This window comes from Kitasatospora sp. NPDC004289 (assembly GCF_053602875.1).
Window position 1 is genome coordinate 56,216 of record NZ_JBSGEL010000025.1, and the last position, 57,671, is coordinate 113,886.

48 protein-coding genes (2 of these 48 running past the window's edge) are annotated in these 57,671 nt (G+C 73.3%); 39 read left to right on the forward strand and 9 right to left on the reverse strand.

The genetic code is table 11. The annotated features are described in order from the left end of the window. The 8 genes in view from hisD to hisF are tightly spaced (at most 40 nt apart) and all read left to right on the forward strand, a layout consistent with a single transcriptional unit that may run on beyond the window. Positions 1–184, forward strand: the 3' end of a protein-coding gene (gene hisD, locus ACWEPF_RS18780; protein ID WP_452173464.1) for a histidinol dehydrogenase. It extends 1,124 nt beyond the left edge of the window; only the last 184 of its 1,308 coding nucleotides appear in the window; the start codon falls outside the window, past its left edge; the stop codon is at positions 182–184. After that, positions 181–1,281: a histidinol-phosphate transaminase gene (locus tag ACWEPF_RS18785; protein ID WP_452173465.1), complete on the forward strand. Its 1,101-nt coding sequence runs from the start codon at positions 181–183 to the stop codon at positions 1,279–1,281. Before hisD ends, ACWEPF_RS18785 begins: the two co-directional genes overlap by 4 nt. Before the next feature lie 5 nt (positions 1,282–1,286). Then, positions 1,287–1,880, forward strand: coding sequence for an imidazoleglycerol-phosphate dehydratase HisB (hisB, locus tag ACWEPF_RS18790; protein ID WP_345286388.1), 594 nt, complete (start codon positions 1,287–1,289; stop codon positions 1,878–1,880). Beyond that, on the forward strand, positions 1,877–2,026 hold the full coding sequence (locus tag ACWEPF_RS18795) for a hypothetical protein (RefSeq protein ID WP_345286386.1): 150 nt from the start codon (positions 1,877–1,879) through the stop codon (positions 2,024–2,026). Before hisB ends, ACWEPF_RS18795 begins: the two co-directional genes overlap by 4 nt. A 28-nt stretch (positions 2,027–2,054) precedes the next feature. After that, positions 2,055–2,690, forward strand: coding sequence for an imidazole glycerol phosphate synthase subunit HisH (gene hisH, locus ACWEPF_RS18800; protein ID WP_345286384.1), 636 nt, complete (start codon positions 2,055–2,057; stop codon positions 2,688–2,690). A gap of 40 nt (positions 2,691–2,730) precedes the next feature. Further along, a complete protein-coding gene (priA, locus tag ACWEPF_RS18805) occupies positions 2,731–3,453 on the forward strand; it encodes a bifunctional 1-(5-phosphoribosyl)-5-((5-phosphoribosylamino)methylideneamino)imidazole-4-carboxamide isomerase/phosphoribosylanthranilate isomerase PriA (protein WP_402298350.1) in 723 nt (240 codons plus the stop codon). Continuing rightward, complete coding sequence (locus ACWEPF_RS18810; protein ID WP_452173466.1) at positions 3,450–3,881, forward strand: Rid family hydrolase; 432 nt, start codon at positions 3,450–3,452, stop codon at positions 3,879–3,881. Before priA ends, ACWEPF_RS18810 begins: the two co-directional genes overlap by 4 nt. Continuing rightward, a complete protein-coding gene (gene hisF / locus ACWEPF_RS18815; RefSeq protein WP_452173467.1) occupies positions 3,878–4,648 on the forward strand; it encodes an imidazole glycerol phosphate synthase subunit HisF in 771 nt (256 codons plus the stop codon). Before ACWEPF_RS18810 ends, hisF begins: the two co-directional genes overlap by 4 nt. Before the next feature lie 28 nt (positions 4,649–4,676). Here hisF and ACWEPF_RS18820 read toward each other — a convergent pair whose 3' ends face one another. The 8 genes from ACWEPF_RS18820 to ACWEPF_RS18855 all read right to left on the reverse strand — a co-directional run bounded on the left by ACWEPF_RS18820 (position 4,677) and on the right by ACWEPF_RS18855 (position 11,633). Beyond that, positions 4,677–5,225 (reverse strand): hypothetical protein, encoded by a 549-nt coding sequence (locus ACWEPF_RS18820; protein WP_452173468.1) that lies wholly within the window; start codon positions 5,223–5,225, stop codon positions 4,677–4,679. Beyond that, on the reverse strand, positions 5,222–6,571 hold the full coding sequence (locus tag ACWEPF_RS18825) for a DUF58 domain-containing protein (protein WP_452173469.1): 1,350 nt from the start codon (positions 6,569–6,571) through the stop codon (positions 5,222–5,224). Before ACWEPF_RS18825 ends, ACWEPF_RS18820 begins: the two co-directional genes overlap by 4 nt. Then, positions 6,568–7,611 (reverse strand): AAA family ATPase, encoded by a 1,044-nt coding sequence (locus ACWEPF_RS18830; protein WP_452173470.1) that lies wholly within the window; start codon positions 7,609–7,611, stop codon positions 6,568–6,570. The genes ACWEPF_RS18825 and ACWEPF_RS18830 overlap by 4 nt, the downstream gene beginning before the upstream one ends. A gap of 43 nt (positions 7,612–7,654) precedes the next feature. After that, positions 7,655–8,206: a hypothetical protein gene (locus ACWEPF_RS18835; protein WP_452173471.1), complete on the reverse strand. Its 552-nt coding sequence runs from the start codon at positions 8,204–8,206 to the stop codon at positions 7,655–7,657. Further along, entirely contained in the window at positions 8,203–9,183 is a 981-nt protein-coding gene (locus ACWEPF_RS18840) for a DUF4129 domain-containing protein (RefSeq protein ID WP_452173472.1), read from the reverse strand. The genes ACWEPF_RS18835 and ACWEPF_RS18840 overlap by 4 nt, the downstream gene beginning before the upstream one ends. Positions 9,184–9,486: 303 nt before the next feature. Continuing rightward, positions 9,487–10,263: a VOC family protein gene (locus tag ACWEPF_RS18845; RefSeq protein WP_449797376.1), complete on the reverse strand. Its 777-nt coding sequence runs from the start codon at positions 10,261–10,263 to the stop codon at positions 9,487–9,489. Positions 10,264–10,355: 92 nt separating this feature from the next. Then, positions 10,356–10,991, reverse strand: a complete 636-nt coding sequence (locus tag ACWEPF_RS18850; protein WP_452173473.1) for a TIGR03085 family metal-binding protein — start codon at positions 10,989–10,991, stop codon at positions 10,356–10,358. 114 nt (positions 10,992–11,105) lie between these two features. Next, positions 11,106–11,633 (reverse strand): hypothetical protein, encoded by a 528-nt coding sequence (locus ACWEPF_RS18855; protein ID WP_452173474.1) that lies wholly within the window; start codon positions 11,631–11,633, stop codon positions 11,106–11,108. A 144-nt stretch (positions 11,634–11,777) separates the two neighbouring features. Here ACWEPF_RS18855 and ACWEPF_RS18860 point away from each other — a divergent pair, with 144 nt between their 5' ends. The 29 genes from ACWEPF_RS18860 to ACWEPF_RS19000 all read left to right on the forward strand — a co-directional run bounded on the left by ACWEPF_RS18860 (position 11,778) and on the right by ACWEPF_RS19000 (position 55,697). Continuing rightward, positions 11,778–12,731, forward strand: a complete 954-nt coding sequence (locus tag ACWEPF_RS18860; RefSeq protein ID WP_452173475.1) for a hypothetical protein — start codon at positions 11,778–11,780, stop codon at positions 12,729–12,731. Between the two features lie 58 nt (positions 12,732–12,789). Beyond that, entirely contained in the window at positions 12,790–13,542 is a 753-nt protein-coding gene (locus ACWEPF_RS18865; RefSeq protein WP_452173476.1) for a hypothetical protein, read from the forward strand. 75 nt (positions 13,543–13,617) lie between these two features. Next, a complete protein-coding gene (locus ACWEPF_RS18870) occupies positions 13,618–14,094 on the forward strand; it encodes a hypothetical protein (RefSeq protein ID WP_345284346.1) in 477 nt (158 codons plus the stop codon). A 70-nt stretch (positions 14,095–14,164) separates the two neighbouring features. Beyond that, positions 14,165–14,536 (forward strand): phosphoribosyl-AMP cyclohydrolase, encoded by a 372-nt coding sequence (gene hisI / locus ACWEPF_RS18875; RefSeq protein ID WP_452173477.1) that lies wholly within the window; start codon positions 14,165–14,167, stop codon positions 14,534–14,536. 39 nt (positions 14,537–14,575) lie between these two features. Then, positions 14,576–16,087 (forward strand): anthranilate synthase component I, encoded by a 1,512-nt coding sequence (locus tag ACWEPF_RS18880; protein ID WP_449797372.1) that lies wholly within the window; start codon positions 14,576–14,578, stop codon positions 16,085–16,087. 43 nt (positions 16,088–16,130) lie between these two features. Continuing rightward, complete coding sequence (locus ACWEPF_RS18885) at positions 16,131–16,757, forward strand: TIGR02234 family membrane protein (protein WP_452173478.1); 627 nt, start codon at positions 16,131–16,133, stop codon at positions 16,755–16,757. A 296-nt stretch (positions 16,758–17,053) separates the two neighbouring features. After that, complete coding sequence (locus ACWEPF_RS18890) at positions 17,054–17,320, forward strand: HGxxPAAW family protein (protein ID WP_452173479.1); 267 nt, start codon at positions 17,054–17,056, stop codon at positions 17,318–17,320. A 116-nt stretch (positions 17,321–17,436) separates the two neighbouring features. After that, positions 17,437–17,886, forward strand: a complete 450-nt coding sequence (locus ACWEPF_RS18895) for a DUF2752 domain-containing protein (RefSeq protein WP_452173480.1) — start codon at positions 17,437–17,439, stop codon at positions 17,884–17,886. A gap of 215 nt (positions 17,887–18,101) precedes the next feature. Then, the gene (trpC, locus tag ACWEPF_RS18900) at positions 18,102–18,914 is read left to right on the forward strand and encodes an indole-3-glycerol phosphate synthase TrpC (RefSeq protein WP_452173481.1); all 813 of its coding nucleotides are present in this window, start codon (positions 18,102–18,104) and stop codon (positions 18,912–18,914) included. After that, entirely contained in the window at positions 18,877–19,065 is a 189-nt protein-coding gene (gene trpM, locus ACWEPF_RS18905; RefSeq protein WP_452173482.1) for a tryptophan biosynthesis modulator TrpM, read from the forward strand. Before trpC ends, trpM begins: the two co-directional genes overlap by 38 nt. A gap of 60 nt (positions 19,066–19,125) precedes the next feature. Next, positions 19,126–20,373 (forward strand): tryptophan synthase subunit beta, encoded by a 1,248-nt coding sequence (gene trpB / locus ACWEPF_RS18910; protein ID WP_345284333.1) that lies wholly within the window; start codon positions 19,126–19,128, stop codon positions 20,371–20,373. A 2-nt stretch (positions 20,374–20,375) separates the two neighbouring features. Beyond that, complete coding sequence (gene trpA, locus ACWEPF_RS18915) at positions 20,376–21,182, forward strand: tryptophan synthase subunit alpha (RefSeq protein ID WP_452173483.1); 807 nt, start codon at positions 20,376–20,378, stop codon at positions 21,180–21,182. Positions 21,183–21,537: 355 nt separating this feature from the next. Next, positions 21,538–21,792 carry a hypothetical protein gene (locus tag ACWEPF_RS18920; RefSeq protein WP_452173484.1) on the forward strand — a complete coding sequence of 85 codons (255 nt, stop codon included), beginning with the start codon at positions 21,538–21,540 and terminating at the stop codon, positions 21,790–21,792. Between the two features lie 151 nt (positions 21,793–21,943). Then, positions 21,944–22,462, forward strand: a complete 519-nt coding sequence (locus ACWEPF_RS18925) for a MauE/DoxX family redox-associated membrane protein (RefSeq protein ID WP_345284327.1) — start codon at positions 21,944–21,946, stop codon at positions 22,460–22,462. Positions 22,463–22,544: 82 nt separating this feature from the next. After that, entirely contained in the window at positions 22,545–23,366 is an 822-nt protein-coding gene (locus tag ACWEPF_RS18930; RefSeq protein ID WP_452173485.1) for a DsbA family protein, read from the forward strand. A gap of 71 nt (positions 23,367–23,437) precedes the next feature. Beyond that, entirely contained in the window at positions 23,438–24,385 is a 948-nt protein-coding gene (gene lgt, locus ACWEPF_RS18935; RefSeq protein WP_452173486.1) for a prolipoprotein diacylglyceryl transferase, read from the forward strand. 204 nt (positions 24,386–24,589) lie between these two features. Continuing rightward, positions 24,590–25,291 carry a VIT1/CCC1 transporter family protein gene (locus ACWEPF_RS18940; protein ID WP_452173495.1) on the forward strand — a complete coding sequence of 234 codons (702 nt, stop codon included), beginning with the start codon at positions 24,590–24,592 and terminating at the stop codon, positions 25,289–25,291. A gap of 417 nt (positions 25,292–25,708) precedes the next feature. Continuing rightward, positions 25,709–30,292 (forward strand): glutamate synthase large subunit, encoded by a 4,584-nt coding sequence (gene gltB, locus ACWEPF_RS18945; protein WP_452173496.1) that lies wholly within the window; start codon positions 25,709–25,711, stop codon positions 30,290–30,292. After that, a complete protein-coding gene (locus tag ACWEPF_RS18950; protein ID WP_345284321.1) occupies positions 30,285–31,745 on the forward strand; it encodes a glutamate synthase subunit beta in 1,461 nt (486 codons plus the stop codon). Before gltB ends, ACWEPF_RS18950 begins: the two co-directional genes overlap by 8 nt. Positions 31,746–32,287: 542 nt before the next feature. Next, on the forward strand, positions 32,288–32,542 hold the full coding sequence (locus ACWEPF_RS18955) for an acyl carrier protein (RefSeq protein ID WP_345284319.1): 255 nt from the start codon (positions 32,288–32,290) through the stop codon (positions 32,540–32,542). Continuing rightward, on the forward strand, positions 32,529–33,374 hold the full coding sequence (locus tag ACWEPF_RS18960) for an alpha/beta fold hydrolase (protein ID WP_449797371.1): 846 nt from the start codon (positions 32,529–32,531) through the stop codon (positions 33,372–33,374). Before ACWEPF_RS18955 ends, ACWEPF_RS18960 begins: the two co-directional genes overlap by 14 nt. Before the next feature lie 130 nt (positions 33,375–33,504). Next, complete coding sequence (locus ACWEPF_RS18965; protein WP_452173487.1) at positions 33,505–40,716, forward strand: SDR family NAD(P)-dependent oxidoreductase; 7,212 nt, start codon at positions 33,505–33,507, stop codon at positions 40,714–40,716. 91 nt (positions 40,717–40,807) lie between these two features. Beyond that, the gene (locus ACWEPF_RS18970) at positions 40,808–48,361 is read left to right on the forward strand and encodes a beta-ketoacyl synthase N-terminal-like domain-containing protein (RefSeq protein WP_452173488.1); all 7,554 of its coding nucleotides are present in this window, start codon (positions 40,808–40,810) and stop codon (positions 48,359–48,361) included. An 84-nt stretch (positions 48,362–48,445) separates the two neighbouring features. Next, positions 48,446–50,047, forward strand: coding sequence for a PfaD family polyunsaturated fatty acid/polyketide biosynthesis protein (locus ACWEPF_RS18975; RefSeq protein ID WP_345284311.1), 1,602 nt, complete (start codon positions 48,446–48,448; stop codon positions 50,045–50,047). Continuing rightward, positions 50,044–51,648: an acyl-CoA dehydrogenase family protein gene (locus ACWEPF_RS18980; RefSeq protein WP_452173489.1), complete on the forward strand. Its 1,605-nt coding sequence runs from the start codon at positions 50,044–50,046 to the stop codon at positions 51,646–51,648. The genes ACWEPF_RS18975 and ACWEPF_RS18980 overlap by 4 nt, the downstream gene beginning before the upstream one ends. Positions 51,649–51,679: 31 nt before the next feature. Beyond that, on the forward strand, positions 51,680–53,464 hold the full coding sequence (locus tag ACWEPF_RS18985; RefSeq protein WP_452173490.1) for an acyl-CoA dehydrogenase family protein: 1,785 nt from the start codon (positions 51,680–51,682) through the stop codon (positions 53,462–53,464). Continuing rightward, a complete protein-coding gene (locus ACWEPF_RS18990) occupies positions 53,451–53,675 on the forward strand; it encodes a hypothetical protein (protein WP_449797368.1) in 225 nt (74 codons plus the stop codon). Before ACWEPF_RS18985 ends, ACWEPF_RS18990 begins: the two co-directional genes overlap by 14 nt. After that, entirely contained in the window at positions 53,672–54,376 is a 705-nt protein-coding gene (locus ACWEPF_RS18995; protein WP_452173491.1) for a 4'-phosphopantetheinyl transferase family protein, read from the forward strand. Before ACWEPF_RS18990 ends, ACWEPF_RS18995 begins: the two co-directional genes overlap by 4 nt. 25 nt (positions 54,377–54,401) lie before the next feature. Next, positions 54,402–55,697 carry an NAD(P)/FAD-dependent oxidoreductase gene (locus ACWEPF_RS19000; protein ID WP_345284297.1) on the forward strand — a complete coding sequence of 432 codons (1,296 nt, stop codon included), beginning with the start codon at positions 54,402–54,404 and terminating at the stop codon, positions 55,695–55,697. A gap of 7 nt (positions 55,698–55,704) precedes the next feature. Here the strand turns inward: ACWEPF_RS19000 and ACWEPF_RS19005 are convergent, their stop codons facing one another. Beyond that, the gene (locus tag ACWEPF_RS19005) at positions 55,705–56,334 is read right to left on the reverse strand and encodes a MerR family transcriptional regulator (RefSeq protein WP_452173492.1); all 630 of its coding nucleotides are present in this window, start codon (positions 56,332–56,334) and stop codon (positions 55,705–55,707) included. Positions 56,335–56,421: 87 nt separating this feature from the next. Here ACWEPF_RS19005 and ACWEPF_RS19010 point away from each other — a divergent pair, with 87 nt between their 5' ends. After that, a complete protein-coding gene (locus ACWEPF_RS19010; protein ID WP_345284294.1) occupies positions 56,422–56,829 on the forward strand; it encodes a DUF3291 domain-containing protein in 408 nt (135 codons plus the stop codon). 46 nt (positions 56,830–56,875) lie between these two features. Further along, a protein-coding gene (locus ACWEPF_RS19015; RefSeq protein WP_345284292.1) for an MFS transporter crosses the window boundary here: on the forward strand, positions 56,876–57,671 show its 5' portion. 644 nt of this gene lie beyond the right edge of the window; 796 of the gene's 1,440 nt are visible here — the first part of the coding sequence; it begins with the start codon at positions 56,876–56,878; its stop codon lies off the right edge, out of view.

Sequence of the window (57,671 nt, forward strand, 5' to 3'; positions counted from 1 at the left end):
TGCCTGCCACAGCTCCGGCCTGTCGGTGCAGACCTTCCTGCGCGGCGTGCAGGTCGTCGAGTACGACCGCGACGCGCTGGCGGGCATCGCCGCGCACGTGGTCAACCTCTCCACCGCCGAGGACCTCCCGGGGCACGGCGACGCCATCAAGGCCCGATTCGGATGGACGGTTCCGGACGCGTGACGAACATCGACGACCTCCCGATCCGGGACGAGCTGCGCGGCCAGTCCCCGTACGGCGCACCGCAGTTGGACGTGCCCGTCCAGCTGAACACCAACGAGAACCCGTACTCGCTGCCCGAGCCGCTGGTGGCCCGGATCGCCGAGCGGGTGGCCGAGGCGGCCCGCAACCTCAACCGCTACCCCGACCGGGACGCGGTGGAGCTGCGCACCGGCCTGGCCGCGTACCTGAGCGACACCACCGGCCACCGGGTGACGAAGGACCAGGTCTGGGCCGCCAACGGTTCCAACGAGGTCCTCCAGCAGCTGCTCCAGACCTTCGGCGGCCCCGGCCGCAGCGCGCTCGGCTTCGAGCCCTCGTACTCGATGCACGCCCTCATCTCCCGCGGCACCGGCACGACGTGGATCTCCGGGCCGCGCAACGAGGACTTCACCATCGACCTGGAGGCGGCCAAGGCGGCGATCGCCGAGCAGCGGCCCAACGTGGTCTTCGTCTGCTCGCCGAACAACCCGACCGGCACCGCCGTCGCGGCCGACACCGTGCTGGCGCTCTACGAGGCCGCCCAGGCGGCCCGGCCCAGCCTGGTGATCGTGGACGAGGCGTACGTGGAGTTCTCGCACCGCGCCTCGCTGCTGCCGATGATCGAGGGCCGGCCCAACCTGGTGGTCACCCGCACCATGTCCAAGGCCTTCGGCGCCGCCGGGCTGCGGCTCGGCTACCTGGCGGCGGCCCCGGCGGTGGTGGACGCGGTGCAGCTGGTCCGGCTGCCGTACCACCTGAGCGCCGTCACCCAGGCCACCGCGCTGGCCTGCCTGGAGCACACCGAGACCCTGCTCGGCTACGTGGAGCGGCTGAAGGCCGAGCGGGACCGGCTGGTCACCGCGCTGCGCGGGCTCGGCCTCGAAGTCACCGACTCCGACGCGAACTTCATCCAGTTCGGCCGCTTCGCCGACACCCACGCGGTGTGGCAGGCCATCCTCGACCAAGGCGTGCTGGTCCGCGACAACGGCGTCCCGGGTTGGTTGCGCGTCACGGCCGGCACCCCGGCCGAGAACGACGCGTTCCTCGACGCCGTCCGCACCGCCACCAAGGAGCTTTGACCCTCATGTCCCGCATCGGACGCATCGAGCGCACCACCAAGGAGACCGCCGTCCTGGTCGAGATCGACCTGGACGGCACCGGCAAGACCGACATCTCCACGGGCGTCGGGTTCTACGACCACATGCTCGACCAGCTCGGCCGCCACGGTCTCTTCGACCTCACCGTGAAGACCGAGGGCGATCTGCACATCGACACCCACCACACCATCGAGGACACCGCCCTCGCGCTGGGCGCCGCCTTCCGGCAGGCGCTCGGCGACAAGGTCGGCATCTACCGCTTCGGCAACTGCACCGTGCCGCTGGACGAGTCGCTCGCCCAGGTCACCGTGGACCTCTCCGGCCGCCCCTACCTGGTGCACACCGAGCCGGAGAACATGGCGCCGATGATCGGCAGCTACGACACCACGATGACCCGGCACATCCTGGAGTCCTTCGTGGCCCAGGCCGCCATCGCCCTGCACGTGCACGTGCCGTACGGTCGGAACGCCCACCACATCGTGGAATGCCAGTTCAAGGCGCTGGCGCGGGCACTCCGCTATGCCTCCGAGCGCGACCCGCGCGCGGCGGGCATCCTCCCCTCGACCAAGGGTGCACTGTGACCGCGTCAACTCTGCTGATCATCGTCGGGCTCTTCCTGACCGGTGGCGTCTACTCGTTCTGGAAGCAGAAGCAGTCCAAGGGCGTGATCGCGGTCCTCGCGTTCGGCGCCGTGATGTGCCTCGCCTCCGGCCTGATGCGGCTCTGAGTCACTAGCAAGAGACGGAACTCCCCTGATGGCAAAGAACGTTGTGGTCTTCGACTACGGCTCGGGCAACCTCCGTTCGGCCCAGCGCGCGGTCGAGCGGACCGGCGCGAACGTCACCGTGACCTCCGACTTCAAGACCGCGATGGACGCCGACGGCCTGCTGGTGCCGGGCGTCGGCGCCTTCGAGGCCTGCATGCGCGGCCTCAAGGCGGTCCGCGGCGAGCAGATCATCGGCCGCCGGCTGTCCGGCGGCCGCCCGGTGATGGGCATCTGCGTCGGCATGCAGATCCTGTTCGAGAAGGGCGTCGAGCACGGCGTCGAGACGGCCGGCTGCGACGAGTGGCCCGGCACGGTCGGCCCGCTGGACGCCCCGGTCGTCCCGCACATGGGCTGGAACACGGTGGACGTGCCCGAGGGCAGCCGGATGTTCGCCGGCCTGGACGCCGACACCCGCTTCTACTTCGTGCACTCCTACGGCGTGCGCGAGTGGGAGCTGCGGATCACCAACGAGAACATCCGCGCCCCCAAGGTCAGCTGGACCACCCACGGCCACCCGTTCGTCGCGGCGGTGGAGAACGGCCCGCTCTGGGCCACCCAGTTCCACCCCGAGAAGTCCGGCGACGCGGGTGCCGCGCTGCTGACCAACTGGGTCAACACCCTCTGACAACCTGACAACTCCCTTACAGATCAGGAAAGTTGCACCGATGAGCCGCCTCGAACTGCTGCCCGCCGTCGACATCCGCGACGGCCTGGCCGTCCGTCTGACCAAGGGCGCGTCCGGCACCGAGAAGTCCTTCGGCGAGCCCCTCGCGGCCGCCCTGGCCTGGCAGGAGGCGGGCGCCGAGTGGCTGCATCTGGTGGACCTGGACGCCGCGTTCGGCACCGGTGACAACCGCGAGATCGTCCGGCAGGTCTCCGGCGCGCTGGACATCAAGGTCGAGCTCTCCGGCGGCATCCGCGACGACGAGACGCTGGCCGCCGCGCTGGCCACCGGCTGCCGCCGGGTCAACCTCGGCACCGCCGTGCTGGAGAAGCCCGAGTGGGTGGCCAAGGCCATCGCCGAGCACGGCGACCGGATCGCGGTCGGCCTGGACGTGATCGGCACCACCCTGCGCGGCCGCGGCTGGACCAGCGAGGGCGGCGACCTGTTCGAGGCGCTGGCCCGTCTCGACGCCGAGGGCTGCGCCCGCTACGTGGTCACCGACGTCGACCGGGACGGCACCCTGACCGGCCCCAACCTCGAACTGCTGCGCAAGGTCTGCGCCGCCACCGACCGCCCGGTGGTGGCCTCCGGCGGCGTCTCCTCGCTGGAGGACCTGCGGGCCATCGCCGGACTCACCGGCCTGGGTGTCGAGGGGGCGATCGTGGGCAAGGCACTCTACGAGGGCAAGTTCACCCTCGCCGAGGCCTTGGAGGCGGTTTCATGACGGAGTACCGGTTGGTCGGCGGCAAGCTGAGCGGTGCCTCCCCGTGGGAGGCGGAGTTCGGCTACTCCCGCGCGGTGGCCGCCGGTGACTACGTGCACGTGGCCGGCACCACCGCCTGGGTCGACGGCGCGATCGCCCACGAGGGCGACCCGTACCACCAGACCCTGGCCGCCTTCGAGATCGGCCTCAAGGCGCTCACCGCCTACGGCCTGACCGCCGAGGACGTGATCCGCACCCGGATGTACATCACCCACGTCCGGGACGCCGAGGAGGTGGGCCGCGCGCACGCCGCGCTGTTCGCCGCCGCCCGGCCCGCCGCCACCATGGTCGTGGTGGAGGGCCTGATCGACTCCCGGATGATGGTGGAGATCGAGATCGACGCCCACCGCACCGGGCTCGCCAGCACCCTGGAAGGTACGAAGCAGTGACCCTCGCCGTACGAGTCATCCCCTGCCTGGACGTGGACGCCGGCCGGGTGGTGAAGGGCGTCAACTTCCAGAACCTGCGCGACGCCGGTGACCCGGTCGAGCTGGCCAAGCTCTACGATGCCCAGGGCGCCGACGAGTTGACCTTCCTCGACATCACCGCCTCCTCCGGCGACCGGGAGACCACCTACGACGTGGTGCGCCGCACCGCCGAGCAGGTCTTCATCCCGCTCACCGTCGGCGGCGGCGTGCGCGCCGTCGAGGACGTCGACAAGCTGCTGCGGGCCGGGGCCGACAAGGTCGGCGTCAACACCGCCGCCATCGCCCGCCCCGAGCTGATCCGGGAGATCGCCGCCCGCTTCGGCCGCCAGGTCCTGGTCCTCTCGGTGGACGCCCGCCGCTGCCCCGAGGGCACCGAGACCGCCTCCGGTTTCGAGGTCACCACCCACGGCGGGCGGAAGGGCACCGGCCTGGACGCGGTCGAGTGGGCCGGCCGGGCCGCCGAGCTGGGCGCGGGCGAGATCCTGCTCAACTCGATGGACGCCGACGGCACCAAGGACGGCTACGACCTGGAGCTGATCCGGGCCGTCCGCAAGACCGTGTCGGTGCCGGTGATCGCCTCCGGCGGAGCCGGCAAGCTGGCCGACTTCGCCCCGGCGGTGGACGCCGGAGCGGACGCGGTGCTGGCCGCCAGCGTCTTCCACTTCGGCGACCTGACCATCGGTCAGGTCAAGGACAGCCTGCGGGAGTCCGGACACCCCGTCCGCTGACCGACGCACCCCCGAAGGCCCCCGCCGGTCACTCCGGCCGGGGGCCTTCGTCGTCCCGGTCAGCCGGGCTTCCCCGGAGGGCCAGGGCGCAGGCCGCCGCCGCGCCGGCCACCGCCAGCACCGCGACCAGCGGGCCGGGTGCGGAGGAGCCCAGCGGAGCGGCCGCGGCCAGCAGGACCAGGACGGCGGAGCCGAAGGAGGCCGCCACCGCCCGGCCGGGGCGTCGGGCGTCGTCGGCCGCGTCCGGGTCGGCGCCGTCCAGGTGCAGCAGGTAGCCGAGCAGCAGCAGGGTCAGGGCGGCCGCCAGCCAGAGCGGCGGGTCGCCGAGGGCGGCGGTGACGGTGCAGCCGGTGGCGAAGGCGGTGGTGCGCCGACGGGACAGCTGGGCCTGCCAGCTGGACCCGGTCGGGACCAGCCCGGGCGCGGGCGGGGCGGCGAACCAGGCGAACGGCAGGGTGAAGGGCAGCAGCGTCAGCCAGGCGGCGGGCACGGTGGTCAGCGCGGCGTCGACCCCCAGCACCAGCAGCACGCCGAGCGCGCGTGCGGTCGCGGCGGACGACGGCAGGTGACGGTTCATCGGTTCCTCCCCCGGACCCGGGCGCGCAGCAGCGGTGCCAGGGTCAGGTCCAGCCCGGCGTCCGGGGTGAGCGGCAGCACCGGGACGCCCCGGGCCCGCAGGGCGAAGCGGCTGGCCTCGCGGTCCGCCTGCCAGAGCCGGACGGCGAGTTCGGCGGCCTCCCGGCGGGCCGAGCTCAGCGCACGGACGTCGTGCCGGGGCGAGCCGATCGGCACCTCGATGACCACCACCGGGTTCCCCCGGGCCGTCAGGTGCCGCAGCACCTCCATCACCCGGTGGTCGGTGAGCGTGGTGATCACGTACACCAGGGCGTCGGCCGGGATCACCTGGCGGGGCAGCCCGGCCAGGTCGGGGAGGTGGTAGCCGAGGTCGCGGCGGACCTCCAGGACCGTCTCCACCAGGCGGTGGAAGTAGCCCCCGCCGGTGCCCGGGACCAGCCAGCGGGTGGTGCCGCCGATCGACAGCACGCCGACCCGGTCGTGGCTGCGCAGGTAGGCCTTGGCGATCCCGGCGCCGGCCCGGACCGTCTCGTCCAGGCTGGAGACGCCGTTGGACGGGTCGTAGTAGTCGCCGAGCGCGTCCAGCAGCACCACCGTGTCGGCGGCCCGCTCGGCCGCGAACTGGTTGAGCTGCACCGAGCCCCGGCGGGTGGTGGACGGCCAGTGGATCCGGCGCTGCCGCTCGCCCCAGACGTGCGGGCGCACGCCCGTCACCTCCACCCCCTCGCCGCGCTGGCGGGCGGTGTGCTCGCCGAGCCGCTCGGGCAGCCGGACCGGGATCGGGGTCAGCGCGGAGTGGGTGGGCATCGGGAAGACCTGCGCCTCGCCCAGCTCCACCCGGACGGTGCGCCGGGCCAGCCCGCCGCCGTCGTACACGTCCACGTCCACCGTGCCCAGGCTCCACCGGCCCCAGCGGTGCGGGGTGAGCCGCAGCGTGACGGTGGTGCCGGTGACGTCCACCGCCTCCACCGCGACCCCGGGGCCCGGGTACGGACGGGGGACGATCCGTCCGTGGGTGCCGCCGACCGCGAGCTCGATCCGGGCCTCGACGGTCTCGCCCTCGAAGAGGCGGCGGGCGGAGACCGCGGCCTCGGCGCCGCCGACCGTCGGACGGCCCTCGCCGGAGGTGGCCAGCACCAGCAGCACCAGCGGGCCGGCCGCCACCGCCAGCACCCAGGCGTGGCCGGTGAGCAGGGCGGCGGCCACCGCCGCGACGGTGACGGTGAGCAGCCGCAGGGTCCGCTCGCCGGCCCGCCAGTGGGTGGGCGGCTCGGCGGGCGGCTGGACCAGGGCGAGCGGGGCCGGCCCGCCGGGCGCGGCCGCTCCCCGACGGGGCGTCAGGTTCACGGCCGGCCGGCCCCGTCGGCGGTGCGGGCGGCGGCGGCCGGGACGGTCTGCGGGGCCTTGACGTTCGGTATCAGCCCGGCCACCACCTCGTCGGCGTTGATCTGACGCACCCACAGCTCCGGCTGGAGCGAGATCCGGTGGGCCAGGGCCGGGACCACCAGGCCCTTGACGTCCTCCGGCACCACGTAGTCCCGACCGTCCAGCACCGCCCGGGCCCGGGCCAGCTGGACCAGCGCCAGCCCGCCGCGCGGCGAGGCGCCGACCTGGATCTGCGGGTGCGCGCGGGTGGCGGCCAGCAGGGCCACCACGTACGCCACCAGGTCGTCGTCCACCTCGACCCGCTCCAGGGCGGCGCGCATCGCCAGCACCTGGGCCGGGTCGGTGAGCCGGCGCACCGTGGGCTCGGGGGCCGAACGGTCCAGCCGGGCGCGGAGCATGGCCTCCTCCTGCTCGGTGGCCAGGTAGCCCATCCGGACCCGGAGCAGGAAGCGGTCCAGCTGCGCCTCGGGCAGGCCGTAGGTGCCCTCGTACTCGATCGGGTTGGCGGTGGCGATCACCACGAACGGGTCCGGCAGCTTCCTGGTCACCCCGTCCACCGAGACCTGGGCCTCGGCCATCGCCTCCAGCAGCGCGGCCTGGGTCTTCGGGGGCGTGCGGTTGATCTCGTCGGCCAGCAGCAGGTGGGTGAAGACCGGGCCGGGCCGGAAGACCATCTCCCCGCTGGACTGGTCGTAGAACGGCGCGCCGGAGACGTCCGAGGGCAGCAGGTCCGGGGTGAACTGGATGCGCCGGAAGTCCAGGCCCAGCGCGGTGGCGAAGGAGCGGGCCAGCAGGGTCTTGCCCAGGCCGGGCAGGTCCTCGATCAGGACGTGGCCGCCGGCCAGCACGCCGAGCATCACCAGTTCGAGCGCCTCCGGCTTGCCGACCACGGCGCCGCCGACCTCGGCCAGCACCTCGCGGGCCAGCTCGCCGGCCTGACGCGGGGTCAGCGCGGGGAGCGGGGCGGCGGGGGCCGCGGCTGCGGCTTCGGTGATGGTCACGGGACTCCTCGGGGACTGGTCGTCGGGGTGGTGGTGGCGCGGGTCAGACGGTCTGCAGACCGTCCACGGCGGAGCGGAGCAGGGCGGGCGGCACCGGGCCGTCGAACTCGGTGTCCAGGTCGATCAGCCGCCAGACGCCCGGCCCGACCAGGGCGGCGGCCGCCCGCGGCTCGTGGTGCAGCGAGACGCCGTGACGTTCCGTCAGCCGGGAGTCGTAGAGGCGCTGCAGCCGCGCGCGCAGCAGCGCCACGTCCTCCGGGTGGCCGGCCAGCGCGCCCTCCACCGCCGGGCGCCAGTCGCCCAGGCCGGCCGTCCGCTGCTCGACCATCCGCTGGGTACGGGAGGACAGGCCGTCCTCGGACTCGGCCCCGGCCACGTACCGGGCGGTGAGCAGCCCGACCGCCGCGAACAGCAGGGCCCCGCCGGTCGCGACGGCCGCCCCGGCGGTCAGGGCCAGCACGGTCTCGGCAGCGGCCGCCGTCCCGGCCAGCACGGCCAGCGACCACCGGCCGACCGGGCGCTCGCGGAGCAGGCGGGCCTCGGTGCGGACCTGAGGGTCCGGCCGGTGGCGCCCCTGGGCGTACCGCCCCGTCATCGGGCCTCCCCGGTCGGTGCCGGCTGCCCGGTGTCGGACGGCCCGGTGGTGGACGGCTCCGCGTCGGACGGCTCAGCGGGGTGGCCGAGTTGAGCGGCGATGGCGTCCAGCGCGGACCGGGCCCGGGCCAGGTGCGGCTCGCCCATCGGGTGGCTGGAGTAGCGGGCCTCCCGGAACAGCGTGGCCAGCGACTGCGGGTGAGGCCCCGTCACCACCCCGGCCAGGGCGGCCCGGTGCAGCAGGTCCGCCGGGCTGTCCGAATCGTGCCGGACCACGCCGGACTCGGCCAGCGAGGTCTCCATGGCCAGGTAGCAGGCGATCACGGCGGTCCGGGCGTCGTCGCCGGTCAGCGCCCGGCGGCCGGAGGCGACCGCCTCGGCGAGCGCCTCCTCGCTGACCGCCCCGGCGCCCTTGGTGATCCTGAAGCGCAGGCGGTGCAGGCGTCGTCGGCGCTCGCGCAGCCAGTGGACCACCATCACCACCACCGTCACCACCAGCAGCACCACCAGGGCGAGCCCGATCAGGGCCACCACGATCTCGACCCAGGAGGTCTCGGTGCTCGGCCGCCCCGGGTCCGGCCCGCGGCTCAGCGAGGGGGAGGGGCTCGGGGCCGGCTCGGGGGGGAGGGAGTGGTCGCAGGACTTCGCGGAGAGCAGCAGCAGGAACAGCGGCAGCACCACGACCGTCACCCGCAGCACCGCGGTGGCGGCTCCGGCCAGGCGCTCGGCCACCGGGCTCAGCTTCCCCCGCATCGCCTCGGCGAGCACGGTGCGGTACTTCACGATCACCGCGATCCCGGCGGCCCCGAAGGCCAGGCCGAGCAGCGGGCCGTACCGCGCGAGCGGTCCGGTGGCCTTCAGCAGGGAGGGCCCCTCCGACGGTCGCAGCGCCAACGCGGCGAAGGCCAGACAGCCCACCGCCACCAGGGCCAGCACCGGCCGCAGCCGGCTCCCCGGTCCGGGCACACGTCCGCCCATGGTGGTGTTCCCCCGTACGTCCCCCGTGCCCCCGCGGGTCCGGGTGGCGAATTCGTGCAGCTTCGCACACGAGTGGTCGCGCTGTCAGCAGCTGATCCGGGACACGGGGGGACTTGAGGAGGTGTCAGGCAGCCCGGGCTGCCCCGGCGGCCGGCACCCGCTGCCCGTCCGGCCCGTGTCGCGACGGCCGGGTGCCGTCCGCCCGGGCCCCGGTGGCCCGCACCGCCTTCCCCGCCCGTTCTCCGGCGCCTGCGCCGTGTCCCCGTCGCGCCGCCCGCCCGGGCCCCTCGTGCCGACCGGCCGTCAGGCCTCGCTGCGGATGATGGCGAAGCGGGCGCCGAACGGATCGGTAAGCCAGGCCATCCGGCCGATGCCGGGGGCGTCCATGCCGGGGAGCAGGACGGCGCCGCCGTGGGTCGTCGCGCGCTCGATGGTCGCGTCCGGGTCGGTGACCTCGAAGTAGGGGAGCCAGCCGGCCTCGTCGTGGCCGGGCTGGGCCGGGGCGATGCCGCCGAAGGAGGCGCGCTGCTGGTCCTCGCCCTCGGCGGTGGAGAGCACGGTGTACGTCATCCCGGGCACCTCGACCTGCTCGTAGCGCCAGCCGAAGAGCGCGCCGTAGAAGCCCCGCGCGCCCGTCGGGTCGGGTGTGTGCAGCTCGGCCCAGCAGAAGCTGCCCGGGACGGTGGTGGCCTCCAGGCCGGCGATCCCGCCCGGCTGCCAGACAGCGAACTGACCGCCCGCCGGATCGGTGAACGCCGCGAGCCGGCCCGCCCCGGGGATGTCGTCGGGGGAGACCCGGACGGTGCCACCGGCCTGCTCGACCGCCTTCGCGGTGCCGTCCGCGTCGGGCGTGTGGAAGTACACCGTCCAGGCGGAGTGCGCGCCCTCCTCGGTGAGCGGGCCGAGCGCGGCGACCGTCCTCCCGTCGTGCCGGAAGAAGCCGTAGCCGCCGGCCTCGTACCCGGCCGATTCGAAGGACCAGCCGAACACCGCCCCGTAGAAGGCGGCGGCCGCCGCGGTGTCGGGGCTGCCCAGGTCCAGCCAGTTCGGCGAACCGGTCCGGAAGTCGGTGCTGAGCATGGCGGAGAGCTCCCTCGGAGGAGGACGGGTCGGTCGGACCCGCCCAGCCTGCCACCGCCCACCGACAACCGCGCGCCGGGCCTGACGGCCCGTCACCCGAACGGCAGGACCACCCGGAGCGCCTCCATCGCTTCGCGCTCCCCGGCGACCTCGACCGCCGCCCGTTCGCCGCGCCCGAAGGCGTACAGCACCAACTCGCCCGGCTCGCCCCGCACCTCGACCGCCGGTCCGCCCTGCCGGCCGACCGCCACCGACTGGCCGTCCGGGCGCCGCAGCACCAGCAGCACGGGCAGCCGCCGCCCGGCCTCCAGCCGGACCAGCATCGGCAGCCGCTTCCAGAGCAGTTCGGCCATCGACGGGGCGACCGGCTCCGGCTTCCACCCGGGCCCGGCCCGGCGGACGTCCTCGGCGTGCACGTAGTACTCGACCAGGTTGGCCGCCTCGTCCACCCCGGGCAGCGCGAACGGCGAGAACCCCGGGCCGGTGCGCACCAACCGCAGCAACTCCTCGTACGGGCGGGCCCGGTAGCGCTCCTGCACCCGCGCCGTCCACCCCGCCAGCGGCCCGATCCGGATGCCGGCCGCCGCGTCCAACCGCCGCTCCCGCAGCACCAGATGGGCCGCCAGGTCCCGCGTGGTCCACCCGATGCAGAGCGTCGGCGCCTCCGGCCCCGCCGCCGCCAGCAGATCGGCCAGCCGCTCCCGCTCCCCGCGCGCAAAGCTCGTCATGCGGCCACCTTAGACGGACCGGCGATCGGGGGCGCCGTCGTGGTGACCCCCGGGGGCGAGGAACTGCCCGGAAGGAAGGCGGACCAGCACCGGGCCGGTCCGTGCCGCTCGTGGTCAGGGGGCGGCGGTCGACCCGGCGAGGTGGCCGGTGAGCTTGCGGCCCTGCTGGCTGTTGCTGGCCGAGAGGGTGCAGGAGGCGTCGCGGTGGCCCTGGGAGTAGTGCTTCACGGACGGCCCGATCGGGTAGCCGTAGTACGGGCCGCCGGAGGTCTGCCGGGCCTGCCACTCGGCGGCCGCGGGTTCGCAGAGCTGGCGCAGCGCCCGGGCGATGTCGGCGTCGTCCGCGAGGCCCTCCGGGAGCTTGACCACGGCCACCCCCTCGCCGTCGTGCGGGGCCTCGCAGGGGCGCAGTTCGGGCAGCGTGATCACCTTGCTGAGCTGCGGGTGGTCGAAGCACTCGCCCGGCCAGAAGAACGGGTACGGCGGCCGCTCCCGGGTCGGCGAGGGGCTGGGCGAGGCGCTCGGGCTCGGCGGCGGGGCGGCCGCCGGCTTCCTCGCCGGCTCCGGCCAGAACAGCACCACGGCCCCCACGACCAGCACCAGCACGGCCACCACCGTGGCCACCACCCGACGCCGCCTCATCCCAGCCCCCCTCGACTCTCCGGAGCCCACATTCTGTCCGCCCGCACCCCGTCCCGTCAGCCCGTTCCCGGAGCCGGCCCAGGCCGCGCGGAGCCCGGCGGGCGGCAGCAGCATGGAGGGAGGACGAGCCACGGGAGGCACCCCATGTGGTGGGAGCCCACGGATCCGCAGACGCAGCGCTTACGCGTCGAGACGCGCCGGCTGCTGGCCCTGCTGCGGTCGGCCCTCGGGCGCACCGAACCCCTCCGGCAGCCGCTGGTCTGGGGCGTCGGCAGCGCACCCGGGGCCGACGGCCGGTGGGGCTCTCCGCTGGTGGTGGTGAACGCGGCCGAGGCCGGGGCGGCCGGCCCGGGCCGGTACCGCTGGGAGGACCTCCGGAGCGAGGGCTCGCCGGTGACGGACCTGCTGGCCGGCTGGGAGCTCGCGCCCGGAACGCGGATCGACGTGACGGGCCGTCCGGTCCCGGCCGCCCGGATCGACCCGACCGACCAGGTGGTGGCCCCGCCCGGCGGCCGGGGCACCGTCGGCCTGACCTGCACCCACCTGGGCGCCCCGGCCTTCCTGACCGCCGGGCACCTGGTCTCCGGCAGCGGTGGCCGGGTCGAGGTCGCGGCCACCGGACGGGGCGCTCCGCTCGGCTGGGTGAGCGGCCAAGTGGTGCGCTGGAACGACCCGTTGGGCCTCGGGCCGATCGGCGGCTACGACTACGCGGTGGTCCGGATCGCCCCGCCGGACGACACCGCCACCGTCACCCACGCCGGCCCGCTGCCCGCACCCGGCCCGCCGTACGGGCCGCTCGCCGTCTCCGTCTACGGCGGCCGCTCCGGCCGCTGCCGGGGCACCGTCACCGGCGCCCTCGAACAGCTCGGCGACGCCGACCGGCAGTGGCTGACGCTCTGGCAGGTCGTCACCTCGGAACCACTCGGGTACGGCGACTCCGGCAGCCTCGCGATGGTCGACTCCGGCCCGTACCGGGGCCGTCTGCTGGGCCACCTCGTCGGCGGCACGGTGACCGCGCCGCACGCCTTCGACCACTGCTACGTCCAGGACCTGCGCGCCTGCCTCGCCCACCAGGACGGGCCGGACGTCCTCCTCTGACACCACCCGATCCCGTCGGCCTCGGCGACGGGATCCGCGAATCCACCCGGAGGACCCGATGAGCACCATCCGCAGCATCGCCAAGGGGGCCCACATCCGCACCAGGGCGGCCGCGCTGCCCGTGCTCGGCCCGCCGGGAGCGAAGGCCGTCGCGGTCCGGCCGGCGCAGCCGGCCCAGGGGCAGCAGGGCGGCGGTGGCGAGGCCGCGGAGCCCAAGGAGAAGGCCACCGATCTCAGCTCGCTGCTCAACACCGTCCCGGTGGAGGTGGTGGCGCTCTACACCACCGTGCTCGGCGTGCTCACCAGCGTGCTGGCGGCCGACGCCCAGGACAGCTACCTCCCGCTGCGCTGGTGGCTCTACGGCGGCTGCGTGCTGGCGACGGTCATGGCCGTGCCGCTCGCGTACTCGCTCGACAAGGCGCCGCCCGCGGAGCAGGGACAGGAACCCGCGGCCGAGCCGCCCGTCACGGCCCCGCCGCAGAAGCCGCCCGGGGTGGACGGCCCCGCCGGCGCGTCCGCCCTCGTCCCGGCCGTCGGAGCGGCCGCGGCTGCGGCCGCCGTGGACACCCCCGTCAAGCAGCCTCCCGGCCGGGACCGCCGGGGCCCCGTCGCGGAGACCTTCATGGCCGCCTTCTCCTTCGCGGTCTGGGGCCTGGTCATCCCCGAGTCCCCGCTCTACCTGCTGATGGAGGCCCCCACCCTCCCCGTGGTGGTCGCCCTGCTGAGCGCCGCCGGCGCCTTCCTGGCCAACAACGTCTTCGGCCCCTGGCTGGACCGCCCGGCCCGCCGCATCCGGATCACCCTGTACTGAGGCCCCGCCCCGCCGGGACGCCGCCCCGCACGGGTACCCTGCCTGCGGCACGACCCTCACCCAAGGGGTCAACTCATGCGCGTAGGCATCGTCGGTCACGAGGGTCTCTCCGACCTCAGCGAGATGCTGGTCCGGGGCGAGCTCTGGCGCCTCGTCACCTCGCACACCCCGCACGACCTGATCGGCGTCAGCTGCCTGGGCCAGGGGCCGGAGAGCTGGTTCGCCCAGTCCGTGCTGGACCACGGCGGCAAGCTGGAGGTCGTCCTGTCCGCGTCCACGGCCCAGGCGGGAGCCTTCGCCGGGCCCGCCCGCTCCACCGTCCGCTCCCTGCTCAACCAGGCCAACGCGGTGCACCGCCTGGCGCCCGAGCAGTACGGCGGCCTCGGCGACGACACCTGCCGGGCGATGGTCGGGATGATCGACGAGCTGGTCGCGGTCTGGGACGGCGTCACCCCCGGTGCCCCGGCCGAGCTGGTCGCGGCGGCCAGGGCGGCCGGGTTGTACGTGGAGGTGGTCTGGCCGGCCGGATGTGAGAGCCCGTCAGCGGGATGAGCCGGGCGCGGGGTGCCCGGTGCCCGGACGAGGGCCGGGGGAGCGGGGCCGAGCTGCCACAATGGGCCCCATGTCGATCACTCCCGCCGCCCCCGGCAGCACCGCGCTCGACCCGGCGATCGCCGCCCGGCTGAAGCGGACCGCCGACGGCCTGCTGCCCGCCGTCGCCCAGCAGTACGACACCGGCGAGGTGTTGATGCTCGGTTGGATGGACGACGAGGCGCTGCACCGCACCCTCACCACCGGCCGCTGCACCTACTGGAGCCGCAGCCGCAGCGAGTACTGGGTGAAGGGCGACACCTCCGGCCACGTCCAGACGGTCAAGTCGGTCGCCCTGGACTGCGACGGGGACACCCTGCTGGTGAAGGTCGACCAGACCGGCGCGGCCTGCCACACCGGCGCCCGCACCTGCTTCGACGCCGACGTGCTCCCGCTCTCCTGAACCGCTGACCTCCCCTTCGACCGAACGGTGCCCAGCCCCATGGATCTCGAGACCTTCCGCAAACTCGCAGTGGACACCCGGGTCATCCCGGTCTCCCGTCGGCTCCTCGCGGACGGCCTCACCCCGATCGGGCTCTACCGCAGCCTGGCCGGGGAGCGACCGGGCACCTTCCTGCTGGAGTCGGCCGAGCAGGGCAACTGGTCGCGCTACTCCTTCGTCGGGGTCCGCAGCGCCGCCACCCTCACCGCCGACCGGGACGGCAACGCCCGTTGGCACGGCACCCCGCCGGTCGGCATCCCCACCACCGGCGACCCGCTCGCGGTGCTGCGCTCCACCCTGGAGGCGCTGCACACCCCGCGCCACGACGACGACGGCCTGCCGCCGCTCACCGGCGGCCTGGTCGGCTACCTCGGCTACGACGTGGTGCGGCGGCTGGAGAAGCTGCCCAACCTCACCCCGGACGACCTCCAGCTCCCCGAGCTGACCATGCTGCTGGCCACCGACCTCGCGGTGCTGGACCACGCCGACGGCTCGGTGGTGCTGATCGCCAACGCGGTCAACCACAACGACCTGGCCTCGGGCGTGGACGAGGCGTACGCGGACGCGGTGGCCCGCCTGGACGCCATGCAGGCCGACCTGGCCCGCCCGGTCGACCCGGGCCTGGCCACCTTCACCCCGACCGCCGTGGAGCCGCACTCGCCGTTCGGCGGGGCGCCCTACCGGGCCGCCGTCGAGGAGGTCAAGGAGCGCATCCGGGCCGGCGAGGCCTTCCAGGTGGTGCCCTCGCAGCGCTTCGAAGTGCCCTGCGCCGCAAAGGCCTTGGACGTCTACCGGGTGCTGCGCACCACCAACCCCAGCCCGTACATGTACCTGTTCCGCTTCCCCGGGCCGGACGGCACCGCCGAGGGCGGCTTCGACGTGGTCGGCTCCAGCCCCGAGGCGCTGGTCAAGGTGACGGACGGTCAGGCGATGCTGCACCCGATCGCCGGCACCCGGCACCGGGGCGCCACCCCGCACGAGGACGCCGAGCTGGCGGCCGAGCTGCTGGCCGACCCGAAGGAGCGGGCCGAGCACCTGATGCTGGTCGACCTGGGCCGCAACGACCTGGGCCGGGTCTGCGAGCCGGGCAGCGTCGAGGTGGTCGACTTCATGTCGATCGAGAAGTACAGCCACGTGATGCACATCGTCTCCACCGTCACCGGCAAGGTCGCCCCCGGCCGCACCGCCTTCGACGTGCTCACCGCCTGCTTCCCGGCCGGGACCCTCTCCGGCGCCCCCAAGCCGCGCGCCATGCGGATCATCGAGGAGCTCGAACCCACCCGCCGCGGCCTCTACGGCGGCTGCGTCGGCTACCTCGACTTCGCCGGCGACTCCGACACCGCCATCGCCATCCGCACCGCCCTCCTGCGCTCCGGCACCGCCTACGTCCAGGCCGGCGCCGGCGTGGTCGCCGACTCCGATCCGCACGCCGAGGACACCGAGTGCCGCAACAAGGCCGCCGCCGTCCTGCGCGCCGTCGCCACCGCCAACACGCTGAAGGCCTCCGGCTGACCCCCGGTGAACCGTCGGTGTACGGCTCGGGGATAGTGGACGGGTGACCACCGAGCTGCCTTCGCCCCGTACCGCCGAACCCGTCGAGACCGCTGCTCCGAGCCCGAAGGGGCGGCGGATGCTCGGGGTGATGCTGGGGTGCACGGTGCTGGGGGCGGTGCTGGTGCTGACTGCGGTGAGCCGGGTGTGGGCCGAGGGGACGGCCGGGGGGCAGTTGGAGGTGTCGGCGACCGGGAGCGCGGTGTCGGGCCTGCCGGGCGGGCTCGCGCTGGTCGGGCTGGCCTCGGCGGTGGCGGTGTTCGCGGTGCGCGGGGTCGGCAAGCTGGTGGTCGGCGCGCTGCTGACGCTGGCCGGGCTCGGTGCGGCGGTGGCCGCGGCGCTGGGCGCCACCGACGGTGCCGCGCTGCACTCGGCGGCGGCCAAGAAGCTGGCCCTGGTGAGCGCCTCGGCCGAGCAGGTGAGCCACACCGCCTGGCCCTGGGTGGCCTTCGCCGGCGGGCTGCTGCTGGCGGCGGCGGGTGCCCTGACGGTGCGTCATGGCCGGTCCTGGCCGGCCATGGGCGCCCGGTACGAGGCCCCGGCCCGGAAGGCGGCGCCGAAGCCGAAGGGCGCGGGCACCCCCGCGGACATCTGGCAGGCCCTGGACCGCGGCGAGGACCCGACGGCGTAGCGGTGGTCGACCCCGGGGCCCCGCAGGGGCCTCCAGGGGCGTGGGGAACTGCGCGAGTCCGGAAGGCGGCCCGGTGTGAGATCGGGGCACGCGAGCCAGTTGCAGGTGTTGCCGTTCCCCTGCGCGCAGTTCCTCGCGCCCCTGGGGGCCTTCGGCCCCCCGGCGCGCCCTCCGGTGTAACCACCGCGGCGGACCCCCGCTTGGGGTCGGGTGTGTGGGCCCGGCACAATGGACGAGTCAACCCGACGGGCGCCCGCAGTCCGGCCGGGCCCCGCAGATTCAAGGAGCACCATCAGATGTCGGCAACCGCGCACGGCCACACCCCCGCCGCCTGGACCGGCTCGACCATCGCCTTCATCGGCTTCACGGTCAGCGGCGTTGCGATGATCATCCCCGCCGTCTGGCTCTTCTGGGTGGGCCTGGGCGTGGTCCTGCTCGGCGGTGTCGTCGGCAAGGCGATGTCGATGGCCGGCATGGGCAAGCAGCCCAGCCCGTACTACGCCACCCCGGAGGAGACCCTCGCCCGTCGCGAGCTGGCCGCCAAGGCCGCCGCGGGCGTCTGATCCACGGTCGACGAACGGGAGCGGTGGGGCGCGCGGAGCGCCCCGCCGCTCCCGTTCGCATGACACGCACCGCCGGCTGAGGGATGCGCCCCGGCCCCGGGGGCAGAATCGGCCCTGTGACCGCCGCCCCGCAGTCGAAGCCCGCCGCCGCCCCGCCCTCCCGGGCGCGCCGGACGGTCCGTCCGCTGCTGGCGCTGGTGGCGGTGGCCGTCCCCACCGTCTACGTGGCCGCGGTCGATCCGAACGCCCCGGGCCACTACCCCGTCTGCCCGGTGCTGGCCGCCACCGGCTGGTGGTGCCCGGGCTGCGGGGGGCTGCGGGCGGTGCACGCGCTGGCCCACGGGGACCTGGCCACCGCCGCGCACGACAACCTGCTGGTGGTGGTGCTGGCGATGGTCGTCGGGGTGCTGTGGAGCGGCTGGCTCTGGGCCGCGCTGACCGGTGGGCGGGCGCCGAAGGTCCGGTTCGGGCTGCCTCAGACGGTGCTCCTGCTGCTGGTGCTGGCGGTCTTCATGGTCTACCGCAACCTCCCGGTCGGGGCCGGGCTGGCGCCCCCGGTGCTCTGACGGAGCCCACGCGACGGCGTACGGCCGGGTCCGCTCCGCGAGACGCGCGCCGGGCGGATGCGGTTCACGCCCCCCGCGCCCGATACCATCGAGGAGCCGACGGGGGCCGGAAGTTCCGCGCCGTTCAGCAGGACGGAGCAGGACGTGGTCCGCCGCCCGCGGTGAAACACCCGACGAGCCGGGCATGTGCCCGGCGGAATGATGGGGGCGCCCGCGTGAGTGTGCTCGACGAGATCATCGACGGGGTCCGTGAGGACCTCGCCGAGCGGCAGTCCCGGGTCTCCCTGGACCAGCTCAAGGAGCTGGCCGCGAAGGCCCCCGACGCCAAGGACGGAGTGGCCGCGCTGCGCGGCGACGGCGTCCGGGTGATCTGCGAGGTCAAGCGCTCCAGCCCGTCCAAGGGTGCCCTGGCGGCGATCGCCGACCCGGCCGCCCTGGCGCTCGACTACGCGGCCGGCGGTGCCGCCGCGATCAGCGTGCTGACCGAGCAGCGCCGCTTCGGCGGTTCGCTGGCCGACCTGGACGCCGTCCGGGCGGCGGTGGACACCCCGCTGCTGCGCAAGGACTTCATCGTCACCGCCTACCAGCTCTGGGAGGCCCGCGCCCACGGCGCCGACCTCGCGCTGCTGATCGTGGCGGCCCTGGACCAGCCGGCCCTGGTGTCGCTCATCGAGCGCGCCGAGTCGATCGGGCTCACCCCGCTGGTCGAGGTGCACGACGAGGAGGAGATCGCGCGCGCGGTGGACGCCGGCGCGAAGATCATCGGCGTCAACGCCCGCAACCTCAAGACCCTCGAGGTGGACCGGAACACCTTCGGCAACGTGGTGGACGCCATCCCGGCGCACATCGTGAAGGTGGCCGAGTCCGGCGTGCGCGGCCCGCACGACCTGATCGCCTACGCCAACCTCGGCGCGGACGCGGTGCTGGTCGGCGAGTCGCTGGTGACCGGCCGGGACCCGAAGGCGGCCGTGGCCGACCTGGTCGCCGCCGGTGCCCACCCGGCGCTGCGCAACAACGGACGGGGCTGACCCGCAGATGAACGCCCGCCTCGCTCCCGGCTGCCGGCCGCGCGGTTGCCGCGCGCCCGCGCGCCGGGTGCTGGGGCGGCGGGTCCGGTACGTGATCGGTTGTGAGCCGGGGCAGGTCCCCGGTCGGCGATGGCGACGCACGCACGGCTGACGTTCCGTCAGCACGCATGCCATGCACGCCACTTCACCGATTCACGAGGACGTAACTGCCATGTCCGAAAAGGACTACCTGCCAGGCACCCAGGTCCCCGACGCCCGGGGGTACTTCGGGGCGTACGGCGGCCGCTTCATCCCGGAGGCGCTGGTCGCCGCCGTCGAGCAGGTCGCCGAGGAGTACGAGAAGGCCAAGGCCGACCCGGCCTTCGCGGCCGAGCTGGACGGGCTGCTGAAGGACTACACCGGCCGCCCGAGCCCGCTCACCGACGTGCACCGGTTCTCCGCCGAGGCCGGCGGGGCGCGGATCCTGCTCAAGCGCGAGGACCTCAACCACACCGGCTCGCACAAGATCAACAACGTGCTGGGCCAGGCCCTGCTCACCCGCCGGATGGGCAAGACCCGGATCATCGCCGAGACCGGCGCCGGCCAGCACGGCGTGGCCACCGCCACCGCCTGCGCGCTGTTCGGCTTCGACTGCACCATCTACATGGGCGAGGTCGACACCCAGCGCCAGGCGCTGAACGTGGCCCGGATGCGGATGCTCGGCGCCGAGGTGGTCGCCGTGAAGTCCGGCAGCCGCACCCTCAAGGACGCCATCAACGAGGCCTTCCGCGACTGGGTGGCCAACGTCGACGACACCCACTACCTGTTCGGCACGGTCGCCGGACCGCACCCCTTCCCGGCCATGGTCCGGGACTTCCACCGGGTGATCGGCGTGGAGGCCCGCGAGCAGGTGCTGGAGCGCACCGGCAGGCTCCCGGACGCCGTGGTCGCCTGCGTCGGCGGCGGCTCCAACGCGATGGGCATCTTCCACGAGTTCATCCCGGACGCGGGCGTCCGGCTGATCGGCTGCGAGGCGGCCGGCGAGGGCGTGGACACCGAGAAGCACGCGGCCACCCTGACCAAGGGCGACCCGGGCGTGCTGCACGGCTCCCGCACCTACGTGCTGCAGGACGAGGACGGCCAGACCATCGAGTCGCACTCGATCTCGGCCGGCCTGGACTACCCGGGCGTCGGCCCGGAGCACGCCTGGCTGAAGGACACCGGCCGGGCCGAGTACCGTCCGGTGACCGACGACGAGGCGATGCAGGCACTGCGCCTGCTGTCCCGCACCGAGGGGATCATCCCGGCCATCGAGAGCGCCCACGCGCTCGCCGGGGCGCTCAAGCTCGGGCGCGAGCTGGGCCCGGAGGCGACCATCCTGGTCTCGCTCTCCGGCCGCGGCGACAAGGACATGCACACCGCCGCCGAGTACTTCGGCCTGTACGACGCCGCGCAGAACGACAGCAACGGGGGCAAGTGACCATGGCTTCGAAGTTGAGCTCCGTGCTGGCCGCCGCCAAGGCGGAGGACCGCGCGGCCCTGATCGGCTACCTCCCGGCCGGCTTCCCGACCGTGGACGGCGGGATCGCCGCCGTGAAGGCGCTGATCGAGGGCGGCTGCGACGTGGTCGAGGTCGGCCTGCCGCACTCCGACCCGGTCCTGGACGGCGCGGTCATCCAGACCGCGGACGACATCGCGCTGCGCGGTGGCGTGAAGATCAAGGACGTGATCCGCACCGTCGCCGAGGTGGCCGACGCCCACCCGGAGGCCGCGGTCCTGGTGATGACGTACTGGAACCCGGTCGAGCGCTACGGCGTGGCCCGCTTCGCGGCCGACCTGGCGGCCGCCGGGGGAGCGGGCTGCATCCTGCCCGACCTGCCGGTGGAGGAGTCCGGCGAGTGGCGCGCGGCCGCGGCCGAGCACGGTCTGGACACCGTGTTCGTGGTCGCGCCGAGCAGCAAGGACGCCCGGCTGGCCGAGGTCACGGCGGCCGGCTCCGGCTTCGTCTACGCCGCCGCGGTGATGGGCGTGACGGGCACCCGGGCCGCCGTCGGCTCGATGGCCGAGGACCTGGTCGCCCGGACCCGGGCCACCACCGACCTGCCGGTCTGCGTCGGCCTCGGGGTCTCCACCGCGACCCAGGCCGCCGAGGTGGCCGGCTTCGCCGACGGCGTGATCGTCGGCTCCGCCTTCGTCCAGCGCATCCTGGACGCGGACGGCGAGCCGGCCGCGCTGGACGCGGTCCGCTCGCTCGCCGCCGAGCTGGCCGAGGGCGTCCGCAAGCGCTGACCCCACCCGCCGCCCGACCGAGGCCCGTGCGAACCCCCTGGGTACGCACGGGCCTTCGTCACCCCGGGGAGTGGCTACGCCTTCGGGGGCGCGGGGAACTGCGCGCAGGGGAACGGCAGCACGTGCAACTGGCTCGCGTGCCCCGATCAAACACTGGTCCGCCTTCCGATTCGCGCAGTTCCTCGCGCCCCTGCGGGGCGCTCCGCCATTGCCGCGTCAGGGACGACACTCCGGCGGGCTGCCCCGTCCGGGTGAAGTACCCGGCTCCGACGCATCGGGGGGGATTGACCGGCGTTGAGTGGAGGGACGAGTTCGTGTGCGGTACGGACCGTTCCCGACCGAAGGAGTCCGCCCAGTGCCCTGTTTCCACCGTGCCGTCCTGCTCCGGGCGGCGGTCGCCGCCCTGGTGCTCGGCGTCGCGATGGGGGCGGAGGCGACCGTCGGCCCGGCGATGGCCCGGCGCGGGGTGGAGCGGGCCGAGCACGAGGCGTACCGCTGCGGGCAGTTGGCCAGTGCGGACTCGGCGGCCCGGGCCGGGCGCTCGCAGCCGGAGGGCCGGCCTCCGCTGGGGTCGGCGGCCGAGCGGCTGCGCTGCCGCCAGCTGCGCTGACCCACCGTCAGTGAGATCGGACATACGCACTATTCCATCACTCATTCGGCTTAAGGTGCGAATGTGGAGTAACCGCCATTCATCCCCTACGGTTCATCAGGAAGCGTGAGCGGCAGCCACGTCACGACGCACCGATGGGGGAGGACACCCGATGGCCAGTGAGCAGACCGCCGAGCGTCCGGGCGGCGGGTCCGCCCTGCGCAGGGCGGTGGACGGCCCGCCCGGTGAGTGGTTCGGGCTGGTGGTCCGGCTCGGCCTGGCGGTGGTCTGGGCCTGGGCCGGGCTGGCGAAGATCGCCGATCCGGCGGAGGCCGCCCAGGCGGTGCGGGCGTACGAGATCCTGCCCGAGTCCCTGGTCAAGCCGGTCGGCTACGGGCTGCCGTTCCTCGAAGTGACGCTCGCCCTGCTGCTGTTGATCGGTCTGGGCACCCGGATCGTCGCGGCGGTCTCGGCCCTGCTGCTGCTCGCCTTCATCGCCGGGATCGCCTCCGCGTGGGCCCGGGGCATCTCGATCGACTGCGGCTGCTTCGGCGGCGGCGGGGCGGTCGACTCCTCGAAGACCGAGTACGCGCAGGAGATCGCGCGCGACACCGGCTTCCTGCTGCTGGCCGCCTGGCTGGTCTGGCGGCCGAGGACCAAGCTCTCGGCCGACGCCTGGCTCAACGCCTGAACGGCCCGCGCCCGCCCCGGACCTGACGGACTCCCGACGACTTTCCCCGCCCACCCGGCCCCCACCTTGGACGTACCGAGACATGAGCGAGAAGAACCGAGAAGGCAAGCGCACCGCCCGCGAGCGGATGCTGGAGGAGCGGGCCGCGGAGGAGGCCCGGGACAAGCGCAAGAAGAAGCTGGTCATCGGCGGCGCGGTGCTGGCCGTGATCGCGGTCGGCGTGGTGATCGGCGTGGTGGTGCAGAACCAGCGCGACAAGCCGGACACCCCCGTCGCCCACCCGGCCGGGACGATCGGCGAGAAGAACCTGATCATCCCGGACGGCCCGTCCAACGCCCCCTCGACGCTCACCGTCTACGAGGACCCGCGGTGCCCCGCCTGCGGCATCTTCGAGCGTGAATTCGCCTCCACGGTCGACCAGTTGGAGGACGCCGGGAAGCTCCAGGGGAACTACCACATCGTCTCCTTCATCGACCGCTCGCTCGGCGGCAAGGGCTCCAAGTACGGGGCCAACGCGCTCGGCTGCGCGCAGGACGCGGGCAAGTTCCGCGCCTACCACGACGTGCTCTACAAGAACCAGCCCGAGGAGACCGCCGACACCTTCGGCACCAAGTCGACCCTGATCGACCTGGCCAAGCAGGTGCCGGGCCTGGACTCGCCGACCTTCGAGAGCTGCGTCAACGACAACAAGTACGCGGACTGGGTCTCGGCGGTGCAGCAGGACTTCGACAAGTCCAGCTACAAGTCGACCCCGACGGTGCTGCTCAACGGCCAGCCGGTCTACCCGAAGAACGCGGCCGGCGAGCAGATCTCCCCGGAGAACCTGGTGAAGTGGGTGGACGAGGCCAACGCCGGCAAGCAGCTCGGCACGGTGGCCTCCGCGCCCGCCTCGCCGGCCCAGTAGCGAACGTTCGGAAGCTGTGACCCCGCGCGGTGCAGGAGTGCCGGGCGGGGTCGGGTAGCGTCGACCCTGCCATGGATCTCGCATACATTCCGAGCCCGTCGCGGGGCGTCCTCTACCTGGGGCCGGTCCCGCTGCGCGCCTACGCGTTCTGCATCATCATCGGTGTCGTCGTGGCCGTCTGGCTCGGCAGCAAGCGCTGGGTCGCCAGGGGCGGCGCCAAGCACACCGTCGGGGACATCGCCGTCTGGGCGGTGCCGTTCGGCCTGGTGGGCGGCCGCCTCTACCACGTGATCACCGACAACCAGCTGTACTTCGGGGAGGACCGGAACCCGGTCGACGCCCTGAAGATCTGGGAGGGCGGCCTCGGCATCTGGGGCGCGATCGCCTTCGGTGCCGTCGGCGCCTGGATCGGCGCCCGCCGCCGGGGCGTGCCGCTGCCCGCCTACGCCGACGCGATCGCCCCGGGCATCGCGCTGGCCCAGGCCTGCGGTCGCTGGGGCAACTGGTTCAACCAGGAGCTGTACGGCCGGGCCACCGACCTGCCGTGGGGTCTGGAGATCCACAAGGTCGAGGCGGACGGCACCGTGGTGGACGGGGTCTTCCACCCGACCTTCCTCTACGAGTCGCTCTGGTGCGTCGGCGTCGCGCTGCTGGTGATCTGGGCGGACAAGCGCTTCACCCTCGGCCACGGCCGGGCCTTCGCGATCTACGTCGCCGCCTACAGCGTCGGCCGCTTCTGGATCGAGGGGATGCGGATCGACGAGGCGCACCACTTCCTGGGCCTGCGCCTGAACGAGTGGACCGCGATCCTCACCTTCGTCGCCGCGATCGTCTACCTGGTGGTGGTCGGTCGGCTGCGCCCCGGCCGGGAGGCTCCGGACAGCATCGACCCGGCCTCGAACGTGGGCGAACTGACGGTGTCCGCACCGGAGTCCGCCACCGGCGACCAGGCCTCCGCCGAGACGCCGGCCGAGGCCCCCGCCGAATCGGACCGACCGGAGCCCGGTACCAAGGCCTGACCTGCGACTCCCCAACTCCTCGGCCGCCCGCACCGCTTGGTGCAGGGCGGCCGAAGTCGTGTTCGGGAAGCCTTACTTTGCTGGAAAGCCCCGATACATCGGACTACCTTTCAAATCGTCACGAGAAGACCGCAACCACCTTCCTGAGGGGGGCTATTCGCCATGGCCGCGACCATTGCCGAGCCGATCGCCGAGGAGAACCCGATGCCGCGCATCCCGGCCGAGGGGCACCACCGGGACGTCAACGGCGGCTGGCTGCGTCCGGCGGTCTTCGGCGCCATGGACGGCCTGGTGTCCAACTTCGCGCTGATGACCGGTGTGGTCGGCGGCGCCGCCTCGCCGGGCACGGTGATCATCACCGGGCTGGCCGGCCTGGCCGCCGGGGCCTGCTCGATGGCGGCGGGGGAGTACACCTCGGTGGCCTCCCAGCGCGAGCTGGTCGAGGCCGAGATCGAGGCCGAGCGGCTGGAGCTGCGCCGCAACCCGCAGGGCGAGCTGGCCGAGCTGGCCGAGCTCTACGTCTCGCGCGGGGTGGAGCCCGAGCTGGCCAAGGAGGTGGCCCGGCAGCTCTCCGCCGACCCGGAGCAGGCGCTGGAGGTGCACGCCCGCGAGGAGCTCGGGGTGGACCCGACCGACCTGCCCTCCCCGATGGTGGCGGCGGTCTCCTCCTTCCTCTGCTTCGCGGCCGGCGCGCTGCTCCCGCTGCTGCCCTACCTGCTGGGCGCCACCTCGCTGGCCCCGGCCCTGGTGCTCTCGCTGATCGGTCTGTTCCTGTGCGGCGCGGTGGTGGCCCGGGTGACGGCCCGCAGCTGGTGGTTCAGCGGCCTGCGCCAGCTGGTGCTGGGCGGTGCCGCGGCGGCCGTGACCTTCGGGCTGGGCGCGCTGATCGGCGGCCAGATCGGCTGACCGGGCGAGCATGGTTATGACATTGCACACATGGTTCCACGGGCCGACCTGCGCAGATCCCGGCCGAGCCGTGGTCCGGCCGCAGAATCTCATGCCGCGCTCGCCGATCGGCGCAGGATTCGCAGGGCACCCGTTCTCGACATGTGGACAGGGAATTACGCCCCTGTTTCGTCCTCGGGGGCAGGGGGCACACTGGTGGGGGCACGCGGCCGAGAGCACGCCTCCGACCCGTCCCCGATACGTCAGGTTGAGCGCCCTGACCAGGGCGGACTGTCCGCACTGTGGACGAGAAATCCCACTGTCCGGTCAGTCCGACATCATGTAACCTGCACGAAATCGCATGAGGGCCAACGTCGTCCCTACTGCACCAAGCACTTGCCAGAGACGACGACGGGAGAGCCGATGCTGTCTGCATCCATGCACTCCGCCAACGAGCCCGGTCAGGCCGCCGCGCGGCCTTACGCGCTCGTTCCGGATGCGCGACCCACTGCTCAGGGCCTGTACGACCCGCGTAACGAGCACGACGCCTGCGGCGTCGGTTTCGTCGCCACGCTGACCGGCATCGCCGACCACACGATCGTCGACCAGGCGCTGACCGTCCTGCGCAACCTGGAGCACCGCGGCGCCACCGGCGCCGAGCCGGACTCCGGTGACGGCGCGGGCATCCTGACCCAGGTGCCGGACGCGTTCCTGCGCTCCAAGGTCTCCTTCGAGCTCCCCGAGGCCGGCTCCTACGCCGTCGGCATCGCCTTCCTGCCGGACGAGGACGCCGCCGACGCGGCCGCCGTCGAGCAGATCGAGGCCATCGCCGCCGAGGAGGACCTGACCGTCCTCGGCTGGCGCGAGGTGCCGGTCACCCCCGACCTGCTCGGCGCCACCGCCCGTTCGGTGATGCCGCGCTTCCGCCAGCTCTTCGTCACCGGCGAGGGCAAGAGCGGGATCGCGCTGGACCGGGTCGCCTTCGTCGTCCGCAAGCGCGCCGAGCGCGAGGCCGGGGTGTACTTCCCCTCGCTCTCCGCCCGGACCATCGTCTACAAGGGCATGCTGACCACCGGTCAGCTGGAGCCCTTCTTCCCCGACCTGTCGGACCGGCTGTTCGCCTCCGCCATCGGCCTGGTGCACTCGCGGTTCTCCACGAACACCTTCCCGAGCTGGCCGCTGGCCCACCCGTACCGCTTCGTCGCCCACAACGGTGAGATCAACACCGTCAAGGGCAACCGGAACTGGATGACGGCCCGCGAGTCCCAGCTGGCCACCGACCTGATCCCCGGTGACCTCAACCGGATCTTCCCGATCTGCACCCCGGACCACTCCGACTCGGCCTCCTTCGACGAGGTCCTGGAGCTGCTCCACCTGGGCGGCCGCTCGCTGCCGCACTCGGTGCTGATGATGATCCCGGAGGCGTGGGAGAACCACGCCACCATGGAGCCGGCCCGCCGCGCCTTCTACCAGTACCACTCCAACCTGATGGAGCCCTGGGACGGCCCGGCCTGCGTGACCTTCACCGACGGCACCCAGATCGGCGCGGTCCTGGACCGCAACGGCCTGCGCCCGGCCCGGTACTGGGTCACCGAGGACGGCCTCGTGGTGCTCTCCTCCGAGGTCGGCGTGCTCGACATCGACCAGGAGAAGGTGACCCGCAAGGGCCGCCTGCAGCCGGGCAAGATGTTCCTCATCGACACCGCCGAGGGGCGGATCGTCGAGGACGAGGAGATCAAGTCCGCGCTGGCCGACGAGCACCCGTACCAGGAGTGGGTGGCCGCCGGGCAGATCGAGCTCAAGGCGCTGCCCGAGCGCGAGCACATCCACCACACCCACGCCTCGGTGACGCGCCGTCAGCAGACCTTCGGCTACACCGAGGAGGAGCTGCGGGTCATCCTGGCCCCGATGGCCAAGACCGGTGGCGAGGCGCTCGGCTCGATGGGCACCGACAGCCCGATCGCGGCGCTGTCCGAGAAGCCCCGGCTGCTCTTCGACTACTTCGTGCAGCTCTTCGCGCAGGTCACCAACCCTCCGCTGGACGCCATCCGCGAGGAGCTCGTCACCTCGCTGCTGTCCAACCTCGGGCCGGAGGGCAACCTGCTCTCCACCACCTCCGCGCACTGCCGCTCGATCGGCATCACCTTCCCGGTGATCGACAACGACGAGCTGGCCAAGCTGACCCACGTCAACCAGGACGGCGACCAGCCGGGCCTCAAGGCCGTCACGCTGTCGGGCCTCTACAAGGTCGCCGGCGGCGGCGAGGCGCTGGCCGCCCGGCTCGCGGCCATCGCGGCCGAGGCCGACGCGGCGATCGCCGACGGCGCCCGGATCATCCTGCTGTCGGACCGTCACTCCGACGCCGAGCACGCGCCGATCCCCTCGCTGCTGCTCACCTCCGCGGTGCACCACCACCTGATCCGCACCAAGCAGCGCACCCAGGTGTCGCTGCTGGTCGAGGCCGGTGACGTCCGCGAGGTGCACCACGTCGCGCTGCTGATCGGCTACGGCGCCGGCGCGGTCAACCCGTACCTGGCCATGGAATCGGTCGAGGACCTGGTCGAGCAGGGCGTCTTCATCCAGGGCATCGAGCCCGAGAAGGCGATCAAGAACCTGATCAAGGCGCTCGGCAAGGGCGTCCTGAAGGTGATGTCCAAGATGGGCATCTCCACCGTCGCCTCCTACCGCGGCGCCCAGGTCTTCGAGGCCATCGGCCTCGACCAGGCCACCGTGGACGCCTACTTCGCGGGCACCACCACCAAGCTCGGCGGCATCGGCCTGGCCGAGGTCGCCAAGGAGGTGGCCGCGCGCCACGCCAAGGCGTACCCGGCCTCCGGCATCTCCGCCGCGCACCGCGCGCTGGAGATCGGCGGCGAGTACCAGTGGCGCCGCGAGGGCGAGCCGCACCTGTTCGACCCGGACACCGTCTTCCGGCTGCAGCACTCGACCCGCTCGCGCCGCTACGACATCTTCAAGCAGTACACCGAGCGGGTGAACTCCCAGTCCGAGCGCCTGATGACGCTGCGCGGCCTGTTCAAGTTCGACGCCAAGGGCCGTGCGCCGATCTCCGTCGACGAGGTCGAGCCGGTCTCCGAGATCGTCAAGCGCTTCTCCACCGGCGCCATGTCGTACGGCTCCATCTCGATGGAGGCGCACGAGACGCTGGCCATCGCGATGAACCGCCTCGGCGGCAAGTCCAACACCGGTGAGGGCGGCGAGGACCCGGAGCGCCTGTACGACCCGGAGCGCCGCTCGGCGATCAAGCAGGTCGCCTCCGGCCGCTTCGGCGTCACCTCCGAGTACCTGGTGAACGCGGACGACATCCAGATCAAGATGGCCCAGGGCGCCAAGCCCGGTGAGGGCGGCCAGCTGCCCGGCCACAAGGTCTACCCGTGGGTGGCCCGGACCCGGCACTCCACCCCGGGCGTCGGTCTGATCTCGCCGCCGCCGCACCACGACATCTACTCCATCGAGGACCTGGCTCAGCTGATCCACGACCTCAAGAACGCCAACCCGGACGCCCGCATCCACGTGAAGCTGGTCTCCGAGGTCGGCGTCGGCACCGTCGCGGCGGGCGTCTCCAAGGCGCACGCGGACGTGGTGCTGGTCTCCGGCCACGACGGCGGCACCGGCGCCTCGCCGCTCACCTCGCTCAAGCACGCGGGCGGTCCCTGGGAGCTCGGCCTGGCCGAGACCCAGCAGACCCTGCTGCTGAACGGGCTGCGCGACCGGATCGTGGTCCAGACGGACGGTCAGCTCAAGACCGGCCGCGACGTGGTCATCGCCGCCCTGCTGGGCGCCGAGGAGTTCGGCTTCGCCACCGCCCCGCTGGTGGTCTCCGGCTGCATCATGATGCGGGTGTGCCACCTGGACACCTGCCCGGTCGGCGTCGCCACCCAGAACCCGGTGCTGCGCGAGCGCTTCTCCGGCAAGCCCGAGTTCGTGGTGAACTTCTTCGAGTTCATCGCGGAGGAGGTCCGGGAGATCCTGGCCGAGCTGGGCTTCCGCACCATCGAGGAGGCGGTCGGCCACGCCGAGCACATCGACGCCGCCGACGCGATCACCCACTGGAAGGCGGCCGGTCTCGACCTGGCCCCGCTGTTCCACGTGCCCGAGCTGCCCGAGGGCGCGGCCCTGCACTGCACCACCACGCAGGACCACGCGCTGGACAAGGCCCTGGACAACCAGCTGATCGCGCTCGCCGAGGACGCGCTGGAGCGCGGCGACTCGGTCCGCATCCAGCTCCCGGTCCGCAACGTCAACCGGACGGTCGGCACCATGCTCGGCCACCAGGTGACGAAGCGTTACCGGGGCGAGGGCCTGCCCGAGGGCACCATCGACGTGACCCTCACCGGTTCGGCCGGCCAGTCCTTCGGCGCCTTCGTGCCCAAGGGCGTGACGCTCCGTCTGGAGGGCGACGCCAACGACTACGTGGGCAAGGGCCTCTCCGGCGGCGTGGTCATCGTCCGCCCGGCCCGGGACGCGGCCGCCATCGGCGCCGACGCCCAGAACCACGTGATCGCGGGCAACACCATCGGCTACGGCGCCACCTCGGGCCGGATCCACCTGCGCGGCAAGGCCGGCGAGCGCTTCGCCGTCCGCAACTCCGGTGCCACCCTGGTGGTCGAGGGCGTGGGCGACCACGGCCTGGAGTACATGACCGGCGGGCGGGTCGTCATCCTGGGCGAGACCGGCCGCAACCTGGCGGCGGGCATGTCCGGTGGCATCGCCTACGTGCTGGACCTGCGCCCGGCCAACGTGAACGACGGCATGGTGGGCATCGAGGCCCCCTCGGCCGACGACCGCGAGTGGCTGCGCGAGACCGTCCAGCAGCACTACGAGGAGACCGGCTCCACCGTCGCCGCCGAGCTCCTGGCTGACTGGGGCAGCGGGGTCTCCCGCTTCTCCAAGATCATGCCGACCGACTACAAGGCTGTGCTCGCCGCCAAGGACGCCGCTGAGCGCGATGGCCTCTCCGAGGCCGAGACCACTCGCAAGATGATGGAGGCGGCACATGGCTGACCCCAAGGGCTTCCTGACCACGCCCAAGCAGCTGGCCGAGCGCCGTCCCGTGGACGTCCGTCTGCGGGACTGGAACGAGGTCTACGTCGAGCGCAGCCTCCTGCCGATCATCACCAAGCAGGCCGGCCGCTGCATGGACTGCGGCATCCCGTTCTGCCACAACGGCTGCCCGCTCGGGAACCTCATCCCCGAGTGGAACGACCTGGCCTTCCGGGACGACTGGAAGGGCGCCATCGAGCGCCTGCACGCGACCAACAACTTCCCGGAGTTCACCGGGCGGCTGTGCCCCGCGCCGTGCGAGTCGGCCTGTGTCCTGGGCATCAACCAGGACGCGGTGACCATCAAGAACGTCGAGGTCACCATCATCGACAAGGCCTGGGACAACGGCGGGGTCACCCCGCAGGTCCCCGAGCGCCTGTCGGGCAAGACCGTGGCCGTGGTCGGCTCCGGCCCGGCCGGTCTGGCCGTGGCCCAGCAGCTCACCCGGGCCGGCCACACCGTGGTGGTGTACGAGCGCGCGGACCGGATCGGCGGCCTGCTGCGGTACGGCATCCCCGAGTTCAAGATGGAGAAGCGCCACATCAACCGCCGCATCGAGCAGATGCGCGCGGAGGGCACCCGCTTCCGCACCGGCGTCAGCGTCGGCGAGGACATCACCGGCCAGCAGCTGCGCGAGCGCTTCGACGCCGTGGTGGTCGCCGCCGGTGCCACCACCGCCCGCGACCTCCCCGTCCCCGGGCGGGAGTTGAAGGGCATCCACCAGGCGATGGAGTACCTGCCGCTGGCCAACAAGGTGCAGGAGGGCGACTTCGTCGAGCCTCCCATCTCGGCCAAGGGCAAGCACGTCATCGTGATCGGCGGCGGTGACACCGGCGCCGACTGCCTGGGCACCGCGCTGCGCCAGGGGGCCGCCTCGGTCACCCAGCTGGAGATCATGCCGCGCCCCAGCGACGACCGGCCGGCCGGCCAGCCCTGGCCGACCATGCCGATGACCTACAAGGTCACCTCCGCGCACGAGGAGGGCGGTGAGCGGGTCTACGCCGTGAACACCACCCACTTCACCGGCGACGAGGACGGGAACGTGGCCGAACTCCACCTGGTGGAGGTCGAGTTCAAGGACGGCCGGTTCGAGCCGGTGCCGGGCACCGAGCGGGCCATCCCGGCCCAGCTGGTCACCCTGGCGATGGGCTTCACGGGTACGGACGTGAAGAACGGCCTGGTCGAGCAGCTCGGTGTCGAGCTGGACGCCCGGGGCAACGTGAACCGGGACGCCAAGTTCGCCACCAACGTGGACGGCGTGTACGTCTGCGGCGACGCCGGCCGCGGCCAGTCGCTGATCGTCTGGGCCATCGCGGAGGGCCGTTCGGCCGCCGCCGCGGTGGACAAGTACCTCGGCGGCAAGACCCCGCTGCCCGCCCCGATCCGCCCGACCGACCGCCCGCTGGTGGTCTGACCACTTCCGGTGGTCACCTTCAAATCCCTCACCAGAAACCGCCGGACGCCTTTGGTTCGGCTGCTTTAACCGCCTGCCCGTCAGAGCCGCCGGGCTCATGCGGTCCCTACGGCGCCTGCTCCCTCCCCGACCAAGTGGGGAGCAGGCGCCGTTTCTTGTGTTTCCGTCAGGTTAATGACAGGTAGAAGCTGTACGTTCGCTGGATGCGCACGGGAACCTGACGATGACCTCCGTACCCTTTCCGGGTTCGCCCCCGATGTGACGTACGGAGTCCTGCTGGTCCGTCAGATTCTGGCTGGTCAAGTTAGTTGACGGTTGAATGTCAGGTTCCTTTCGGATGTGATGGGCCGCAGTGGTGAGCGAGCCGGGTTCGAATTCGACGGCCCACGCTGCCACTTCCTTTCGGTGCCCCACGCCCGAGTCCTGTCACCGCATCCGGACCAGCCCGGCCCAATTGGGCGGTCCAGCGTATCCGAAACACGTCAAAGCGGCACCGGTCCATTTCTGGCCGTTGCCGGAAGGAAGGACCAACTGTGGCTCAAGTGACGGCAGTTGAGGCTCAAGACTGGCTGATCGAGAAGATCGCCCACCGGCTCGGATCCACGCCGGACCAGGTCTCGCCGGAGCAGTACTTCGACGAGCTGGACCTGGACTCCACCGAGGCGCTGATCCTGGCCGGGGAGATGGAGAGCTGGCTCGGCTTCGAGCTCGGCACCACCACCCTCTGGTACCACCCGACCATCAAGGACCTGGCGGCCCACATCGCGGAGGAGTGCAGCCGGCGTGCAGCCGCGTAGAAGCGGGCCCGCCCTGGTCCTGCCGCTGCGCCCGGCCGGACCGGGCGGCCGCACCGTCCACCTGGTGCACCCCGGGGCGCTGGCCGCCCAGGTGCACCACACCCTGGCCGAGGCCCTGCCGGACGGGACCGGGCTGACCGTGCTGGACCTCTCCGCCCTGCCCGAGTACGGCGAGGCCGCCCTCACCGGCGGCCGGGCCGAGACCACCGTCGGGGCGCTCGCCGAGCGGCTGACCGCCGAACTGGGGGACGGCCAAGTCACCTTGCTGGGTTGGTCGTTCGGCGGAGTGGTGGCCCAGGCCATGGTGGAGCTGCTGCCCGCCGAGCGGCGCCCGGAGCAGTTGGTGCTGCTGGACAGCATCGCGCCCACGGAGGAGTACCAGCAGCCCGACGAGGCACTCGAACCGCCGCTCCTGCTGGGCTGGTTCGCCATGTACCTGGGGGCCAAGCGCGGCCGCCCGGTGCCGATCGACCCGGGGGCGCTGGCCGGCCTCGGGACGGACCAGGGCCTGCCCCTCGTCCTGGACGCCGCCACCGCGAGCGGCGCCCTGCTGCCGGACACCCCTCTGCCCGGCCTGCGCAAGCTCTACGACACCTACGTGGACGGCCTGTTGCGCAACAACCGGCTCACCGCCCCGCACCGGCCGGAGCCGTCGAGCGTCCCGCTGGTCCTGGTCAAGGCCGAACAGAGCCTGATCCCGGAGGACCCGACGCTCGGCTGGCAGCCGCTCGCCCCGCGCGGGCTCGGCCTGGCGGTGGTCCCCGGGGACCACTACACGATGCTCACCCGACCGGACGCCGCCCGGGCCGTCGCCCGCCTGCTCGACCTCTGAGCGCCGGGCCGCTCCGGCCCACCCGAGGCCCCGCTCCGCGTACCAGACCGCGCAACCGCCCCGCCCCAGCCCTTCGCCGGGCCCGGGCCGGGCGGCAGACCCGGCCATCCGAGACCAAGAGAGCCCCGCCGTGAACCCTTCGCAGCCAGCGCACTCCCCGAAGCACACTCCCCTCGAAGCCGGCAGACCGAGCGACCGCGAGCTCGACCGCCGCCTCGCCAACGACCCGATCGCCATCGTCGGCATGTCCGCCCTGTACCCCAAGTCCCGTGACCTGCGGGAGTTCTGGTCCAACGTGGTGGCGGCGGCCGACTGCATCGAGGAGGTCCCGGCCGACCACTGGGACCTGGACGAGCACTACGACCCGGACCCGAACGCGCCGGACAAGACCTACTCCCGGCACGGCGGCTTCATCCCCACCGTGGAGTTCAACCCGCTGGAGTTCGGCCTGCCGCCGAACACCCTGGAGGTCACCGACGTCCTCCAGCTGCTCAGCCTGATGGTCGCCCGCGACCTGCTGAAGCACGCCGGGGCCGACCAGGGCTGGTACGACCCGTCCCGCACCGGCGTGGTGCTCGGCGTCACCGGCGCCAACCAGCTCACCCAGCCGCTCTCGGCCCGCCTGCAGACCCCGGTCATCAAGGAGGTGGCCCGCAGCGTCGGCCTCTCCGAGCAGGACGCCGAGGAGATCGCGGAGAAGTTCAAGCTGGCCTTCGCGCCCTGGGAGGAGAACTCCTTCCCCGGCATGCTGGGCAACGTGGTGGCCGGCCGGGTGGCCAACCGCCTCGACCTCGGCGGCATCAACATGACCATCGACGCCGCCTGCGCGTCCTCGCTCGGTGCGGTGAAGTCCGCGATCAGCGAGCTGATCGAGGGCCGCTCCGACACCATGCTGGTCGGCGGCTGCGACGCCGAGAACACCATCTTCATGTACCTCTGCTTCGCCAAGACCCCGGCCTTCTCCAAGGCCGGCCGCATCCGGCCCTTCGACAAGGAGGCCGACGGCACCCTGATCGGCGAGGGCATCGGCATGCTGGCGCTGCGCCGCCTCGCCGACGCCGAGCGCGACGGCAACACCATCTACGCCGTGATCAAGGGCATCGGCGCCTCCAGCGACGGCCGCTTCAAGTCCATCTACGCGCCGCGCAAGGAGGGCCAGATGACGGCCCTGCGGCGGGCCTACCAGGACGCGGACTGCACGCCCGAGAGCATCGAGCTGTTCGAGGCGCACGGCACCGGCACCGCGGTCGGCGACGCCACCGAGCTCTCCGCGCTGGCGGCCGTGGTCGCCGAGTCCACCGAGGCCCGGCAGTTCGCCGCCGTCGGCAGCGTCAAGTCCCAGATCGGGCACACCAAGGCGGCCGCCGGCGCGGCCGGTCTGATCAAGCTCTCGATGGCCCTGCACCACAAGCTGCTGCCGCCCACCATCAACGTGGACGAGCCCAACCCGGCCATCGACTTCGAGAACAGCCCGTTCTACGTCAACACCGAGACCCGCCCGTGGATCCGCGACCCGGAGCGGGAGCGCCGCCGGGCGGCGATCTCCTCCTTCGGCTTCGGCGGCACCAACTTCCACGTGGTGCTGGAGGAGTACGGCGACGGCGAGGACCTCAAGGTGCTCTTCCCGGTCGCCCGGGTGCACCACTGGCACGCCGCCACGGCCGGCGAGCTGGCCGGGGCGCTGAACGGGCCGGAGTCGGTGGAGGCTGCTCCGGCCGGGCACGCCCGGATCGCGCTGGTCGCCCGGACGGCGGAGGAGCTGGCCGAGCTGCGCGCGCTGGCCGCAGCGGAGCTGGCCGCCAAGCCGGGCGTGACCGAGTGGGCGCACCCCAAGGGCGTCTACTTCCGTTCCACGGCAGGGGAGTTCGGCAAGGTCGGCGCGCTCTTCGCGGGCCAGGGAAGCCAGTACGTCAACCCGGGCCACCGGGCCGTGCTCGCCGTCCCGCCGCTGCGGGCCGCCTTCGACGCCGCCAACCGCCGCTTCTCCGGCGCCGAGCCGCTCTCCCGGGTGGCCTTCCCGCCGCCGGCCTTCGACCCGGCCTCGCGCGGCGGTCAGGAGGAGGCGCTGCGCCGCACCGAGTACGCGCAGCCCGCGATCGGCGCGCTGGCGGCCGGCCAGTTCCGCTACCTGAGCGACCTCGGCTTCGCCGCCGAGGGCCACCTCGGCCACAGCTTCGGCGAGTTGACCGCCCTCTGGGCGGCCGGGGCGCTGGACGACGAGGCCTTCTTCGGCCTGGCCCGGGCCCGGGGCGCGGCGATGGCGCCGCCCGCCGAGGCCGGGTTCGACCCCGGTGCGATGGCCGCGCTCAGCGCGGACGACCAGCAGGTCGCCGAGCTGCTGGCCGCCCGCGACGGCGTGGTGGTCTGCAACCGCAACGCGGCCGACCAGATCGTGGTCGGCGGCGGCACCGCCGAGATCGAGGCCCTGGTGGCGGCGGCGAAGGCCGCCGGTGTGCGGGCCAGCCGGCTGCCGGTCTCGGCCGCCTTCCACACCCCGTACGTGGCGCACGCGGTGGAGGCCTTCCGCGCGAGCGTCGAGCAGGTCGAGGTGCGCGAGCCGCGCGGCCCGGTGTACGCCAACACCCCGGGTGCGGTCTACGGCGCGGACGTCGCGGCCAACCGGGCCGTGCTGGCCGAGCAGTTGGTCAACCCCGTGCACTTCGCCGACCGGGTCGAGGAGATGTACGCGGCCGGGTTCCGCACCTTCGTGGAGTTCGGCCCGAAGGGCGTGCTCACCCAGCTGGTCCGCCGCATCCTCGGCGAACGCCCGCACCAGGCCGTCCAGTTGGACCCGGGCCCGGGCGGCGACGCCGACGTCGCGCTGAAGCGCGCGGTGGCGCAGCTGCTGGTGCTCGGCCTGCCGCTCACCGCGGCCGACCCGTACGTGGCGGCCGAGACGGCGGAGGAGGCCGGGAAGAAGGGCATGGCGGTGCCGCTGAACGGCATCAACCACGTGTCCGAGCAGCGCAAGGCCGCCTACAAGGAGGCGTTGGAGAACGGCTACCGGGTCTCCACGGCTCCGTCGGCCCCGGCCCCGGCCGCCGCCGCGGTGCCGGCGTCGGCCCCGAAGCCGGCCCCGGCCCCGGCTCCGGTCGCGGCTCCGGCTCCGGTGGTGGCAGCGCCCGTCGCCGTGACGCCCGCTCCGGCACCCGTCGTCGCCCCGGCTCCCGTCGCCGTGCGGCCCGCCGTCCCGGTGGTGCCGGTGGCTGCGCAACCCGCCTCGCCGGTCATACCCCCGGCCGTCCCCGTACCTGCCCAGGAGGCAGCACCCGTGGAGCACGAAAGCCGGTCCGACCGGCTGTCCGAGCTGATCAGTGATCATCTCGCCCTGCACGACGACTACATGAACGGCCAGATGCAGAGCGCCGAGCGGCTCGCCGGTCTGCTGGAGAACGCGGTCGGTCAGGGCCGGCTGGCCGAGGTGCTCGGCGGCGTGACCGCCGTCAAGGAGCACGGCCTCGCCATCGGCCGCACCCACCTGCGGGCCAACGAGATCCTCCGCGACCTCGCCGCCCTGGAGCTCGGCGGCACCCCGGCACCCACCCCTGTGGTGCCGGCCGCCTTCGCCGCTCCGGTCGCCCCGGTGGCCCCGACGGTCGCCGTGCCGGCCCCGGCCCCGGTCGCCCAGGTGGCTCCGGCTCCGGCGCCGGCCCCGGTACGGGAGATCGCCCCCGCCCCGGTCGCTCCGGTGGCCGCACTGCCGCCCGCTCCGGTGGTCGCCCCGGCGCCCGTGGTGGCGGCCCCGGCCCCCGTGCAGGCCCCGGCCCCCGTGCAGGCCGCCGCACCGACGGTCGACGTCGCGTCGGCCCTGCTGGCGGTGGTGTCGGCGAAGACCGGCTACCCGATCGACATGCTCGACCTCGGCATGGACGTGGAGGCGGACCTGGGGATCGACTCGATCAAGCGGGTCGAGATCCTGGGTGTGCTGTCGGAGCAGTTCCCGAGCGACACCCACGTGGGCCCGGAGCAGCTCGGTGAGCTGCGCACCCTGGGCCAGATCGTCGAGTTCATGAGCGCCTCCGCTCCGGTGGCTGCGGCTCCGGTGGCTGCGGCTCCGGTCGCCACCGTTCCGGCCGCCGATGTGGCCGGCGCCCTGCTGGCGGTGGTCTCCGCCAAGACGGGCTACCCGGTGGAGATGCTGGACCTGGGCATGGACGTGGAGGCGGACCTGGGGATCGACTCGATCAAGCGGGTCGAGATCCTGGGTGTGCTCTCCGAGCAGTTCCCGAGCGACACGCACATGGGCCCGGAGCAGCTCGGTGAGCTGCGCACTCTGGGCCAGATCGTGGAGTTCATGAGCGCAGCGGCCCCGGCTGCTCCTGCTCCCGCCGCTCCCGCTCCGGTCGCCGCTGTCCCGAGCGCTGACGTCGCGTCGGCTCTGCTGGCGGTGGTGTCGGCGAAGACGGGCTACCCGGTGGAGATGCTGGACCTGGGCATGGATGTCGAGGCCGACCTCGGCATCGACTCGATCAAGCGGGTCGAGATCCTGGGTGTGCTCTCCGAGCAGTTCCCGAGCGACACGCACATGGGCCCCGAGCAGCTCGGTGAGCTCCGCACGCTCGGTCAGATCGTGGAGTTCATGTCCGGTGCCGTTGCTCCGGCCGCCGCGCCGGCCGCCGCGCCGGTCGCTGCCCCGGCGGCTCCCGCCGCCGACGTGGCGGGTGCGCTCCTCGCGGTGGTGTCGGCGAAGACCGGCTACCCGGTGGAGATGCTGGACCTCGGGATGGATGTCGAGGCCGACCTCGGCATCGACTCGATCAAGCGGGTCGAGATCCTGGGTGTGCTCTCCGAGCAGTTCCCGAGCGACACGCACATGGGCCCGGAGCAGCTGGGTGAGCTGCGCACCCTGGGCCAGATCGTCGAGTTCATGTCCGGTACCGTCGCGCCCCAGCCGGTCGCCGTTCCCGTGGTGGAGGCGCCCGCGCCGGTCGCCGCCGTGCTGCCCGGCCGGCTCGGCCGGACCCACGCCACGCTGACCGAACTGCCGCTCCCGGACCGCCTGGTGGGTGCCTACCCGGCCGGCTCCGGCGCGCTGCTGGTGGACGACGGCGGGGAGCTGACCCCGGTGCTGGCCGAGCGGCTGGCCGCCGAGGGCTGGCAGGTGCAGGTGCTGCGGCTGCCCGGGGTGACCCGGGAGGTCGAAGGGGTCCGCAACCTGGCGCTGAACAGCTGGGGCGTCAACGAGCTGGCGGACCGGATCGAGGAGCTGACCCAGGTCCGACTGGCCGTCAACCTGGCCGTCCGCCGCGACGGCGACTGGGCGGACGGCGTGCGCCGGCTGTCCCACGCGCTGCTCACCGCCAAGCACCTGGTCGAGCCGCTGACCCGGGCCGCCGACGGCGGCCGGGCCTGCTTCGCCACCGTGACCCGGCTCGACGGCGGCTTCGGCCTGGCTGGCGTGGACGAGGCGCTGGCTCCGTCCGGCGGGTACGGCGGTCTGGTGAAGACCCTGGCCGTGGAGGCCCCGGAGCTGTTCTGCCGGGCGGTCGACCTGGCTCCGGCCCTGTCGGACGCGGCCGCCGTCGAGCTGCTGCTGGACGAGCTGCTGGACGCCGCCGCCGAGCCGGTGCAGGTCGGCCACGACGGCACCCGCCGGGTGACCCTCGGTCTGCTGACCACCGATCAGCTCCCCGCCACCACCGAGCCGGTGGCCGCGCCGACCTCCGAGGACCTGATCGTGGTCACCGGCGGAGCCCGTGGCATCACCGCCCGCTGCGTGGTCGACCTGGCCGCGACCCACAAGCCCGGCTTCCTGCTGCTCGGCCGCACCGCGCTGGCCGGAGAGCCTGCCTGGGCCCAGGGCATCACCGGGGACGCCGAGTTGAAGGCCGCCGCCGTCGCGCAGCTGCGCACCGCGGGCGAGAAGCCGACCCCGAAGCGGGTCGAGCAGCTGTACCAGGGCGTGGTGGGCGAGCGGGAGATCCGTCGCACGCTGGCTGAGGTGCAGGCGGCCGGGGGCACGGCGGAGTACCTGGCAGTGGACATCACCGACGCCGCCGCCACCGCCAAGGCGCTGGCCCCGTACGCCGCGAAGGTGACCGGTCTGGTGCACGGCGCGGGCGTGCTGGCGGACCAGCTGATCAGCGCCAAGAAGGCCAGCGAGATCGAGCGGGTCTTCGCGCCCAAGCTGACCGGGCTGCGCTCGGTGCTGGACGCGCTGCCGGCCGACGGCCTCAAGCACGTGGTGTTGTTCACCTCGGTGGCCGGGTTCTTCGGCAACCGCGGCCAGTCCGACTACGCGATGGCCAACGAGGCGCTGAACGCCTGGGCGGCCGGTTGGAAGCGCAAGCACCCGCAGGCCCGGGTGACCGCCCTCAACTGGGGCGCCTGGGACAGCGGGATGGTCTCGCCGCAGATCAAGGCGGTGTTCCGGGAGCGCGGCATCACGCTGATCCCGGAGGAGGTCGGCACGGCCCTGTTCACCGGTCAGTTCGCGCCGGAGCGCGGGCAGGACGTGGTGACGGTGCTGGGCCCGACGACGCCGCTCTCGGTCCGCGAGCAGTCGGTACCGGAGGCGACGGTGCTGGAGCGCCGCCTGGACGTGCTGGCCGGTGACCCGATCGTGGCCGACCACGTGATCGGCGGGGTGCCGGTGCTGCCGGCCGCCGTCGCGCTCGGCTGGGCGGTCGGTGCGGTGGAGCGGCTCAGCGGGGGGACGGTCCGTCAGGTCCGGGACTTCGCCGTGCACAAGGGCGTCACCTTCGACGGCGGTGAGCACGGCAGCTTCCAGCTGGCGGCCTCCCCGGCCGGTGACGGTGCCACCACCGAGGTGGTGATCCGCTCGGTCGCCGCCGACGGTGCGGTCCGTCCGCACTACGCGGCCGGTGTGGTGCTCGGTGCCGACCCGGCGGGCGAGGTGAACCGGCCGAGCATGGCCGGGCTGCCCGCCCTGGGCCGCGGCCGCGACGCGGCCGGCTTCTACGCCGACGGCACGCTCTTCCACGGCGAGGCCCTGCGCGGACTGCGCAAGGTGCTGGCGGAGGACGAGTCCCGGCTGGTGCTGGAGGCGCAGCTGTCCGAACTCCGGCCCGGGAACGGCGCGTTCGGCGCCTCGCTGTACGGCCCCGGCACCGCCGACCTGCTGCTGCAGGCCGCCCTGGTGTGGATGCGGCTCTACCGCTCGACCGCGAGCCTGCCGCTCTCGGTGGCCCGTGCCGAGCTGTTCCAGGCCCTGCCGGACGGTGAGCCCTTCCTGATCGTGGTCGAGCCGGTCTCCGCCAACGGGGTCAGCGCGTCCCTGACGGTCACCGCCTGCGCCCCCGGCGGCCGGGTGCTGGCCCGCTTCGGCGGGATCAGCCTGGTCTCCACCCCGCAGCTGGCCGCCAAGTTCGCCGCCAACTGACGTACCTGGCACCCGGGTCCGGCCGGCCGTCCCCCGTGGGCGGCCGGCCGGGCCCCGGCCCCGTCAGGCTCCGGAAAGGACCACAGCTTCCATGAGCAAGTACGCCATTGTCGGCCTCTCCTGCCTCTTCCCCGGCGCGGCCACGCCCGCCGAGTTCTGGCAGAACCTGAGCGCGGGCGTGGACAGCCGCCGGGAGGGCGGCGCGGAGGTGTTCGGCCCGCGGGCCGACCCCCGCGACGAGGACCCGGCCCACCGCATCTACTGCAGCCGGGGCGGTTTCGTCTCCGGCTTCGACTTCGACCCCACCGGCTACCTGCTGGACGCCGACCGGCTGGCCGGGCTGGACCGGGTCTTCCACTGGACCCTGCACGTGGCCCGCGAGGCGCTGCGCGACAGCGGTGCCGACGGACGCCCGGAGCTGCTGGCCCGGACCGGCCTGATCATGGGCAACTACTCGTTCCCGACGCCTGGTTCGGCCCGGATCAGCCTGCCGCTGGTGGACCGCGCCGTGCTGGCCGGTCTGCGCGAGGCGGGCCTGCCCGGCCTCGACCTGCCCGAGCCGGCCGCCGCCGAGCCCGCCGACGCCCGGGTCAGCGGCGCTCCGGCCCGGGTCGCGGGCGCGGCCCTGGGCCTCGGCGGTCCGCGCTTCGCACTGGACGCCGCCTGCTCCTCCGCGCTCTACGCGCTCAAGCTGGCCTGCGACCAACTCGCGGCCGGCCAGGCGGACCTGGTGCTGGCGGGTGGCGTCTGCGCCCCCGACCCCACCCTGATCCACCTCTCCTTCTCCGATCTGCACGCCTACCCGGAGAACGGCTTCAGCCAGCCCTTCGACTCCTCCTCGGCGGGCATCCTCACCGGCCAGGGCGCCGGGATGGTGGCGGTCAAGCGCCTCGCCGACGCCCAGCGCGACGGGGACCGGATCCACGCCGTGATCGACGGCATCGGGCTCACCAACGACGGCGCCGGCCGTCACCTGCTGCTCCCCAACGCGGCCGGGCAGCACAGCAGTTACCAGCTCGCCTACGCCGAGGCCGGGGTCGAGCCGACCGCGATCGACTACCTGGAGTGCCACGCCACCGGCACCCCGGCCGGTGACTCCACCGAGGCCGAGTCGGTGGCCCGCTGGTTCGGCGGCCACGGCAAGGTGCCGCTGCTGGGCTCGGTGAAGGGCAACATCGGGCACCTGCTGACGGTGGCCGGGCTGAGCAGTCTGCTCAAGGTCATCCTGGCCATGCAGCACGGCGAACTCCCGCCCACCGTCGGGGTGGACACCCCGGTGGACGCCACCGTCGGCGGCGCCCTGGTGCGCGAGCGGACGGCCTGGCCCGCGCACGAGGGCCCGCGCCGGGCGGCGGTCTCCGCCTTCGGCTTCGGCGGCACCAACGCCCACGTGGTGCTGTCGAACTCGGCGGAGGAAGTGGCCGAGGCGCAGCCGGTGGAGGCGCCCGCGCTGGACATCGTCGGCCTCGGGGCACACTTCGGCACCCTGGAGACGGTGGCCGAGTTCGAGCGCGCCCTGCACGAGGGCGCCGACGCGTTCCGTACGCTGCCCGAACTGCGCTGGCGCGGCATGGAGTCCGGCCCGGTGCCGGAGGGCGGCTTCGTCGACCAGGTGGCCATCGACCCGGTGGACTACCGGATCCCTCCGGCCGACCTGCGCAACTACAACCTCCAGCACGCCCTGATGGCCAAGGTGGCCGACGAGGCGCTGGCCGACGCGGGCTTCGCCCGCACCCCGGCCGAGGGCCAGTCGGTGCCGGCCCCGCGCCGGGTCGCGGTGGTGGTCGCGATGGAGATCGAGCCCAGCGCCCACCTGCACCTGGCCCGGCACGGCCTGGCCGGGCGGCTGCGCGAGGCGTATGCGGCGGCCGGTCTGGAGCTGACGGACCAGCAGGTCGAGCAGCTGGCCGCGGCGGCCCGGGACGGCGTGCACCAGCCGATCGTGGCCAACGAGGTGCTCAGCTACATCGGCAACATCATGGCCAGCCGGATCTCCGCCCTGTGGAACCTGACCGGCCCCTCCTTCACCATCTCCTCCGACGGCGCCGGCACCGCCGAGGCGCTGGACATCGCCCGGCTGCTGCTGCTCGACCCGGAGATCGAGGCGGTGCTGGTCGGTGCCGTGGACCTGGCCGGTTCGCCCGAGTCGCTGCTGCTGCGGGGGGACGCCCCGGTGACCGGAGCGGGCCTCAGCTTCGGCGCGGGCAGTCAGGGTTGGCGGATCGGTGAGGGAGCCGGCGCCGTGGTGGTGGCCCGCCCCGGGAGCGACCGCCAGGTGTACGCCCGGCTGGACGCCGCCGTGGTGCGGCACGCCGTCCCGGTGGCCGGGGAGCTTCCCGAGGCCGACCCGGCGCTGTTCGCCGAGGCGGCCCGCGAGGCCCTGGCGCTCGCCGGGGTCGGCCCGGCCGCGGTCGGCTACCTGGAAGCCCACGCCGGCGGCACGCCGGAGCAGGACGCGGCCGAGCTGACCGCGCTGGCCGCCGTCTACCCGGCCGGGGCCTGCGAGCCCGCGCTCGGCAGCGGCAAGGCCCAGCTGGGCGACACCCAGGGCGCGGCCACCATGGCCGGGCTGCTGCGCGCCGTGCTGGCCCTGCACCACGGCTACCTGCCGGGGGTGCCCAACTGGCGCGGCCCGGCCGAGGAGCACGCGGAGACCTTCGCAGCGGCGGGCTTCCACCTGCCCGGTGAGTCCCGCCCGTGGCTGCGGGCCGAGCGCTCGGCCCGCCGGTACGCGGCGGTCAGCTTCCTGGGCAGCGGCGGGGCGCACGGACACCTGGTGCTCTCCGCCGGTCGGACCCGCGGCGCGAGCGTGGAACGGGACTGGCGGCGGGCGGGCGGCCCGGTGCTGCTGGCCCTCGGCGCCGAGGACCGCGCCGGGCTGCTGGCCGAACTGGACCGCCACCTCGACCTGCTCTCGGTCAACGCCGACCCGTACGCCTTGGCGGTGGCCGCGAGCCGCCGCCTGACGCCCGGTCGGACCGTGCGCGCGGTGCTGGTCGGCACCGACGCGGACAGCCTCACCGCGCAGCTCACCGCCGCCCGGCGGGACCTGCCCGGGGTGTTCGCGCGGGGCGAGGAGTGGGCCACGCCGGCCGGCAGCTACGCCACCGCGCGGCCGATCGGCCCGGAGGGCAAGGTCGCGCTGGTCTACCCCGGGGCCTTCAACTCCTATCCGGGGCTGGGCCGGGACCTGTTCCGCGCCTTCCCCGGCCTGCTCACCCGCTTCGAGGCCGAGGCCGAGCAGCCGGACCGCGCCTTCCGCTCCGCGCTGCTCCACCCGCGCTCCCAGCAGCCGCTCGGGAAGCGGGAGTTGATGGGGCTGGAGGAGAAGCTGGGCGGCGACCTGCCGTTCATGCTGGCCACCGGCACCAGCTTCGCGATCCTCTACACCGACCTGGTCCGTGAGCTGCTCGGAGTCAGGGCGCACGGCGCCTTCGGCTACAGCCTGGGGGAGAGCAGCATGCTGTTCGCCACCGGCGGCTGGCTGCGGGAGGCCCGGCGGGACGACCGGATCAGCGCCACCCCGCTCTTCAAGGACCGGCTCTGCGGGCCGCGCCGGACGGTCCGTGAGCTGTGGGGCCTGGCCGAGGACGCGCCGGACTCGGCGGTCTGGGGCAGCCACGTGCTGCTGGCCGGGGCGGAGGACGTGCGGGCCGCGATGGCCTCGTACGACCGGGTGTACCTGACCCACGTCAACACCCCCAACGAGGTGGTCATCGCCGGGGCACCCGACCAGTGCAAGGCGCTGATCGCCGAGCTCGGCTGCCCCTCGGCCCGCTCGCCCGTCAACTCGGTGATGCACTGCCCGGTGGTGGACGGGGAGTTGGCCGGCCTGGCCGAGCTCAATGACCACCCGGTCGGCCCGGTCGGGGAGTTGGACCTCTTCACCGCCTACGACTACGGCACGGTGGGGGAGTTGGACCGGGAGACGGTCGCCGGGCGGATCGCGCACACGCTCCGCTCCACCATCGACTTCCCCAAGCTCACCCGCACCGCGTACGAGCAGGGCTTCCGCTACTTCGTGGAGGTCGGCCCCAGCTCCACCTGCACCCGCTGGGTGAAGGAGTCGCTGGGCGCCGAGCACCCGCACGTGGCGGTCTCGGTCGACCGGCGCGGGGTGCCCGCCACCAAGGCGATCGCCCAGTTGGCGGCCCGGCTGGTGGCGCACGGCGTCCCGCTCGACCTGTCCGGGCTGCTCGGTGAGCTGCCCGCCCCGGAGGGGCGGAAGCGCCTGCGCTTCCCGGTCGGCGGCGGCCCGTCCATCCCGGCCGCCGTGGCCGCCGCGGCCAGGCCGGTCGTCAGCGGCGCGGTGGGTGCCCCGGCCGCCTTCGCGGGCGTCGGCATCGCACCGGGCGCACCGCTCGCCGCCACCGCCGCGTCCAGTGCCCCGCCCGCCGTCTCCGCCCGGCGCCGCCGCGCCGAGGCGGCCGCGCCGGTCGGTCAGGCGAGCCAGGCCGCTCCGCGCGCAACGGTCGCCTCGATCGAGCTGCCCGGTACGGGTGCGGCCGCGCGGCCCGGTGCGGGCGCTGCGGCCGGTCCGGCCGCCGCCGCTCCTGCCGGGGCGGGTTCGCCCGCACAGCCGGGGCAGGTGACCGCCCTCGGTGCGTCCGGGCCCGTCGCGATCATGGCCGGGCCTCCTGCGGTGAGTGCCGCGCCCGCCGCCCCGCCCACCCCGCCGGTACGGCCGTCCGCCGTCGTCCCGCCGTCCCCCGGACCGTCCGGTCCCGTTCCCGTGGAGGGCCAGCCCCCGATGCCTGTCGATCCGTCAGTCGCCGACCCCGAGGTCATCACCTTCGACGGCGAGCCGATCTCCTTCCTGCCCTGGGCAGAGCCCGAGGCGGCCCCGGTGGCCCAGCTGCCCGCGCGGCAGTCCGTGGCCGCCACCGCTCCGCAGGCCACCGCTTCGCAGGCCACCGCTCCGCAGGCGGCTGCGCCGCAGCCCGGCGTCAGTCCGGCGGGCCAGCTGGTCCGCGAGCTGCGCGAGCAGCTGCTCGCCACCCACTCGGTGGTGATGGAGACCCAGCGGGTGCTCCAGGAGTCCACCCTCAGCCGGGCCGAGGCCCTGCTCTCCCAGGCGCCGGTCGTGCAGCCCGGGTTGCCGGTGCTCCCGGCCCCCGAGCCGATCGCCTTCGCGATCGAGACCACCGTCCCGCAGGCCCCGGCTCCGGCTCAGGCCCCGGCGCTGCCCGCCGCGCCGGTGGTGCTGCCCGCCGCCGTGCTGCCGCCGGTCACCCCGCAGCCCGCCGCCCCGGCCAAGCCCGCCGGCGTGATCTGGGACCAGGCCGACCTGCTGGAGTTCGCCACCGGCAGCCTGGCCAAGGTCTTCGGCGCCGAGTTCGCCGAGATCGACTCCTACGGCAAGCGGGTGCGCCTGCCCGCCGAGCCCTACCACTTCGTCACCCGGGTCACCGACCTCAAGGCGGAGACCGGCGTCTACCAGCCCTCCTTCATCCGCACCGAGTACGACGTCCCCGAGGACGCCTGGTACACGGTGGACGGCGGTGTGCCGCCGGCTGTGGCGATCGAGGCCGGGCAGTGCGACCTGCTGCTGATCAGCTACCTCGGCATCGACTTCAAGAACAAGGGCAAGCGGGTCTACCGCCTGCTCGACTCCACCCTGGTCTTCCACGGCGACCTGCCGAAGGCCGGGCAGACCCTGCGCTACGACATCTCGATCAACCGCTTCGTCACCCAGGGCGAGACCACGATCTTCTTCTTCTCCTACCTCTGCTACGCGGACGGCGAGTTGATCCTGGAGCTCAAGGACGCCTGCGCCGGCTTCTTCAGCCAGCAGGAGCTGGAGACCCCGCTCGGCGTGGTCATCACCGAGAAGCAGAAGGCCGAGCGGGCCGCGCTGAAGAAGACCTGGTTCAAGCCGTTGGCGGAGACCGGCCACAACGACCTGACCGCCGCCGACCTGGAGCTGCTGGCCCAGGGGAAGCCCGGGGAGGTGTTCGGCCCGCACCACGCGCAGGACGAGGGGATGAACCCGGCGCTGCGGCTGCCGGACGCCCGGCTGCGGATGATCGACGAGCTGCACATCGACCGCACCGGCGGCCCGCGCGGCCTCGGCCTGCTCACCGCGAGCAAGCAACTGCAGCCCGATGCCTGGTACTTCGAGTGCCACTTCCCGGACGACCCGGTGCTGGCCGGCTCCATGGTGGCCGAGGGCGCGGTGCAGGCCCTGCAGGCCTACCTGCTCCACCAGGGCATGCACCTGGTGCTGCCGGACGCGCGCTTCCAGACCATCATCGGCCTGCAGACCGAGGTCCAGGTGCGCGGTCAGATCACCCCGCAGCACAGCGAGATCCGCTACGAGATCGAGGTGATGGAGCTGACCCTGCTCCCGCGCCCCTCGGTGATCGCCGACATCCTGGTCTACCTGGGCGACAAGCCGGTGATCCGGATGCACAACTTCGGCATCCAGATCCGGGAGAAGGAGGGCACCCCGTACCGTCCGGAGGCGGGCGGCGTCCCGGTCTTCCTCGGCCGGCGCAACCGCAGCGGCGAGCCCGCGATGATCAACGAGCTGCACCTGGCGCACGCCGCCAAGGGCGACCTGGGCACCGCGATGGGCCCCGAGTTCGACGTCTACGCGAACAGTCGCGCGCCCTACATCCCCAACGGGGACTTCCAGTTCGTCGACCGCATCATGCGGCTCGACGGCACCCGCGGCGACCTCAACCCGGGCTCGGAGATGGTCACCGAGTACGACTCCCCGGCGGACGCCTGGTACTACACCCAGAACGCCCACCCGCACATGCCGAACGCGGTCTACATGGAGACCTCGCTGCAGGCCGCCATCCTGCTCGGCTACTACCTGGGCGCCACCCTCAAGCGCCCGGAGGAGCAGTACGCGATCCGCAACCTGGACGGCAAGGCCACCCTGGTCAAGGACCTGGACCTGCGCGGGAAGACCATCCGCCACCACTCCAAGCTGCTGATGACCAGCGCCATGTCCGGCGCGGTGCTGCAGAACTTCAGCTACGAACTCTCCGCCGACGGCGAGGTGTTCTACGTCGGCGAGTCGCTGTTCGGCTACTTCAGCGACGCGGCGCTGGCCAACCAGGTGGGCCTGGACGCGGGGACGTACGTGGCCCCGTGGATCGAGCAGGAGCAGCCGGCGAACGTGCGCCGGATCGAACTCCCCTCGGACGCACCGGCGTTCACCGACCCGACCGGTGGACGGCTGCACCTGCCGGGCGAGCACTACGCCCTGGTGGACCGGGTCGACCTGGTCGAGGGCGGCGGCAGGTTCGGGGCCGGCTACCTGCACGGGCACCGCGAGGTCCGCCCCGACGAGTGGTACTTCGACTGCCACTTCCACCGCGACCCGGTGATGCCCGGCTCGCTCGGGGTGGAGGCGATCCTCCAGGGCCTGCGGCTCTTCGCCCTGGAGCAGGGCCTGGCCGAGGGGATCGAGCAGCCCCGCTTCGGGCTGGCCGTGGACGTGCCGATGAGTTGGAAGTACCGCGGCCAGATCCTGCGCCACGACCGCGAGTTGAGCTTCGACGTGCACGTGAAGGAGGTCCGCCGCGAGCCCGGCCGGGTGGTCGTGATCGCCGACGCCGACCTCTGGAAGCCCGGCCTGCGGATCTACGAACTCACCGACGTGGCCATCGAGGTCCGCTCCGACGCCGTCTGACGGCTCACCAGACACCCGGGGCTTGCCGGGTCGGTCCTCGGCCCGGCAAGCCCCTTCCCCAGCTAGGAGACAGAGACCCCACCCATGGACACGCTGGAGACACCGCTCCGCTGGTACGGGGAGAGCTACCCCGCCACCGACTCACCGGGCATCTACCAGGCCCTGGCCGCACTGGACCGCCCCTGCTTCATCGTCCGCACCCCCGAGGGCATCGGCGCCGTCGCCGAGGGCCACCCCGCCGCGCGCGGCGCCCGCGCCGGCGGTGGACTGCCGCTGCTGGCCGCCGTCCCGCCGCTGCCCGCCGACCGGCTCGGCTCGCCCGAGTTCCGCGCCGCGCACGGCGTCCGCCAGCCGTACCTGGCCGGTGCGATGGCCGGCGGCATCGCCTCCGCCGACCTGGTGATCGCCCTCGCCAAGGAGGGCTACCTGGCCTCCTTCGGCGCGGCCGGCCTGCTGCCGGAGACCATCGAGCAGGCGCTCACCCGCTTCGCCACCGAGATCCCCGGCCTGCCGTTCGCCGTCAACCTGATCCACAGCCCGAGCGAGGAGCGACTGGAGCGCGAGGCGGTCGAGCTCTTCCTGCGCTACGGCGTGCGCTGCGTGGAGGCCTCCGCCTTCATGGCGCTCACCCCGCACGTGGTCCGCTGGCGGCTGGCCGGGCTGCGGCCCGGCCCGGACGGCCGGGTGCTCGCCGAGCACCGGCTGATCGCCAAGATCTCCCGGACCGAGACCGCCGAGCGCTTCATGAGACCCGCTCCGGCCGCCATGGTCGGCGCGCTGCTGGCGGAGCGTCTGATCACCCCGGAGCAGGCCGAGTTGGCCCGCCACGTGCCGATGGCCGACGACATCACGGTGGAGGCCGACTCCGGCGGTCACACCGACCGCCGCCCGCTGCCCGCCCTGCTGCCCTCCATCCTGCGGCTGCGCGACACCGTCCAGCGCGAGCACCGCTACCCCGCCCAGATCAGGGTCGGCGCGGCCGGGGGCCTCGGCACCCCGACGGCGGTGGCCGCCGCCTTCGCCATGGGCGCCGCGTACGTGGTGACCGGCTCGGTCAACCAGTCCTGCGTGGAGTCCGGCGCCTCCAAGGCGGCCAAGGCGATGCTCGCCGAGGCCGGGATCGCCGACTGCGAGATGGCGCCGGCCGCCGACATGTTCGAACTCGGCGTCGAGCTCCAGGTGTTGAAGAAGGGCACGCTCTTCCCGATGCGGGCCAAGCGGCTCTACGAGCTGTACCAGGCCTACGACGGGCTGGAGGCACTGCCGGCCGAGGAGCGGGCCCGGCTGGAGACCCAGGTGTTCCGCCGCCCGCTGGCCGAGGTCTGGGACGAGTGCGTCGGCTACTTCCGGCGGCGCGACCCCGAGCAGCTGGCCCGGGCCGAGGGCAGCCCCAAGCGGCGGATGGCGCTGGTCTTCCGCTGGTACCTGGGCATGTCCTCGCGCTGGTCGGTGGTCGGTGACCCGGACCGCACCCTGGACTACCAGGTCTGGTGCGGCCCGGCGATGGGCAGCTTCAACGACTGGGTGACCGGCAGCTACCTGAAGACCCCCGGCAACCGCCGGGTGGCCGACGTGGCCCACCACCTGATGCACGGCGCGGCCTTCCACACCCGGGTCGCGCAGCTGCGCACCGCCGGCGTGCGGATCCCCGCCACGGCGGGCGACTACCGGCCGGTGCCGCGGTGACGCCCGAGGAGCTGGACCGCGAGCTCGGTGACCCGGCCGACCCGGAGAACCCGTACGGCTGGGCGGCGGCGGTGCGGCGGGACGAGGCGGGGGAGTACCCGGAGGAGCTCGCCGCTGCGCTCCGCAAGCACGACTTCCACCTGAACTACCTGCCGCGCGATCTGGGCGGCGCCTTCGAGGGCTTCGACCGCAGCCTGACCCTGGTCCGCACCGCCGCCCGGCGGGACCTCAACGTCATGCCCAGCACCATGTTTTCGATCACCGCCGCCACCTGCGTCCAGCTCCACGGCTCGGCCGCCCAGCAGGAACGCGTGGCGGAGGTCCTCCGCCGCGGCGGCTCCGTCGCCTTCGCGATGTCGGAGGCCGACCACGGCAGCGACCTCCTGGCCAACGAGGCCCGGCTCACGCCGGCGGGCAACGGCTGGCGCCTGGACGGGGCCAAGTGGATGGTCGGGCTCGGGCAGCGCAGTGAGGCGGCGTACGTGGTGGCCCGGACCGGCGAGCGCGGGCCCGGGGCGTTCTCGGCCGTCCTCACCGGTCTGGGCGGGGTGGAGCGCGGCCCCGAGGTGCCGACCGGCGGCATGCGCGGGATCGACTTCGCGCACCTGCGGTTCGAGGGGCACCCCGTCGCCGCCGAGGAGCTGGTGGGCCGTCAGGGGGAGGCGCTGGAGGCGGCGGTCAAGGCGCAGCAGGTGGTGCGGCTGATGAGCACCGCCGGCAGCCTCGGCTGCGCCGACACCGCGCTGCGCCTCACCCTCGACTTCGCCACCGAGCGCCGGATCGGCCGCACCGAACTGGTCGAATCCCCCTACCCCCGCCGCGAGTTGGCGATCGCCTCGGCGGCCCTGCTGGCCGCCGACGCGGTCGCCCTGGCGGCGGCCCGCGGCATCCACGTGGCGCCGGAGCAGTTCAGCGTCTGGGGCTGCGCGGCCAAGCACGTGGTGGCCGAGGCGGTGGAGGACGCGATGGGGCGCTGCGCCACCGTGCTGGCCACCCGTTCGGTGCTGCGCACCGAGGGCCCGGGCGGCGGGATCTTCCAGAAGCTCCAGCGGGACGCCGCGCTGGTGCGGGTGGTGGACACCTCCACGGTGGCCAACCTGCGCTCCTTCGCCGGACAACTCCCGGCGCTGATGCGGGGGCTGAACGGGATCGACGCGGATCCGAGGGCGGTCCGGGAGGTCTTCGACCTCCAGGCCGAGCTGCCGCCGTTCGAGCTCGGCCGCCTCGACCTGAACGCCCGCGGCCGGGACCTGGTGACCGCGGGCCTGCCGGACACCGGGCCGATCCACCGCCACCTGGCCGACCTCTCGGTCCAGGTCTCCACCGCCGACCCCAAGGGCAACGAGCTGGTCGACCTGGCCGAGCGGTTCGCCTGGCTGCACGCGGCCGCCGCCTGCCTGCACCTGTGGGTGGTGAACCGGGAGAACGAGGTGCTCGGCCGCCCGGACTGGCTGACCGCGGTGCTCGCCTACCTGCTCTCCCGCGCCGAGGGCACCCCCGTCCGCCGCCGTGAGGCCGAGCTGCTGCCGGCCCTCGCGACCGTCCGGGACCTGTACGGGCGGGGCCGGCTGTTCTCCGCCGTCCCGGTCCAACTCATCTGATGGCACCACCGATCCACAGGAGCGAACCACCGTGCCGAAGGCAGACCTGACCGAGCTCGCCGCGCGGCTCGAAGAGCAGCTCGGCGACCCGCACGACCCCGACAGCAGCATGCCGTTCGAGCAGATCCTGGCCCACGACGAACGGGAGGAGTTCCCCTACGCCTTCGTCAACCTGCTCCAGCGCTGGGGCGTGCACGAGTACGTCATCCCGAAGGCGCAGGGCGGCAAGGCGGGTGACGTCGAGGTCGGCTTCAACCTGCTGCGCCTGATCGCCCGCCGCGACCCGACCTCGGCCACCGCGCTGATGCTCACCAGCCTCAGCTTCATGCCCGCCTGGATCGCCGGGACGGACGAGCAGAAGCAGTACGTCGTCGACCGGATGAAGCAGGGCACCAAGCTGGCCTGGGGCCTGTCGGAGCGTCACCACGGCAGCGACGTGCTGGCCAACGAGATGCGCGCCGAGAAGGTCGAGGGCGGCTACCTGCTGACCGGCGAGAAGTGGCTGATCGGCAACGCCACCGTGGCGGACGGGGTCAGCGTCTTCGCCCGCACCGACCCCAAGGGCGGCCCGGCCGGGTACTCGATCTTCCTGGTGGAGAAGCGCAACACCCCGGCCGGCTCGGTGGTCGAGCTGCCCAACGAGCGGCTGCACGGCCTGCGCGCCCTGGACATGAGCGGCATCCGGCTGGACGGGGTCTTCGTGCCGGACTCGGCCCGGCTCGGCCACGAGGGCCAGGGCCTGGAGATCGCGCTGAAGAGCGCCCAGGTGGCCCGCACCACCATCGGCTCGATGGCGCTGGCGGCGGTGGACACCGCGCTGCGGGTGACCCTGGACTTCACCGAGCAGCGCGAGATCTTCGGCAAGAAGGTCAGCGACATCCCGTACTCCCGGCGGCAGTTGACCGAGGTCTTCGCCGATCTGCTGACCGCCGACGCGGTCAGCCTGGGCGCGGTGCGCAGCCTCCAGCTGGTGCCGGAGCAGACCAGCGTCTGGTCCTCGGTCGCCAAGTACTTCGTGCCGACCCTGCTGGAGCGCTCGATGGCCCAGCTGAACATCGTGCTCGGGGCCCGGCTCTACCTGCGGGCCCATCCGCACTACGGCATCTACCAGAAGATGCTCCGCGACCTGTTGGTGGCCATCTTCGCGGACGGCAACACGGTGGTGAACCTCAAGAACATCGCCCTCCAGCTGGACGGTCTGCTCACCACCGCGGGCAACCCAGAGGCCCGGGCCGAGGCCGAGCGGCGCACCCCCGTGCTCTACGGCATCGACCGCGAGCTGCCGCTCTACCGGCCCTGGGACCAGGAGCTGTTCAGCCGCGGCAAGGACGACGCGCTGCTCGGCGCGCCGGCCGCGCTGTCCCGGCTGTGCGAGCTGGCCACCGCCGCCAAGGGTGAGGAGCGCGGCTGGCTGGAGCGCTCCGCCGCGCTGGCCGCCGAGCTGCTGGAGCGGGCCGAGGACCTGCACGCGCAGGCCGCCGAGCTGCGCTCCGAACTCGGCCGGGAGTACGGCCAGTCGGCCGAGCTCTTCGACCTGGCCAAGCAGTACGCGACCCTGCACGCCACCGCCGCGGTGCTGCACACCTTCGTCCACTCGCACGCCGCGCTGGACGACCCGCTGCCCAGCGGCGCCCTGCTGCTGCTCCAACTGGAGCGGCTGGCGAAGGAGTTCGAGCCGCACCGGGTGGTCACCGGAGCCGCCGAGGTGGACGAGGTGATGCGGGTGCTGCGGCACCTGCACCGGGCCAACCGGCTGTTCTCGTACTGGCAGTTCCCGCTCGCCGAACGGACCGGAGCCGTCCATGCCCAGAGCTGAGCGCCGCACCGCACCCCGCACCGCCGTCTGCCACGGCTGCCAGGGCGTCTTCGCCAAGGAGCTGCTGGACCACACCCTCAAGGTCTGCGAACCCTGCCGGACCGGCTTCCGGCAGTCCATGGACGAGTGGCTCAAGCGGCTGGTCGGCCTGGCCGCCCTCGCCGAGCCGGCCGAGCGCCGCCCGGCCGCCCCGTACCGGGCCAGGCCGTGACCACCGCGGCCGTCACTGCCGATGCCCACCTCTATCTGCTGCCGGAGCGCTCGGTCGACGGCTTCGCCGAACTCCACGGCGGCACCGGTCTGTTGACCCGGGCGGAGCGGGAGCGGATGGACCGTCAGCGCACCGAGGGGGCCCGGAGGCGGTACCTCGGTGCCCGACTGCTCTCCCGCCACGCACTGAGCGACCGGGACGGCCGCCCGGTGGGGGAGTGGCGGTTCGCGGTGGCGGCCTCCGGACGGCCGGAGGCCGAACCGGACGGCCACGGGCTGCGGTTCAACCTCTCGCACACCGACGGCCTGCTGGCCTGTCTGGTCACCGAGGGCCGCACCTGCGGGGTGGACGTGGAGCCCACCCCGGCCCGGCCGGACGCGGTGACCCACCTGCCGCGCTGGTTCGCCCCCGCCGAGCGGGCCGTGCTGGACGGCGCGGAGAACCGGGCGGCGGCGGTGGCCGCGTACTGGGTGCTCAAGGAGGCCTATCTGAAGGCGCTCGGCACCGGCCTGCGCCGGGAGCTGGACGGCTTCGCCCTCAGCGCCCCCTGGCAGCCGCCGATCCGACTCCACGACCCGCTCCACCCCCCGGACTCCGACTGGAAGTTCGACCTGCTCCACCCCGCACCCGGCTACGTGCTCGCCACCGCCGTCGCCGACGGCACGGCCGGCCGGCTGCACCAGACCTGGATCACCCCGTAGAACCGCGTAGAAGAGGAACAGCCAGATGTCCAAGCCCCGTGTCGCCGTCGTCGGAGCCGGTGTGGCCGGTCTCTCCGCCGCCTACAAGCTGCGCGAGCACGCCGAGATCACGCTCTTCGAGGCGGAGGGCCGCCCGGGCGGCCACGCCAACACCATCGAGGTGGAGGACGAGGGCCGCACCCTCGGCATCGACACCGCCTTCGTGGTCTTCAACCAGCCCAGCTACCCCAACCTCAGCAAGTTCTTCGCCGAGCTCGGAGTGGAGAGCCGCCAGCACCTGGGCGGCTTCAACTTCTTCGACCTGGACAGCGGCCTGCAGTACGGCACCGTCGAGATGGGCCTGCCGGAGGAGGAGGTGACCGGCCGCTACGGCGCCGAGTTCCAGACCATCTGGCGCGAGGCCCGCCGCTTCCACGAGGAGGGCCGCAAGGACTTCCTGCGCAAGCGCACCGACCTGCCGCTGGGCGAGTACCTGGACCGTGGCGGCTACAGCCAGGAGTTCCGGTACGGCTACGTGATCCTGCTCTGCACCGCGGTCTGGTCGGTGCCGGCCGAGCTGATCTGGGAGATGCCGGCCACCACGGTGATCGCCTTCTTCATGGCCCACGACGAGGGCGGCCTGGGCGGCCAGAAGGTGGACTGGCGGACCGTCAGCGGCGGCTCGATCTCCTACGTGCGCAAGGCGATCGCCGCGATCGACCCGAAGCTGCGGCTGGCCGAGCCGGTCACCGGCATCCGCCAGGAGGAGGACGGCGTCACCGTCTCCACCGCGCGCAGCTCCGAGCGCTTCGACCACGTGATCCTGGCCACCCACGGCGACACCGCCCGGGAGCTGCTCAGCAACCCGGACGAGGTGCAGCGGCGCACCCTGGAGAAGATCCGCTACAACACCTCGCTCGCGGTGCTGCACACCGACGCCTCGGCGATGCCGGCCGACCGCGGCCGCTGGGACAACTGGAACTACGGCAAGGTCGCGGTGGACGGCGTCAGCCGCCCGTACGTGGCGTACTACATGAACCGCCTGCACGGCTTCGAGTCCGCCACCGACTACTTCGTCACCCTGGACTACCCGCGCGAGATCCGCGAGGAGCTGGTGATCCGCGAACTGTCCTACTCCCACCCGGTCATCGACATCGACCTGCGCCGCCTCCAGCAGACCATCTACGAGGTGAACGAGGGCACCCGGGTCAAGCTGGCCGGCTCCTACTTCCACTCCAAGCAGCTCTACCACGACCAGATCGGCTCGCACGAGGCCGCCTTCTCCTCCGGCATGGAGGCGGCGGCCCAGCTCCTGCGGGAACTGGGCCACCGCGAGGCCTGAGGTCCGGTCAGGCGGGGAGGCCGTAGCGCTTGGCGGACTCGTTCTCCTGGGCCATCCGGCGCAGGGCGAGCAGGACGGGTTCCATCAGGATGGTGAGCAGGACGGCGCGCTCGACCCGCTCCAAGGGGTCGGGGACGCCCTCGAGTTGGTCGAGGTCGAGGGCGGCGGTGCTCGCGGCCAGCTCGGCGTAGGGGAGCAGGGCCTGCCAGTCGGCCGGCAGGCCCAGCTCCCTGAGCGTGGCGAGGGTGTCGGTGACCACGGCGCGGGTAGGAGCCTTCTCGCTGACCTCCCAGCCCATGGCGGAGATCAACTCATCGGCGGGGGAGGGTTCTTGCGGTCCGTCCACGGACGGTTCGGCATCGCCGGTCGGCACCGCGCCGACCGCCAGACCGAGCAGGAAGTGGACGTCGGTCGAGTGCTCGTCCAGGCCCCGGAGCACCTCCCGGGTGGTGGACACCGACAGCCCGCGCACGGTGACCAGGGCGCGGGCCAGCCGGAGCCGGCGGAGGTGGTGCTCGTCGTACTCCGCCTGGGTGGCGGAGGTGGCCACCCCGGCGGGCAGCAGTTCCTCCCGCAAGTAGTACTTGATGGTCGCCACCGGGACGCCGCTGCGGCGGCTCAGCTCCGAGATCCGCATCTTCTCCGCTCTCCACTGGAAATTAGGTAGCAGCACTGTCTAATATAGATAGTGCGACACTCCAATAGTGCACCGAAAGGCCGACGCATGCCCACGCTGCCCTGGACCACCCCCAACACCCCTCGCCCGAACAGCCAGGTGCTGGTGATGGCCTCCCGGCTGGAGGTCCGGTCCCTCAAGGACGTGCCGCGCTTCTTCCTCAAGTCCCTGGCCGCCTGGAAGCAGGTCAAGACCGCGCCCGGCGCGGTCGGCGCCTCGCTGATCGCCCAGCCGCTGAAGGGCGTCTTCTGGACGCTCTCGGCCTGGGAGGACCGCCAGTCGCTCTACGCCTACGCCAAGGCCGAACCGCACTACACGATCATGACCGGGCTCCGCGAGGTGACCAAGCAGTCGGTGTTCACCTTCTGGGACACCACCGCCGAGCAGCTCCCGATCACCTGGCCCGACGCCAAGAACCGGCTGGCCGAGCAGCAGCGCACCGACGCCGCCGGCTGACCACCGACCCCTCCAACAGCCCCGCCCGACAAGGGAGATCCCCGCCATGTCCGCACCCGCCCCCGCCGGGCGCAAGGTACCGCTCTGGCTGTCGATCGTCGCGTGCAGCCTGCCGATGTTCATGGTGGCGCTGGACAACCTGGTGGTGTCCACCGCCCTGCACACCCTCGCGGTGGACCTGAAGGCCACCACCCAGGACCTGCAGTGGTTCGTCAACGCCTACGTACTGAGCTTCGCCTGCCTGCTGCTGACTGGAGCCGCGCTCGGTGACCGCTTCGGCCACCGCAAGGTCTTCGCGCTCGGCATCGTGCTGTTCACCCTCTCCTCGATCGGCTGCGGACTGGCCGACACCAGCGGGCAGTTGATCCTCGCCCGGGCGATCCAGGGCTTCGGGGCGGCGGCCGTCATGCCGCTCTCGCTCACCCTGCTCTCCAACGCCGTGCCGGAGAAGATGCGCAGCCTGGCGCTCGGCCTCTGGTCCGCCGTCAGCGGCCTGGCCATCGCGCTCGGCCCGGTGGTCGGCGGCGCGGTGGTCGAGGGCCTCGCCTGGGAGTGGATCTTCTGGATCAACATCCCGGTCGGCATCGTCGCCGTCCCGCTCGCCCTGATGGCGCTGAACGAGAGCCACGGCGAGAAGGCCAAGCTTGACCTGGTCGGCATGCTGCTGGCCACCGGCGGCCTGCTCGCCCTGGTCTGGGGCATCGTCAACGGCAGCGAGGACGGCTGGACCGACACGAAGATCCTCGGCGCCTTCGCCGTCGCCGCGGTGCTGCTGGCCGCCTTCGTGGCCTGGGAGCGCCGTGCCCCGCACCCGCTGCTGCCGCTCGGCTTCTACCGGATCC

Excerpts from the sequence above, each read along its gene's own strand:
- hisB (WP_345286388.1), top strand. The coding sequence starts at position 1,287 with ATGTCCCGCATCGGACGCATCGAGCGCACCACCAAGGAGACCGCCGTC.
- hisH (WP_345286384.1), top strand. The coding sequence starts at position 2,055 with ATGGCAAAGAACGTTGTGGTCTTCGACTACGGCTCGGGCAACCTCCGT.
- priA (WP_402298350.1), top strand. The coding sequence starts at position 2,731 with ATGAGCCGCCTCGAACTGCTGCCCGCCGTCGACATCCGCGACGGCCTG.
- ACWEPF_RS18810 (WP_452173466.1), top strand. The coding sequence starts at position 3,450 with ATGACGGAGTACCGGTTGGTCGGCGGCAAGCTGAGCGGTGCCTCCCCG.
- ACWEPF_RS18820 (WP_452173468.1), bottom strand. The coding sequence starts at position 5,225 with ATGAACCGTCACCTGCCGTCGTCCGCCGCGACCGCACGCGCGCTCGGC.
- ACWEPF_RS18835 (WP_452173471.1), bottom strand. The coding sequence starts at position 8,206 with ATGACGGGGCGGTACGCCCAGGGGCGCCACCGGCCGGACCCTCAGGTC.
- ACWEPF_RS18840 (WP_452173472.1), bottom strand. The coding sequence starts at position 9,183 with ATGGGCGGACGTGTGCCCGGACCGGGGAGCCGGCTGCGGCCGGTGCTG.
- ACWEPF_RS18845 (WP_449797376.1), bottom strand. The coding sequence starts at position 10,263 with ATGCTCAGCACCGACTTCCGGACCGGTTCGCCGAACTGGCTGGACCTG.
- ACWEPF_RS18850 (WP_452173473.1), bottom strand. The coding sequence starts at position 10,991 with ATGACGAGCTTTGCGCGCGGGGAGCGGGAGCGGCTGGCCGATCTGCTG.
- ACWEPF_RS18855 (WP_452173474.1), bottom strand. The coding sequence starts at position 11,633 with ATGAGGCGGCGTCGGGTGGTGGCCACGGTGGTGGCCGTGCTGGTGCTG.
- ACWEPF_RS18860 (WP_452173475.1), top strand. The coding sequence starts at position 11,778 with ATGTGGTGGGAGCCCACGGATCCGCAGACGCAGCGCTTACGCGTCGAG.
- ACWEPF_RS18865 (WP_452173476.1), top strand. The coding sequence starts at position 12,790 with ATGAGCACCATCCGCAGCATCGCCAAGGGGGCCCACATCCGCACCAGG.
- ACWEPF_RS18870 (WP_345284346.1), top strand. The coding sequence starts at position 13,618 with ATGCGCGTAGGCATCGTCGGTCACGAGGGTCTCTCCGACCTCAGCGAG.
- hisI (WP_452173477.1), top strand. The coding sequence starts at position 14,165 with ATGTCGATCACTCCCGCCGCCCCCGGCAGCACCGCGCTCGACCCGGCG.
- ACWEPF_RS18880 (WP_449797372.1), top strand. The coding sequence starts at position 14,576 with ATGGATCTCGAGACCTTCCGCAAACTCGCAGTGGACACCCGGGTCATC.
- ACWEPF_RS18890 (WP_452173479.1), top strand. The coding sequence starts at position 17,054 with ATGTCGGCAACCGCGCACGGCCACACCCCCGCCGCCTGGACCGGCTCG.
- trpB (WP_345284333.1), top strand. The coding sequence starts at position 19,126 with ATGTCCGAAAAGGACTACCTGCCAGGCACCCAGGTCCCCGACGCCCGG.
- trpA (WP_452173483.1), top strand. The coding sequence starts at position 20,376 with ATGGCTTCGAAGTTGAGCTCCGTGCTGGCCGCCGCCAAGGCGGAGGAC.
- ACWEPF_RS18925 (WP_345284327.1), top strand. The coding sequence starts at position 21,944 with ATGGCCAGTGAGCAGACCGCCGAGCGTCCGGGCGGCGGGTCCGCCCTG.
- ACWEPF_RS18930 (WP_452173485.1), top strand. The coding sequence starts at position 22,545 with ATGAGCGAGAAGAACCGAGAAGGCAAGCGCACCGCCCGCGAGCGGATG.
- lgt (WP_452173486.1), top strand. The coding sequence starts at position 23,438 with ATGGATCTCGCATACATTCCGAGCCCGTCGCGGGGCGTCCTCTACCTG.
- ACWEPF_RS18940 (WP_452173495.1), top strand. The coding sequence starts at position 24,590 with ATGCCGCGCATCCCGGCCGAGGGGCACCACCGGGACGTCAACGGCGGC.
- gltB (WP_452173496.1), top strand. The coding sequence starts at position 25,709 with ATGCACTCCGCCAACGAGCCCGGTCAGGCCGCCGCGCGGCCTTACGCG.
- ACWEPF_RS18950 (WP_345284321.1), top strand. The coding sequence starts at position 30,285 with ATGGCTGACCCCAAGGGCTTCCTGACCACGCCCAAGCAGCTGGCCGAG.
- ACWEPF_RS18970 (WP_452173488.1), top strand. The coding sequence starts at position 40,808 with ATGAGCAAGTACGCCATTGTCGGCCTCTCCTGCCTCTTCCCCGGCGCG.
- ACWEPF_RS18975 (WP_345284311.1), top strand. The coding sequence starts at position 48,446 with ATGGACACGCTGGAGACACCGCTCCGCTGGTACGGGGAGAGCTACCCC.
- ACWEPF_RS18990 (WP_449797368.1), top strand. The coding sequence starts at position 53,451 with ATGCCCAGAGCTGAGCGCCGCACCGCACCCCGCACCGCCGTCTGCCAC.
- ACWEPF_RS19000 (WP_345284297.1), top strand. The coding sequence starts at position 54,402 with ATGTCCAAGCCCCGTGTCGCCGTCGTCGGAGCCGGTGTGGCCGGTCTC.
- ACWEPF_RS19005 (WP_452173492.1), bottom strand. The coding sequence starts at position 56,334 with ATGCGGATCTCGGAGCTGAGCCGCCGCAGCGGCGTCCCGGTGGCGACC.
- ACWEPF_RS19010 (WP_345284294.1), top strand. The coding sequence starts at position 56,422 with ATGCCCACGCTGCCCTGGACCACCCCCAACACCCCTCGCCCGAACAGC.